Origin of the sequence: Streptomyces sp. NPDC090045, assembly GCF_044747975.1 — a bacterium.
GTDB lineage: Bacteria > Actinomycetota > Actinomycetes > Streptomycetales > Streptomycetaceae > Streptomyces.
Window position 1 is genome coordinate 511,597 of sequence record NZ_JBIVFA010000002.1, and the last position, 54,946, is coordinate 566,542.

The 54,946-nt window shown below is 72.6% G+C and carries 54 protein-coding genes (2 of these 54 running past the window's edge); 28 read left to right on the plus strand and 26 right to left on the minus strand.

Annotated elements, in window-relative coordinates; genetic code table 11:
- The 3 genes from ACIPYQ_RS07365 to hutH form a co-directional block, all read left to right on the plus strand.
- Positions 1–381, plus strand: the 3' portion of a protein-coding gene (locus ACIPYQ_RS07365) for an enoyl-CoA hydratase-related protein (protein WP_361770138.1). 420 nt of this gene lie to the left of the window's left edge; the window shows 381 of its 801 coding nt (coding positions 421–801); its start codon lies beyond the left edge, outside the window; the stop codon is at positions 379–381.
- Positions 382–465: 84 nt separating this feature from the next.
- The gene (locus ACIPYQ_RS07370; RefSeq protein WP_361770141.1) at positions 466–1,581 is read left to right on the plus strand and encodes a sensor domain-containing diguanylate cyclase; all 1,116 of its coding nucleotides are present in this window, start codon (positions 466–468) and stop codon (positions 1,579–1,581) included.
- 80 nt (positions 1,582–1,661) lie between these two features.
- Entirely contained in the window at positions 1,662–3,203 is a 1,542-nt protein-coding gene (hutH, locus tag ACIPYQ_RS07375; protein WP_401247067.1) for a histidine ammonia-lyase, read from the plus strand.
- Between the two features lie 95 nt (positions 3,204–3,298).
- Here hutH and ACIPYQ_RS07380 read toward each other — a convergent pair whose 3' ends face one another.
- The gene (locus ACIPYQ_RS07380) at positions 3,299–3,664 is read right to left on the minus strand and encodes a hypothetical protein (RefSeq protein WP_401247069.1); all 366 of its coding nucleotides are present in this window, start codon (positions 3,662–3,664) and stop codon (positions 3,299–3,301) included.
- A gap of 164 nt (positions 3,665–3,828) precedes the next feature.
- On the opposite strand from ACIPYQ_RS07380, the gene ACIPYQ_RS07385 reads away from it, so the two are divergent.
- The 3 genes from ACIPYQ_RS07385 (at position 3,829) to ACIPYQ_RS07395 (ending at position 6,674) form a co-directional block, all read left to right on the plus strand.
- On the plus strand, positions 3,829–4,113 hold the full coding sequence (locus tag ACIPYQ_RS07385) for a hypothetical protein (RefSeq protein WP_361770152.1): 285 nt from the start codon (positions 3,829–3,831) through the stop codon (positions 4,111–4,113).
- Positions 4,114–4,257: 144 nt separating this feature from the next.
- Positions 4,258–5,517: an Ig-like domain-containing protein gene (locus ACIPYQ_RS07390; RefSeq protein ID WP_401247071.1), complete on the plus strand. Its 1,260-nt coding sequence runs from the start codon at positions 4,258–4,260 to the stop codon at positions 5,515–5,517.
- A 176-nt stretch (positions 5,518–5,693) separates the two neighbouring features.
- Complete coding sequence (locus ACIPYQ_RS07395; RefSeq protein WP_401247074.1) at positions 5,694–6,674, plus strand: GNAT family N-acetyltransferase; 981 nt, start codon at positions 5,694–5,696, stop codon at positions 6,672–6,674.
- Positions 6,675–6,682: 8 nt separating this feature from the next.
- Here the strand turns inward: ACIPYQ_RS07395 and ACIPYQ_RS07400 are convergent, their stop codons facing one another.
- From ACIPYQ_RS07400 to ACIPYQ_RS07425, 6 genes are all read right to left on the minus strand, one after another.
- The gene (locus ACIPYQ_RS07400) at positions 6,683–6,955 is read right to left on the minus strand and encodes a hypothetical protein (protein ID WP_401247076.1); all 273 of its coding nucleotides are present in this window, start codon (positions 6,953–6,955) and stop codon (positions 6,683–6,685) included.
- A complete protein-coding gene (locus ACIPYQ_RS07405) occupies positions 6,952–7,305 on the minus strand; it encodes a DUF6247 family protein (RefSeq protein ID WP_401247704.1) in 354 nt (117 codons plus the stop codon). The genes ACIPYQ_RS07400 and ACIPYQ_RS07405 overlap by 4 nt, the downstream gene beginning before the upstream one ends.
- A 136-nt stretch (positions 7,306–7,441) precedes the next feature.
- The gene (gene msrA, locus ACIPYQ_RS07410; protein WP_401247079.1) at positions 7,442–8,104 is read right to left on the minus strand and encodes a peptide-methionine (S)-S-oxide reductase MsrA; all 663 of its coding nucleotides are present in this window, start codon (positions 8,102–8,104) and stop codon (positions 7,442–7,444) included.
- Positions 8,105–8,176: 72 nt separating this feature from the next.
- A complete protein-coding gene (locus tag ACIPYQ_RS07415; protein WP_401247082.1) occupies positions 8,177–9,331 on the minus strand; it encodes a hypothetical protein in 1,155 nt (384 codons plus the stop codon).
- Entirely contained in the window at positions 9,328–10,932 is a 1,605-nt protein-coding gene (locus ACIPYQ_RS07420; protein ID WP_401247085.1) for a M48 family metalloprotease, read from the minus strand. The genes ACIPYQ_RS07415 and ACIPYQ_RS07420 overlap by 4 nt, the downstream gene beginning before the upstream one ends.
- 193 nt (positions 10,933–11,125) lie before the next feature.
- The gene (locus tag ACIPYQ_RS07425; RefSeq protein WP_401247087.1) at positions 11,126–12,232 is read right to left on the minus strand and encodes a hypothetical protein; all 1,107 of its coding nucleotides are present in this window, start codon (positions 12,230–12,232) and stop codon (positions 11,126–11,128) included.
- A gap of 76 nt (positions 12,233–12,308) precedes the next feature.
- On the opposite strand from ACIPYQ_RS07425, the gene ACIPYQ_RS07430 reads away from it, so the two are divergent.
- Entirely contained in the window at positions 12,309–13,466 is a 1,158-nt protein-coding gene (locus tag ACIPYQ_RS07430; RefSeq protein WP_361770993.1) for a cystathionine gamma-synthase, read from the plus strand.
- 381 nt (positions 13,467–13,847) lie between these two features.
- Here the strand turns inward: ACIPYQ_RS07430 and ACIPYQ_RS07435 are convergent, their stop codons facing one another.
- Genes ACIPYQ_RS07435 through ACIPYQ_RS07445 form a run of 3 tightly spaced genes read right to left on the minus strand, consistent with a single transcriptional unit; the run spans position 13,848 to position 15,100 of the window.
- A complete protein-coding gene (locus tag ACIPYQ_RS07435; protein ID WP_361771158.1) occupies positions 13,848–14,102 on the minus strand; it encodes a hypothetical protein in 255 nt (84 codons plus the stop codon).
- Positions 14,099–14,521 carry a sigma factor-like helix-turn-helix DNA-binding protein gene (locus ACIPYQ_RS07440; RefSeq protein ID WP_361771160.1) on the minus strand — a complete coding sequence of 141 codons (423 nt, stop codon included), beginning with the start codon at positions 14,519–14,521 and terminating at the stop codon, positions 14,099–14,101. Before ACIPYQ_RS07440 ends, ACIPYQ_RS07435 begins: the two co-directional genes overlap by 4 nt.
- Positions 14,522–14,578: 57 nt before the next feature.
- Positions 14,579–15,100 (minus strand): MarR family winged helix-turn-helix transcriptional regulator, encoded by a 522-nt coding sequence (locus tag ACIPYQ_RS07445; protein ID WP_401247091.1) that lies wholly within the window; start codon positions 15,098–15,100, stop codon positions 14,579–14,581.
- A 240-nt stretch (positions 15,101–15,340) separates the two neighbouring features.
- Here ACIPYQ_RS07445 and ilvA point away from each other — a divergent pair, with 240 nt between their 5' ends.
- The 3 genes from ilvA (at position 15,341) to ACIPYQ_RS07460 (ending at position 18,582) form a co-directional block, all read left to right on the plus strand.
- On the plus strand, positions 15,341–16,573 hold the full coding sequence (gene ilvA, locus ACIPYQ_RS07450; protein WP_401247094.1) for a threonine ammonia-lyase: 1,233 nt from the start codon (positions 15,341–15,343) through the stop codon (positions 16,571–16,573).
- A 132-nt stretch (positions 16,574–16,705) separates the two neighbouring features.
- Positions 16,706–17,728 carry an ATP-binding cassette domain-containing protein gene (locus tag ACIPYQ_RS07455; protein ID WP_401247096.1) on the plus strand — a complete coding sequence of 341 codons (1,023 nt, stop codon included), beginning with the start codon at positions 16,706–16,708 and terminating at the stop codon, positions 17,726–17,728.
- Complete coding sequence (locus tag ACIPYQ_RS07460) at positions 17,725–18,582, plus strand: ABC transporter permease (protein WP_361771168.1); 858 nt, start codon at positions 17,725–17,727, stop codon at positions 18,580–18,582. Before ACIPYQ_RS07455 ends, ACIPYQ_RS07460 begins: the two co-directional genes overlap by 4 nt.
- A 132-nt stretch (positions 18,583–18,714) precedes the next feature.
- Here the strand turns inward: ACIPYQ_RS07460 and greA are convergent, their stop codons facing one another.
- Both greA and ACIPYQ_RS07470 read right to left on the minus strand, forming a co-directional pair.
- Complete coding sequence (gene greA / locus ACIPYQ_RS07465) at positions 18,715–19,212, minus strand: transcription elongation factor GreA (RefSeq protein ID WP_030009952.1); 498 nt, start codon at positions 19,210–19,212, stop codon at positions 18,715–18,717.
- A gap of 129 nt (positions 19,213–19,341) precedes the next feature.
- The gene (locus tag ACIPYQ_RS07470; protein WP_361764562.1) at positions 19,342–19,755 is read right to left on the minus strand and encodes a DUF4307 domain-containing protein; all 414 of its coding nucleotides are present in this window, start codon (positions 19,753–19,755) and stop codon (positions 19,342–19,344) included.
- 106 nt (positions 19,756–19,861) lie between these two features.
- Here ACIPYQ_RS07470 and mca point away from each other — a divergent pair, with 106 nt between their 5' ends.
- The gene (gene mca, locus ACIPYQ_RS07475) at positions 19,862–20,743 is read left to right on the plus strand and encodes a mycothiol conjugate amidase Mca (protein WP_362239300.1); all 882 of its coding nucleotides are present in this window, start codon (positions 19,862–19,864) and stop codon (positions 20,741–20,743) included.
- A gap of 2 nt (positions 20,744–20,745) precedes the next feature.
- Positions 20,746–20,979 (plus strand): hypothetical protein, encoded by a 234-nt coding sequence (locus ACIPYQ_RS07480; protein ID WP_361764568.1) that lies wholly within the window; start codon positions 20,746–20,748, stop codon positions 20,977–20,979.
- 739 nt (positions 20,980–21,718) lie between these two features.
- Here ACIPYQ_RS07480 and ACIPYQ_RS07485 read toward each other — a convergent pair.
- Complete coding sequence (locus ACIPYQ_RS07485; RefSeq protein ID WP_401247101.1) at positions 21,719–24,985, minus strand: NB-ARC domain-containing protein; 3,267 nt, start codon at positions 24,983–24,985, stop codon at positions 21,719–21,721.
- A gap of 192 nt (positions 24,986–25,177) precedes the next feature.
- On the opposite strand from ACIPYQ_RS07485, the gene ACIPYQ_RS07490 reads away from it, so the two are divergent.
- The 6 genes from ACIPYQ_RS07490 (at position 25,178) to ACIPYQ_RS07515 (ending at position 35,028) form a co-directional block, all read left to right on the plus strand.
- Positions 25,178–25,978 carry a DUF4344 domain-containing metallopeptidase gene (locus ACIPYQ_RS07490; RefSeq protein ID WP_401247104.1) on the plus strand — a complete coding sequence of 267 codons (801 nt, stop codon included), beginning with the start codon at positions 25,178–25,180 and terminating at the stop codon, positions 25,976–25,978.
- Positions 25,979–26,005: 27 nt separating this feature from the next.
- Positions 26,006–28,060, plus strand: coding sequence for a thioredoxin domain-containing protein (locus tag ACIPYQ_RS07495; protein WP_401247106.1), 2,055 nt, complete (start codon positions 26,006–26,008; stop codon positions 28,058–28,060).
- Between the two features lie 256 nt (positions 28,061–28,316).
- Positions 28,317–29,633 (plus strand): glycosyltransferase, encoded by a 1,317-nt coding sequence (locus ACIPYQ_RS07500; protein ID WP_401247108.1) that lies wholly within the window; start codon positions 28,317–28,319, stop codon positions 29,631–29,633.
- The gene (locus tag ACIPYQ_RS07505) at positions 29,630–31,354 is read left to right on the plus strand and encodes an ArnT family glycosyltransferase (RefSeq protein WP_401247111.1); all 1,725 of its coding nucleotides are present in this window, start codon (positions 29,630–29,632) and stop codon (positions 31,352–31,354) included. Before ACIPYQ_RS07500 ends, ACIPYQ_RS07505 begins: the two co-directional genes overlap by 4 nt.
- Before the next feature lie 6 nt (positions 31,355–31,360).
- Entirely contained in the window at positions 31,361–32,590 is a 1,230-nt protein-coding gene (locus tag ACIPYQ_RS07510; protein WP_401247113.1) for a glycosyltransferase, read from the plus strand.
- Between the two features lie 23 nt (positions 32,591–32,613).
- Entirely contained in the window at positions 32,614–35,028 is a 2,415-nt protein-coding gene (locus ACIPYQ_RS07515) for a galactose oxidase-like domain-containing protein (protein WP_401247115.1), read from the plus strand.
- Positions 35,029–35,083: 55 nt separating this feature from the next.
- On the opposite strand, the gene ACIPYQ_RS07520 is transcribed toward ACIPYQ_RS07515, so the two are convergent.
- Positions 35,084–35,770 carry a hemolysin III family protein gene (locus ACIPYQ_RS07520; protein ID WP_361764592.1) on the minus strand — a complete coding sequence of 229 codons (687 nt, stop codon included), beginning with the start codon at positions 35,768–35,770 and terminating at the stop codon, positions 35,084–35,086.
- A 220-nt stretch (positions 35,771–35,990) separates the two neighbouring features.
- Here ACIPYQ_RS07520 and ACIPYQ_RS07525 point away from each other — a divergent pair, with 220 nt between their 5' ends.
- A complete protein-coding gene (locus tag ACIPYQ_RS07525) occupies positions 35,991–37,811 on the plus strand; it encodes a phosphoenolpyruvate carboxykinase (GTP) (protein ID WP_401247119.1) in 1,821 nt (606 codons plus the stop codon).
- A 108-nt stretch (positions 37,812–37,919) separates the two neighbouring features.
- Here ACIPYQ_RS07525 and ACIPYQ_RS07530 read toward each other — a convergent pair whose 3' ends face one another.
- Genes ACIPYQ_RS07530 through ACIPYQ_RS07545 form a run of 4 tightly spaced genes read right to left on the minus strand, consistent with a single transcriptional unit; the run spans position 37,920 to position 42,421 of the window.
- Entirely contained in the window at positions 37,920–38,555 is a 636-nt protein-coding gene (locus ACIPYQ_RS07530; protein WP_361764598.1) for a hypothetical protein, read from the minus strand.
- Positions 38,542–40,146: a substrate-binding domain-containing protein gene (locus ACIPYQ_RS07535; RefSeq protein ID WP_401247122.1), complete on the minus strand. Its 1,605-nt coding sequence runs from the start codon at positions 40,144–40,146 to the stop codon at positions 38,542–38,544. The genes ACIPYQ_RS07530 and ACIPYQ_RS07535 overlap by 14 nt, the downstream gene beginning before the upstream one ends.
- A complete protein-coding gene (locus tag ACIPYQ_RS07540; protein WP_401247125.1) occupies positions 40,143–41,330 on the minus strand; it encodes a toxic anion resistance protein in 1,188 nt (395 codons plus the stop codon). The genes ACIPYQ_RS07535 and ACIPYQ_RS07540 overlap by 4 nt, the downstream gene beginning before the upstream one ends.
- Before the next feature lie 11 nt (positions 41,331–41,341).
- Positions 41,342–42,421, minus strand: a complete 1,080-nt coding sequence (locus ACIPYQ_RS07545; protein WP_401247128.1) for a hypothetical protein — start codon at positions 42,419–42,421, stop codon at positions 41,342–41,344.
- A 143-nt stretch (positions 42,422–42,564) separates the two neighbouring features.
- Here ACIPYQ_RS07545 and ACIPYQ_RS07550 point away from each other — a divergent pair, with 143 nt between their 5' ends.
- Positions 42,565–43,005, plus strand: coding sequence for a hypothetical protein (locus tag ACIPYQ_RS07550; protein WP_401247130.1), 441 nt, complete (start codon positions 42,565–42,567; stop codon positions 43,003–43,005).
- 93 nt (positions 43,006–43,098) lie between these two features.
- Here the strand turns inward: ACIPYQ_RS07550 and ACIPYQ_RS07555 are convergent, their stop codons facing one another.
- From ACIPYQ_RS07555 to ACIPYQ_RS07565, 3 genes are all read right to left on the minus strand, one after another.
- Positions 43,099–43,752 carry an RDD family protein gene (locus tag ACIPYQ_RS07555; RefSeq protein ID WP_401247133.1) on the minus strand — a complete coding sequence of 218 codons (654 nt, stop codon included), beginning with the start codon at positions 43,750–43,752 and terminating at the stop codon, positions 43,099–43,101.
- Between the two features lie 244 nt (positions 43,753–43,996).
- Complete coding sequence (locus ACIPYQ_RS07560; RefSeq protein ID WP_401247136.1) at positions 43,997–44,389, minus strand: hypothetical protein; 393 nt, start codon at positions 44,387–44,389, stop codon at positions 43,997–43,999.
- Positions 44,390–44,480: 91 nt separating this feature from the next.
- Positions 44,481–45,692, minus strand: a complete 1,212-nt coding sequence (locus ACIPYQ_RS07565) for a pyridoxal phosphate-dependent aminotransferase (RefSeq protein ID WP_361764622.1) — start codon at positions 45,690–45,692, stop codon at positions 44,481–44,483.
- Positions 45,693–45,981: 289 nt separating this feature from the next.
- On the opposite strand from ACIPYQ_RS07565, the gene ACIPYQ_RS07570 reads away from it, so the two are divergent.
- From ACIPYQ_RS07570 to ACIPYQ_RS07595, 6 genes are all read left to right on the plus strand, one after another.
- Complete coding sequence (locus tag ACIPYQ_RS07570; RefSeq protein ID WP_401247139.1) at positions 45,982–46,131, plus strand: hypothetical protein; 150 nt, start codon at positions 45,982–45,984, stop codon at positions 46,129–46,131.
- Between the two features lie 12 nt (positions 46,132–46,143).
- Positions 46,144–46,377, plus strand: coding sequence for a hypothetical protein (locus tag ACIPYQ_RS07575; RefSeq protein ID WP_361764628.1), 234 nt, complete (start codon positions 46,144–46,146; stop codon positions 46,375–46,377).
- Positions 46,378–46,441: 64 nt separating this feature from the next.
- A complete protein-coding gene (locus tag ACIPYQ_RS07580) occupies positions 46,442–46,918 on the plus strand; it encodes a macro domain-containing protein (RefSeq protein ID WP_401247142.1) in 477 nt (158 codons plus the stop codon).
- Positions 46,905–47,447: a MepB family protein gene (locus tag ACIPYQ_RS07585; protein ID WP_401247145.1), complete on the plus strand. Its 543-nt coding sequence runs from the start codon at positions 46,905–46,907 to the stop codon at positions 47,445–47,447. Before ACIPYQ_RS07580 ends, ACIPYQ_RS07585 begins: the two co-directional genes overlap by 14 nt.
- A 52-nt stretch (positions 47,448–47,499) precedes the next feature.
- On the plus strand, positions 47,500–48,051 hold the full coding sequence (locus tag ACIPYQ_RS07590; RefSeq protein WP_401247148.1) for a GNAT family N-acetyltransferase: 552 nt from the start codon (positions 47,500–47,502) through the stop codon (positions 48,049–48,051).
- A gap of 302 nt (positions 48,052–48,353) precedes the next feature.
- Positions 48,354–48,707, plus strand: a complete 354-nt coding sequence (locus tag ACIPYQ_RS07595; protein WP_401247150.1) for a hypothetical protein — start codon at positions 48,354–48,356, stop codon at positions 48,705–48,707.
- Positions 48,708–48,737: 30 nt separating this feature from the next.
- Here the strand turns inward: ACIPYQ_RS07595 and ACIPYQ_RS07600 are convergent, their stop codons facing one another.
- On the minus strand, positions 48,738–49,184 hold the full coding sequence (locus ACIPYQ_RS07600) for a nitroreductase/quinone reductase family protein (protein ID WP_401247152.1): 447 nt from the start codon (positions 49,182–49,184) through the stop codon (positions 48,738–48,740).
- Between the two features lie 106 nt (positions 49,185–49,290).
- Between ACIPYQ_RS07600 and ACIPYQ_RS07605 the strand changes: the two genes are divergently transcribed.
- A complete protein-coding gene (locus ACIPYQ_RS07605; protein WP_401247155.1) occupies positions 49,291–50,238 on the plus strand; it encodes a LysR family transcriptional regulator in 948 nt (315 codons plus the stop codon).
- Positions 50,239–50,440: 202 nt separating this feature from the next.
- Here the strand turns inward: ACIPYQ_RS07605 and ACIPYQ_RS07610 are convergent, their stop codons facing one another.
- The gene (locus ACIPYQ_RS07610) at positions 50,441–50,626 is read right to left on the minus strand and encodes a hypothetical protein (RefSeq protein ID WP_319731346.1); all 186 of its coding nucleotides are present in this window, start codon (positions 50,624–50,626) and stop codon (positions 50,441–50,443) included.
- A gap of 178 nt (positions 50,627–50,804) precedes the next feature.
- Here ACIPYQ_RS07610 and ACIPYQ_RS07615 point away from each other — a divergent pair, with 178 nt between their 5' ends.
- Positions 50,805–52,148, plus strand: a complete 1,344-nt coding sequence (locus ACIPYQ_RS07615; RefSeq protein ID WP_401247159.1) for a carbohydrate-binding protein — start codon at positions 50,805–50,807, stop codon at positions 52,146–52,148.
- 80 nt (positions 52,149–52,228) lie between these two features.
- Here the strand turns inward: ACIPYQ_RS07615 and ACIPYQ_RS07620 are convergent, their stop codons facing one another.
- The 3 genes in view from ACIPYQ_RS07620 to ACIPYQ_RS07630 are tightly spaced (at most 23 nt apart) and all read right to left on the minus strand, a layout consistent with a single transcriptional unit that may run on beyond the window.
- Positions 52,229–53,245 carry a YdcF family protein gene (locus tag ACIPYQ_RS07620; protein ID WP_362233229.1) on the minus strand — a complete coding sequence of 339 codons (1,017 nt, stop codon included), beginning with the start codon at positions 53,243–53,245 and terminating at the stop codon, positions 52,229–52,231.
- A gap of 23 nt (positions 53,246–53,268) precedes the next feature.
- Complete coding sequence (locus ACIPYQ_RS07625; RefSeq protein WP_401247162.1) at positions 53,269–54,849, minus strand: amidohydrolase family protein; 1,581 nt, start codon at positions 54,847–54,849, stop codon at positions 53,269–53,271.
- A 10-nt stretch (positions 54,850–54,859) separates the two neighbouring features.
- A protein-coding gene (locus tag ACIPYQ_RS07630) for an alanine racemase (protein ID WP_361767203.1) crosses the window boundary here: on the minus strand, positions 54,860–54,946 show its final stretch. It continues 1,200 nt past the right edge of the window; the window shows 87 of its 1,287 coding nt (coding positions 1,201–1,287); the start codon falls outside the window, past its right edge — the gene reads right to left on this strand; it ends in the stop codon at positions 54,860–54,862.

Sequence of the window (54,946 nt, forward strand, 5' to 3'; positions counted from 1 at the left end):
GTGTCGGTGGGCGTGATCCCGGGCGGCGGCGGTACGCAGCTGCTGCCGCGCCGGGTGGGTGCGGCCCGGGCGGCCGAGCTGATCTTCACGGCGCGCCGGGTGGAGGCGGCCGAGGCGCTGTCCCTGGGGCTGGTGGACTCGGTGGTCGCGGCGGGGCAGGACCGGGCCGAGGCCCTGGCCCTGGCGTCCCGGATGGCGGCGAACTCCCCGGTGGGTCTGCGGGCGGCCAAGCGGGCGCTGCGGCTGGGGCACGGGATGGACCTGGCGGCGGGTCTGGAGATCGAGGACGCGGCCTGGCGGACGGTGGCCTTCTCCGGTGACCGGGCGGAGGGCGTGGCGGCCTTCAACGAGAAGCGCAAGCCGAACTGGCCGGGGGAGTAGCCCACCCGTCCGGCAGCACCCGGGGGGTGTCCGCTCAGTAGCGTCACGCGTACCAAATCGGACAAAACTCCCTAACCTGGGGTGATGGGAGTCGACGGGCGGCTGCGGGCCGTGGTGAGCCTCGCGCAGGCGATGGCCGCGGCCTGCGCGCCGCGGGACAGTGTGCGGGCGGCGGCGCGGGGGGCGCGCACGGCGCTGGACGGCTCGTTCGCCGCGATCTCCGCGTGGGAGCGGGAGCGGGGGCGCCTGCGCGTGCTCGTGAACGAGGGCGAGCGGCGGGCCGGGGAGGAGGAGTTCCCCGAGGACGAGTCCTACCCCGTGCACGACTTCCCCGAGATCACCGAGTTCCTCCACGAACGGTGGGTGGGCGGGGGCGGTCCGCACGCCTGGGTCGAGAGCGCCGTCGGCGACCGCCCGGGGCGGCGCGGGGAGGCCCTGCGCCACCGCGGCCGCGGGACCTGCGTGGTCGCGCCCGTCGTGCTCAGCGGGCGGGCCTGGGGCGAGCTGTACGTCGCCCGGGACGAGGGGCTGCCCGACTTCGACGAGGACGACGCCGAGTTCGCCACCGTGCTGGCCGCCGTGATCGCGGCCGGCCTCGCGCAGAACGAGCGGCTGGAGGAGGCCCGGCGCCTCGCCTTCACCGACCCGCTGACCGGGCTCGCGAACCGCCGGGCCGTCGACATGCGGCTCGACGAGGCCCTGGAGGAGCACCGGCGCACCGGGGTGGTGGTCAGCCTCGTCGTCTGTGACCTGAACGGGCTGAAGAAGGTCAACGACACCCTGGGCCACGCCATGGGCGACCGGCTGCTGGAGCGGTTCGGGTCGGTCCTCAGCCTGTGCGGGGCCATGCTGCCCGGGGCGCTGGTCGCGCGCCTGGGCGGCGACGAGTTCTGCCTGGTCGGGGTCGGCCCGAGCGCCGACGAGGTGGTCCGGGTCACCGAGGAGGTGTGCACCCGGGCGGCCGAGCTGGAGCTGGGCGAGGGCGTGGCCTGCGGGGTGGCCTCCACCGGGGACCCGATCGGGCCGGTGAAGTCCTCCCGGCGGCTGTTCCGGCTGGCCGACGCCGCCCAGTACAAGGCGAAGGCGGCGCGCTCGACCGGGCCGGTGGTCGCGGGGCGGGACACCGCGGTGGTCCGCCTCGCGGACGCCGCCGCCCAGGAGGCCCCGGGGGAGCGGCGCCGCTTCCGCGGGCGCCAGTAAGGGTTACTCGTCGGTCGCGATCGTGACAATTTCCCCTAGTGACATGAAGCGATTCAATCCGTAGGGTGCTGAATATGGATATGCACACTGTTGTGGTCGGGACCTCCGGGACCACTGCCGAGGACGTCATCGCCGTCGCCCGCGGCAACGCACGGGTCGAGCTGTCCGGCGAGGCGCTCGACGCACTCGCCCGTGCCCGCGAGATCGTCGACGCCCTCGCCGCCAAGCCCGAGCCCGTCTACGGGGTGTCCACCGGATTCGGTGCCCTCGCCTCCCGGCACATCAGTCCCGAGCTGCGCGCCCAGCTCCAGCGCAACATCGTCCGCTCGCACGCCGCCGGCATGGGCCCGCGCGTCGAGCGCGAGGTGGTCCGCGCGCTGATGTTCCTCCGGCTGAAGACCGTCGCCTCCGGTCACACCGGCGTACGCCCCTCCGTCGCCCAGACCATGGCCGACGTGCTCAACGCCGGGATCACCCCCGTCGTCCACGAGTACGGCTCCCTGGGCTGCTCGGGCGACCTCGCCCCGCTGTCCCACTGCGCGCTCGCGCTCATGGGCGAGGGTGACGCCGAGGGCCCGGACGGAACCGTCCGCCCCGCCGGCGAACTGCTCGCCGAAGCCGGCATCGAGCCCGTGGTGCTCCGAGAGAAGGAGGGCCTCGCCCTCCTCAACGGCACCGACGGCATGCTCGGCATGCTGGTCATGGCCCTCGCCGACCTCGGCAAGCTCTACACCTCCGCCGACATCACCGCCGCGCTGACGCTGGAGGCGCTGCTCGGCACGGAGAAGGTGCTCCAGCCCGAGCTGCACGCCATCCGTCCGCACCCGGGGCAGGGTGCCTCCGCCGCGAACATGGCCGCCGTCCTGAAGGGCTCCGGGCTCGTCCGCCACTACCAGGAGGAGACCGCCCCGCGCGTGCAGGACGCCTACTCCGTGCGCTGCGCCCCGCAGGTCGCCGGCGCGGGCCGCGACACCATGGCGCACGCCGCCCTGGTGGCCTCCCGCGAGCTGGCCGCCGCCGTCGACAATCCGGTGGTGCTGCCGGACGGGCGCGTGGAGTCCAACGGCAACTTCCACGGGGCCCCGGTCGCGTACGTCCTGGACTTCCTGGCCATCGCCGCCGCCGACCTCGGCTCCATCGCCGAGCGGCGCACCGACCGGCTGCTCGACAAGAACCGTTCGCACGGCCTGCCGCCGTTCCTCGCGGACGACGCCGGCGTGGACTCCGGTCTGATGATCGCCCAGTACACGCAGGCCGCCCTGGTCAGCGAGATGAAGCGGCTCGCGGTGCCGGCCTCGGCCGACTCGATCCCCTCCTCCGCCATGCAGGAGGACCACGTCTCGATGGGCTGGTCGGCCGCGCGCAAGCTCCGTACCGCCGTCGACAACCTGACGCGGATCATCGCCATCGAGCTCTACGCCGCCACCCGCGCCATCGAGCTGCGCCACGGGCTGACCCCGGCCCCGGCGAGCCAGGCCGCGATCGCGGGCGCCCGCGCGGCGGGTGTGCAGGGCCCCGGGCCGGACCGTTTCCTCGCCCCCGACCTGGCCGCCGCCGAGGCGTTCGTCCGTACGGGCGGGCTGCTCGCCGCGGTGGAGCCGGTGACGGGTCCGCTCGCCTGACCGCGGACCGCTCTGGTGTGCGGCGAAGGGCCGCTCCGGGATTCCTCCCGGGGCGGCCCTTCCCGTTCACCGGGCGTGCGGGGCGCGTGACCCGTTCACGTGGAGCGCGAGGGGGAGGAGGGGGCGTGGGAGCGGCGTACGGAGAAGGCCACGAACCCGGCCCCGACGCCGAGGAACAGCGTGCCGCCCAGCAGGTACGGGGCGGTGTCGACGGAGCCGGTGTCGGCGAGCACGACGGACGGCGGCCGCGAGCCCGCCGCTTCGGCCGTTCCCGTGACGGTTCCGGAAGCGGAAGCGGATCCGGACCCGGCGCCGGTCTCGGCGGTGTTCGCGCCGGCGGGCACGCCGGACGGGCTCTCCGCGGCCCCTGGTGAGGTGGCGCCCGCCGAGGGCACGAACCACAGGGCGGCGAGGAGGGTGGTCGCTCCGAGAGCGGTGAGCAGCGGTCGGCGTGCGGACACGGTGCGATCCCCCTTGTGGCAGCAGCGAATTGGCCGTGTGCGGTGATGCTACGGAAAGGGGCGGGTCGTGGGAAAGTCAGGGCTTCCGCGGGCTTACGCTCCGTCGTATGAACCCTTCTGAGACATCACGTTACGTCCGACTTCGGGTGGATTTGGTACTTGAGGTGCCTGACGCCCAGGCACTCACCGGAGCCGCGCTCGCGCACATCAAGGCCGACGAGTTCATGCCGGACGAGGAGCGCGGCCACGCCGAGTCCGCCGTCCGCGAGGACGAATCGGAGGCCCTCGCCTACCTGGTGGACCCCACCGACCTGGTCGCCGACATCCCCGGCGTGGAGCTGGCCCAGGCCTCGTGGAGCAGCGAGCCCGTCGAATACGACCCCGAGTCGATGGAGTGGGACCTCGACGAGGAAGATGGGGACTTCGACGAAGAACCCGACAACGCCTGACCGTGTGGTTGCCCACATCCCAACGGAATGTGGAACCGGCCGGCGCCGTTAACGCGTTGTCAGGACGAGGCGGGGGGCGCGTCCCCCTGCCCGGCCAACCCCGGGACGGCAGCCCCGGGGTATCCGGCAACGATGGAGTGACGTGTGAGGACGGACAGCAAGCGACGGAGAAGGTCCCTGGCGGCCATATCCGTCGTGCTCGGCGGTGTACTGATGCTCTCGGCGTGCAACGGCGGGGGCGACGACAAGCCGAAGGGCAACGGCGAGGCCAGCAAGTCCCAGGCGGAGGTCGACGCGGCAGCGGCCAAGGACGCGTCGAAGGCGAAGATAACCATCACGCCGAAGGACGGCGCCACCAACGTCGGCCTCAACGACGCCGCCAACGTCGCCGTCAGTGACGGCACGCTCACCCTGGTCGAGCTGAAGACCAGCGAGGGCGCGGCCGTGGCCGGCAAGATCGCTGCCGACGGCAAGAGCTGGAAGCCCGACGCCGCCCTGAAGCGCTCCACGAAGTACGCCCTCGCGGCGACGGCCAAGGACGCGGACGGCCGCGAGGCCCACGAGAACGCCTCCTTCACCACCGTCTCCCCCGAGAACAGCTTCGTGGCTTCCTTCGTCCCGGAGGAAGGCCAGACGGTCGGCGTGGGCATGCCGGTCTCGATCACCTTCAACAAGGCGATCAAGGACAAGAAGGCCGTCCAGGCGGGGATCTCGGTCTCCTCCAGCAGCGGCCAGGAAGTCGTCGGCCACTGGTTCAGCCCGCAGCGCCTGGACTTCCGCCCCGAGCAGTACTGGCAGGCGAACTCCACCGTCACGCTGAAGCTGGCCCTGGAGGGCGTCCAGGGCGCTCCCGGCGTCCAGGGAGTCCAGAGCAAGACCGTCACCTTCAAGATCGGCCGCAGCCAGGTCTCCACGGTCGACACGAAGACGAAGCAGATGACGGTCACCCGGGACGGCGCGGTCCTCAAGACCATCCCGATCTCGGCGGGCTCCCCGGAGAACCCGACGTACAACGGCCAGATGGTGATCTCCGAGAAGTTCAAGGAGACCCGGATGGACGGCTCGACCGTCGGCTTCAAGAACGAAGAGGGCAAGGGCGAGTACGACATCAAGGACGTCCCGCACGCCATGCGGCTGTCCACGTCCGGCACCTTCATCCACGGCAACTACTGGGGATCGGACTCGGTCTTCGGCAGCGTCAACACCAGCCACGGCTGTGTCGGCCTGAACGACGCCAAGGGCGCGAACGACCCGAACCAGGCCGGCGCGTGGTTCTTCGACAACTCGCTCATCGGCGACGTGGTCACCGTGGTCAACTCCCCGGACAAGACCATCAAGCCGGACAACGGCCTCAACGGCTGGAACATGGCCTGGGCGGAGTGGAAGGCGGGCTCGGCCGCCTGACGCCGCGTGTGAACCGACCGCAGTCGACGGACGGCGGGGACCCCCGGGGGTCCCCGCCGTCCGTCTTTGCCTGGGGGCGGGTGCCGGGTGCCTGATGCCGGGGGCCTGATGTACCGGGTGAGAGGCTGACCGAAAACCGTCCGGTGCCGCGTCCGGAGCCGCTCTAGGGTCGGGTCATGATGATCCACTCTCTCGGCCCGCCCCCGTCCGACGCCGAGGTCGACGCCTGGCTGGCCGTACTTACCGCCGCCGTGGCCGCCGACCAGCCGCAGCTCGAGGCGCCCTCCCGCCGGGAGGTCGCCGGGCGGCTGTGCGTGCCGCCGGCGCTCGGCCGGCCCGTGCTCTGGGCGGCGGGCGAGGGCGCGGGCGAGGGCGCGGGCGTGGCGGCCCTGCTCCTGTTCACGGACGAGGGCAACGCGCACACCGCGTTCCTCGACGTGCTGACCGTACGGCCGCAGGAGCGGCGGCGGGGCGTGGGCACCGCCCTGTGGGCGCGGGTACGCGAGGAACTGCTCGCGCAGGGCCGGACCTCGGTCTCGGCGCTGGTCGACCTGGGCGGACCGGGGCAGGCGTTCGCGCAGTCGCTGGGCTTCGAGAACGTCCTGCCGATGGCCTGGTACGAACAGGAGCTCCCGGCCGACGGGCCCGCTCCGGTCCCCGCCACACCCGGGTACGAGCTCCTCACCTGGCACGGCCCGGTCCCCGACGCCTGGGCGCCGGCCGCCGCCGTGGCCCACGGGGCGATGCAGGACGCGCCGACCGGGGACATGGACGAGCGGATCCCGGTCTGGACGGCGCAGCGGCTGCACGCCGTGCAGCAGGTGATCGTCGACCGGGGCGGGGAGCTGATCACGGTCGCGGCCGTGACCGGCGCGGGCGAGGTGGCGGCGTACACCGAACTCGTCCTGCCGGACCCCTCCGGCCGGCGCGCCATCCAGTACGACACCGTCGTCACCCCCGCCCACCGCGGCCACGGCCTCGGCCGCGCCGTGAAACTCCGGATGGCGGCCGAGGCGGCCGGACGTTATCCCGCGCTGCGCCGGATCGCCACGACGGTGGCGGACGAGAACACCCCCATGCGGGCGGTGAACGAAGCCCTCGGCTACCGCCGGGAGCGCGGCGCGGGCATCTTCCAGCTCACGATGCAGCCGGCGTGAGCCGCGCACTACAGAAAGTCGAAGGGCGGCACGATGCGGACGATGATGATCAATCGTGCCCGCGGAGCGGCGAGAAAGTAGAACCAGCCGTCGGCGGCGTCCATCCGGCGCAGGCCGCCGGGCCTCGGCCCGTTGCCGAGTTCGCCGAGGTCCACCCCCATGCCCGCCAACTCGACCAGCTGTCCGGCCAGTCGCTCGACCTCGGCGACGACGTGGGCGGGGATCCCGCCTGTGACGTGGGCCTGGTCAGGGTCGTACTCCCAGTGCCAGGCGTTGCTCACGTCCGGTGGCCGGCGAGGGCGGTGTGTGCCGCGTCGAGGATCCTGCCGATCTCGGCGGCGGCCCGCCGGGCCTGCAGGGCCTCTCCACTGGCCGCGGTGTCCTCCCAGCGGCGCAGTTCCTCGGCGAGGTGCGGCTGGCGCTGGATGTGCACGTACGCCGCCCACTGGGCGATGAACCGCTGCAGCGGGGCCAGATCGGCACCCTGGCGGGACTGGTCCGCGGCTTGGTCCAGCTCGCGGGTGAACGCGGGCAGCGCCGCTGGGGCGATCTGCGCGACGGCCTGGCGTAGCGCCGTCACGGTGGCCGGTGGCTGCGGGATGAGCGGCTGCCCGGCTGCGGACGTGGTCACGGTTGCTCCCATGGGCGAGATTCTGGGCCCCGGCGCCAGCGTACCCAGCGCGTCCGCACCACCCCCACCCGAACGGGTGAGCCGGTCCGGCGGCCCCCGGGAGGGGCCGGCCGGGTGGTGGGTCACTCCGCCGCGGTCACTCCGCTGCGGTCACGCCGATCGGGCAGGAGACGCCCGTGCCGCCGATGCCGCAGTAGCCGCCCGGGTTCTTGTCCAGGTACTGCTGGTGGTGGGCCTCCGCGGGCCAGAAGGGGCGGTCCGCCGCCGGGAGGACGGCCGTGGTGATCTCGCCGTAGCCCGAGGAGGCCAGGACCTGCTGGTAGGCCGCGCGGGAGGACTCCGCCGTCGTCTGCTGGGCGGGGGAGTGGGTGTAGGCCGCCGAGCGGTACTGGGTGCCGACGTCGTTGCCCTGGCGGAAGCCCTGGGTGGGGTCGTGGGACTCCCAGAACAGCTTCAGGAGGGCCGCGTACGAGACCTGGGACGGGTCGAAGACCACGCGGACGACCTCGGTGTGGCCGGTCAGGCCCGAGCAGACCTCCTCGTAGGTCGGATTCTCGGTGAAGCCGCCCTGGTATCCGGCCAGCGTGGTCCACACCCCGGGGGTCTGCCAGAACTTGCGCTCCGCACCCCAGAAACAGCCCAGGCCGAAGTCGGCCACTTCGAGGTGCGCGGGGTAGGGACCGGACAGCGGATTGCCGAGCACGGTGTGCTTCTCGGGCAGGGCGAAGAGCGGCTCCGCGCGGCCCGTCAGGGCCTCCTCGCGGGTGGGGAGCTCGGGCGTACGGCGGTACGAGAACATGGATTCCCTCCTTGTGGCAATGACAACGGAAAGGGGCGGGCCGGGATTCCCCGGCCCGCCCCTCCCCACGCCTCACAGGCCCGGCGTGACCTCGCGCACCGCCCAGTTCCGCGCGTACACGTACCGGGACCTTGACGAGTAGTACCAGGGCATCGCCCCGATGTACCCGTCGATGTGCCGGAACTGCTCGACCGCCTCCGCGTCCCGGTCCTGCCAGAACAGGAACCAGGCGAGCATGTGCCGCAGCCGGATCGCCCGCCAGTCGGCCGGGTCGGCCGCCGCCAGGTCCACGAGGGCCGCCTCCACCGCCGCGACGACCTCCGGCTCCTTGAAGAACGTCTCCGGCTTGAGGTCCGGCTCGCGTATTTCCTGCTCCACGTACGCCGCCAGCGGCAGCAGGGACAGCAGCTCACCCGGCTTGCCCGAGGCGGCAGACTCCCGCGCGAAGGCCAGCGCCCTCTCGTGCGAGCCGCGCCACTTCGCGCACCAGTACTGCAGGGCGGTGGTGTGCGCCGTCAGCACCTTGGGGTCGCGTGAGGTGATCTGCGCCCACAGCTCGCCGTACTGCTCGTGCGAATAGCCCAGGCCGTGCCCGATGGGCTGCTCCACCATGTACGGGACCGGGTCCGCGGGATCGGCGATCCGCTGGGCCTCGTGCGCGTCCGCCTGCGCCTTGGCGAGCAGCTCGTGGAAGATCCGGAACTGCTCCTGCGTGGTGCGGCTGCCGGCCTGGCTGCCGCGCACGTTCCACGCCACCTTGATGCTCGTGTCGGCGTTCACCAGGGCCGCGGTCGCGTCGCCGGGCCGGGCCGCGCGCCAGGCCAGCAGCCAGGTGTCGTCCTCGGCAGCCACCTCGGACAGGGCGCGGACGCGCTGCCAGCGCTCCTCCCAGTCCGTCCCGCACGCCTCGACGTACGCGGCCCCCGCCTCCCAGTCGCCGGCGCGCACCGCGTCGAGCGCGGCCGTACGTTCGGGCGGGACGGGCAGGGCGTTCTCGGTGTCGAGGTCCTCCTCCGCCACGAAGCCCAGCGCGACGACCTCGGCCGCCTCCCGCGCCTTCTGCTCGGCCTTGACGGCGGCGGTGCGGTCGTTCGTGGCGGCGGTCTGCGCCTGCAGGACGGCGACCTCCGCCTCCAGCCGCTTCGCCTTGCGCAGGTAGTGGACCCCCCGCAGGAACTTGAACGCGGCGCCCGCCAGCAGGAGGCCGAGGATGTAGAGACCGATCACGGGGCAAGCACCAGCTTTCGCAGGGGTTCGGTGTCGGGCTGGTCGGAGACGGCCGCGTCCAGGGCCTGGCCGAGCCGCTCCTCGAAGCCGTCGGCCGGGTAGACGAGCGTGGCCGACTCGGACCAGGACAGCTGCCAGCGGGCGGCGCCACGAGCCGTCAGCTCGATGCCGGCCAGCTGGTCCAGGGCGCGCCGCAGGACCGGGCGGGCGAACTCGCGCGCGGTGCGGCCGGTGGCGGCCGCCGCCTGCTCGGACTTCGGGAAGCGGTCGGCGATCCGCCAGCGCACCGCCGGGTCGGCGTCGACCGCGTCGAGCAGTTCGGCGAGCCCGGGGCCCGCGCCCTCGGCGGCGCACGCCTCCCGGATCTCCTGCGCGCCCTGGTCGACGTACAGGCTCATGGACTCGTGGACGAGGTCCTCCCAGTCCGCCCGCTTGAGCGCGAGGGCCTCGGGGGTGAGGACGGCCTGCTCCAGCGCGGTCAGCGCCGCGTCGGCGTCGGCCAGCAGCTCCAGGGCCGGACGGGCGGCCTGCCCGGCGCGGCCGTCATCGGGCAGCGCCTCGATGCGGGCCACGCGCTCGGCGAGTGCGGGGTGGGAGTCGTGAGGCGAGGTCGGCTCGGTCGACAGCTCCCGGCGCAGCTCGTCCAGCTCGGCCGAGCGGGCTTCCAGCAGCCGGCGCAGCCCGCCGAAGACCTCGCCGGGGCGGGGCAGCAGACCGGCGCCGACGCCGAGGGTGGCGTACGAGCTCATGTAGAAGCCGTGCGCCGAGTCGAGGGCGTTCACCTCGCGCAGCGCGGAGGCGGCGGAGTCACGGCCGGCGACCCGGACCGACGCGAGGTCGGCGGCGAGCTCCTGGCGGCGGGCGGCGGAGAGGGTGGCGCGTATGTAGAAGTTGCCGTACGCCGTGTAGATCCTGGCCATGCCGCGGTACGTCGCGCCCAGGCCCGGGGTCTCGACGATCGTGGCCCGCCGGCCCTTGGCCCGCCGCTTGGCGGCGTGCTTCTCCTGCCTCTCGCGCTCCTTGGCGACCTTCTTGGCGGAGCGTTCGTGGAAGTAGGCGATGGTACGGATCAGTTGGGCGCGGCCGCGGGCGATCAGCGGGGTGAGGCGGGTGTCGAAGTTGGCGTAATGGCCCATCTCGTGGGCGAGCACGGCGCGCAGCTGCATCTCGTCCAGACCCATCATCAGCGGCAGGCCGAGGTAGAGGCGACGGGTACCGGGCTTCAGGCCCAGCAGCGAGGACTCCTCGCTGACGGCCGCGTTCACGTCCTGGAGCAGCACGATCTCGTCGGGCGCGCGGGTGCCGACCTGCCGGGCGACGTCGCGCACGACCTCCCACAGCGCGGGCTCCCGGGCCTCGTCGACGGTGACGGTGATGCCGGCCGGCGGCTCGGCCTTGGGGGTGCGCAGCATGAACATGCCGCGCACGATCGGGATCGCGAGGACGCAGGAGAAGACGGCGATCTTGTAAACGATCGGCCCCTGCAGCAAGGCGAAGGCGGCGTAGTCGGCGCCCGCGAGGGCTGCCAGCAGGAAGACGCCGAGCAGGTAGAAGCCGGCGAGCAGGACGAGGGCGCGCAAGGCGCGCAGTGAAGCGCCCATTAAGGACAGATCCCCCCACGGGATGAAGGTGGCGCGAAGTGCGTGGCGGGAGTCGAAGGCCGCCGCCTGCCGCATCATGCGGCTCAGTGGTCACTTACAGCAACTTCATTCACCAGGGGTTCTCCCTGGAGCGTGGGGGGTTCGGGGCCGGCCCGGAGGGCCGGCGCGCCGACCTGCCGACCGGCCCGGAGGGCTACTGCGGGAGGGTCGCCGGCGACCCGCCGTTCGCCTCGTACCCCGCCACCGCCAGCGCCCGGTACACCGCGTACTCCGCCGCCGGGTCCGCCGTGGCCGACCACGGCAGCGCGCCCACGTAGCCGTCCACGTGCCGCACCTGCTCCATGGCCTCCGCCCAGCGCTCCATGTTGACCAGGAACATCAGCAGCAGGTGCCGTACGTGCGCCAGCATCGGGTCGTCCTGGCGCGCGGTGTTCACCGCGTACAGCGCCCCCTCCACCGCCCGCGTCACGACCGCGCCCTGGTAGAAGCCGCCGGTCAGGACGATCTCGGGGGTGTTCTCGTACACCGCGAACAGCGGCAGCGCCGCCAGCAGCGAGCCCTGCGGCGCGCGCGCCGCGGCCGCGTGCGTGAACGCGTCCGCCTTCTCCCGCGAGCCGTGCCACTTCGCGCACCAGTAGTGCAGCGCCGCCAGGTGCGCCCCCATGTGCTCCGGCGCCCGGTCGATGACCTCCGCCCACAGGGTGTCGAACTCCGCCTCCGAGTACGCCAGACCCCGCGCGATCGCCAGCTCCGTGATGTACGGGACCGGGTCCGCCGGCGCCAGCAGCGCGGCCCTGCGGCACGCCTCCCGGGCCTCCTCCAGGATGATCCGGTGATCGGCGGACCCGACCCCGCCCGAGTGCCGCCACGCCTGCTGCACCAGCAGCTCCGCGTGCACCTGCGCGCCGCCCGCGTCCTGCTCCGCGTCCAGCCGCCACGCCTTCAGCCACTGCGCGCCGACGCCCGGCTGCGCCACCAGCTCCAGCGCCGCCGCCCCGCCGAAGGCCTGCACGCGCTGCCAGCGCCGCTCGCCCTCCCGCGGGGTCCCGGCGAGCAGCTGCGAGGCCGCCTGCCACTGGCCGGTGCGCTGCACGTTGTCGAGGGCGTCCATCAGATCCTGGTCGGGCCCGGGGACCCGGATGTCCAGCTCCTCCTGCCGGTCGAATCCGTAGTTCGCCGGGTCGGCGGCGTCAGGGCTCTCCGGTGCGACCAGGCGGATGCCACCGCGCCTGCGCCGGACGTACGGACCCAAGATGAACACGATCATGAGTATCGCGAACAGCAACCACAGAATCTCCATGCCTCCAGCGAACCAGACCGAGGGGGCCGCAGGCCAATAGGGGGACCCGAACCCGGGCGGGGCATAGCATCTGACCATGAGCGACGACAGCCACGAGCACCAGAGCTTCGAGACCCGCGCGATCCACGCGGGCAATACGGCGGACCCGCAGACCGGCGCGGTCGTACCGCCCATTTACCAGGTCTCCACGTACAAGCAGGACGGCGTCGGAGGACTGCGCGGCGGCTACGAGTACAGCCGCAGTGCCAACCCGACCCGCACCGCGCTGGAGGAGAACCTCGCGGCGCTGGAGGGCGGCCGTCGCGGGCTCGCCTTCGCGTCCGGACTGGCCGCGGAGGACTGCCTGCTGCGTACGCTGCTCTCCCCGGGCGACCACGTGGTCATCCCCAACGACGCGTATGGCGGAACCTTCCGCCTCTTCGCGAAGGTCGTCTCCCGCTGGGGCGTCGAGTGGTCGGTGGCCGACACCTCCGACGCGGACTCCGTGCGGGCGGCCCTCACCCCGAAGACGAAGGTCATCTGGGTCGAGACCCCCTCCAACCCGCTGCTCGGCATCACGGACATCGCCGTGGTCGCCGACATCGCGCGGACGGCCGGCGCCAAGCTGGTCGTGGACAACACCTTCGCCTCCCCCTACCTGCAGCAGCCCCTCGCGCTGGGCGCCGACGTGGTCGTGCACTCGCTGACCAAGTACATGGGCGGACACTCCGATGTGGTCGGCGGCGCGCTGGTCACCGCGGACGAGGCGCTCGGCGAGGAACTGGCCTACCACCAGAACGCGATGGGCGCGGTGGCCGGTCCCTTCGACTCCTGGGTCGTGCTGCGGGGCATCAAGACCCTGGCCGTGCGCATGGACCGGCACGCGGAGAACGCGGGCAAGATCGTCGAGGTGCTCAAGCGGCACCCGAAGGTCACCAAGGTCCTCTACCCGGGCCTGCCCGAGCACCCGGGGCACGAGGTCGCCGCCAAGCAGATGCGGAACTTCGGCGGCATGGTCTCCTTCCAGGTCGCCGGTGGCGAGGAAGAGGCCGTCGCGGTCTGCGGCCGCACCAAGATCTTCACCCTGGCCGAGTCCCTGGGCGGCGTCGAGTCCCTCATCGAGCACCCGGGCCGCATGACGCACGCGTCGGTGGCCGGCTCGGCGCTCGAGGTGCCGGCGGACCTGATCCGCGTCTCGGTGGGCATCGAGAACGCGGACGACCTCATCGCAGACCTCACCCAGGCCCTGGGCTAACACCCCGTCCCCCCGCCGGGCTCCGCCCGGACCCGGCGGGGCTTGAGTCGGCTCGCCACCGCTTGGTGTCTGGGCCGCGCCAATTCAGCCCCTCCGGCGTTTGAGGAGCGGGGTCTGGGGCGGAGCCCCAGGAAACCCGGCTCCGCCGGGCAGGGGGGGGGGGCCCGCGCCCCCCCCCCCCCCCCGGCGGCGGGGGGGGGGGGGGGGGCGCGGGGGGGGGGGGGGGCGGGCCCCCCCCCGCCCCGCGGCCCCGCCGGGGCCGGGGGGGGGGGGGGGGGGCGCCCCCCCCCCCCGAAACCCGGCTCCGCCGGGCACCGGGCTCCGCCCGGACCCGCGCCTCAAACGCCGGCGAGGCTGGAGTTGGCCGAGCCAGGGGTGGGGTTACCAGCCCTCCAGGGGTGGGGAGATGCCGCTGGGGGGTGTGGCCCAGGGGCGGGTCAGGGAGGCCCAGACCGTGAAGGCCACCGCGGCAGCGAAGAGCACCGCCCACCCCACCCGCCGCACCGCCCGCCGCCGCCGCAGCAGCCGGTCGCCCCGGGCCGCCGCACCGGCCGCGAGGCCCGCCGGCACCGCCGGGTACGGCCCCTCCAGCAACTGCTTGACCTGGGCTTCCTTCCGGTCCGGGATCCCGCTCACGCCGCCTCCCGGGACCTCAGCGCGGCCACGGCCCGATTGCACAGCACCCGTACCCGCTCGACCGTCAGCCCGAGCTGCGCCGCCGTGACCTCCTCCGCGACCCCTTCGTAGAGCCGCAGGACGAGGACGAGCCGCTCCGGCGGGCTCAGCCGCGCCAGTACGCCCGTACCGCCGTGGTGGCGCCAGCCGGTCCGGGCGAAGGCCGCGCACAGCTCCTGGCGGGTGAAGTCGTACGGGTCGTCCCCGCGCAGCCGCAGCCAGTTCGCGTACGTGCGGGCCAGTGCGCCCGCCAGCAGTCGCCGTGCCGCTTCCGGCTCACCGGTCAGCAGCACCGCGACGTGCAGGAGGCGCCCCGCCGCGCCCGCGACGAAGGCCTCGAACTCCGCGTAGGAGCCAGCCTGTTGATCGACCACCCGCATAGTCCACATAGTGCGGGCAGCGGGACCGTCCAGGTCAAGAGGACGGACGGACTCCGCTCAGGACGCCGGGCCGGCCTCGGCCACGGCCGCCATCAGATCCGACAGCGACAGGTTGAAGCGCGTCAGCAGTCCGGTGAAGGATTCCCGCTCGTCCTCGCTCCAGCCCTCCGTCACCCGGGCCATCAGCTCGCGCCGCGAGGAGCGGACCTCCTCCAGCCGCGCCAGCCCCCGCGGGGACAGCGCGAGCACCACGGCCCGCCCGTCCTCGGGGTGCGAGGTCCGCTTGACCAGACCGCTGTCGACCAGCGGCGCGACCTGCCGGGTCACCGTGGAGGAGTCGATTCCCATGCCGCCGGCGAGCGCCTTGACGCCCATCGGGCCCTCCAGGTCGAGCCGGTTCAGCAACAGGTAGGCGGCGCGGTCCATGGAGTTGCGGGCCTGGCCCACACCGCCCAGGCGGGTCTGCTCGGCGCGGCGCGCGAAGACGGCCACCTGGTGCTGGAGCGCGTCGAGGAGACCGCCTCCGGCGGGCGCGTCGAGCGCCGCGGGCAGGTCGGAATTGGCCGGGGTGGAAGGCATGGCCGTGGGCTCTCTTCGCGTGGGTCCGACAAGGATGGGGGACAGAGTACGCGGCCGTGCGGCGGCTCGTACGCCTCGTACGAGAACTGATACGGCCCGTCCGGGCCGTCGTCGCGGACGCGTCCCGGATGGCGAGATTTCGCCCCTCCCCGACGCCGGCCGTGGTGTCGCCTTGCGCCCCTGTCGGAGTCAATCCCTCCGCTTAGCGCCGCCCCGCCCGTGGGCTGCGAGACTGGCGGCATGAACTACCGCGTGCCCCAGCCCGTCCCGCAGGTCATCCTCGACGACGTCCGGGGGGCTCAGAAGATGCTCTCGGGCGTCTCCCGGGTCACGCCGATGGAAGGCAGCCGGCACCTCTCCTCCCTCACCGGGTCCCCGGTCCACTTCAAGTGCGAGAACCTCCAGCGCACCGGCTCCTTCAAGCTGCGCGGCGCCTACGTCCGCATCGCGGGCCTGCGCCCCGAGCAGCGGGCCGCCGGCGTGGTCGCGGCCAGCGCAGGCAACCACGCGCAGGGCGTGGCGCTGGCCTCCTCCCTCCTCGGGGTCCGCTCCACCGTGTTCATGCCGGTCGGGGCGCCGCTGCCGAAGGTGGCCGCGACCCAGGAGTACGGGGCCGAGGTGCGCATGCACGGGCAGGTCGTCGACGAGACCCTCGCTGCCGCCCAGGAGTACGCGGACCGCACCGGAGCGGTGTTCATCCACCCCTTCGACCACCGCGACATCATCGCCGGCCAGGGCACGGTGGGCCTGGAGATCCTGGAGCAGTGCCCGGAGGTGCGGACCATCCTCGTCGGGATCGGCGGCGGCGGTCTCGCGGCCGGCGTCGCGGTCGCGGTGAAGGCGCTGCGGCCCGACGTGCGGGTCGTCGGGGTGCAGGCGGCGGGCGCGGCCGCGTACCCGCCCTCGCTCAGGATCGGGCACCCGGTCTCGATCGACGACCCCAACACGATGGCCGACGGCATCAAGGTCGGCCGCCCCGGCGACGTCCCCTTCAAAATCATTGGCGAGCTGCTCGACGACGTGCGTACGGTCTCCGAGGACGCCCTCTCCAGCGCTCTGCTGCTCTGCATGGAACGGGCGAAGCTGGTGGTCGAACCGGCGGGGTGCAGCACGGTCGCGGCCCTGCTCAGCGAGCCCGAACTGTACGGCGGCGGCCCGGTGGTGGCCGTCCTGTCCGGCGGCAACGTCGACCCGCTGCTGCTGCAGCGGATCCTGCGCCACGGCATGGCGGCGGCGGGCCGGTACCTGTCCCTGCGGCTGCGCGTGGCCGACCGCCCCGGGGCCCTGGCCGGGCTCCTGGCGGTGTTGTCAGTGGTGGATGCGAACGTACTCGATGTGAGCCACGTACGGACCGACCCGCGGCTGGGGCTCACGGAGGTGGAGGTGGAGCTGCACCTGGAGACCAAGGGCCCGGAGCACTGCGCGGAAGTGGCGCGGAAACTGCACGCCGCGGGATACAAGGTGATGAGCTAGACGGCGGACGCCGTCGGGGTGCCGGCATCACCCGTTCGGCCGGGCGAGACCCATTCGGCGCTCATAGGATTTGCGTAGCTATGCCCTGAAAGCCCCGATTCTACTGGCCCGATTCACACTGGGAGAATCCATATGCCAGGCGCTATCTACGCCGAAGGTCTGGTCAAGACCTTCGGTGATGTACGGGCTCTGGACGGCGTGGACCTCGATGTCCCCGAAGGCACCGTCCTGGGTCTGCTCGGCCCCAACGGTGCGGGCAAGACCACGACCGTGCGCGTCCTGACCACCCTCCTCCAGCCCGACAGCGGCAAGGCCGTCGTCGCCGGCATCGACGTGCTCAAGCACCCCAACGAGGTCCGCCGGGCCATCGGCCTCTCCGGCCAGTTCGCCGCCGTCGACGAGTACCTGACCGGCCGCGAGAACCTCCAGATGGTCGGCCAGCTCTACCAGATGAAGGCCAGGGCCGCGAAGGCCCGGGCCGACGAACTGCTCGAACGCTTCAACCTCGGCGACGCAGCCGACCGCACCGCCAAGACCTACTCCGGCGGCATGCGCAGGCGCCTCGACCTCGCCGCCGCCCTCGTCGTCAGCCCGCCCGTCATGTTCATGGACGAGCCGACCACCGGCCTCGACCCCCGCAACCGCCAGCAGCTGTGGGGGATCATCCAGGAACTCGTCGCGGGCGGCACCACCCTGCTGCTCACCACCCAGTACCTGGAGGAGGCCGACCACCTCGCCCACGACATCTGCGTGGTCGACCACGGCAAAGTCATCGCCCGCGGCACCTCCGACCAGCTCAAGGCCCGTACCGGCGGCGAGCGCGTGGAGGTCGTCGTCCACGAGCGGCACCACATGGCCACCGCACGCGAGGTGCTCGCGGGCTTCGGCAAGGGCGAGACCACGGTCGAGGAGCACACCCGCAAGCTGACCGTCCCGGTGTCCGGCGGCGCCAAGCTGCTCGCCGAGGTCATCCGGGAACTGGACGGCCTCGGCATCGAGATCGACGACATAGGCCTGCGCCGCCCCACCCTCGACGACGTGTTCATCTCCCTCACCGGCCACGCGGCCGAGCAGGAGGCGGACGAGAACGGCGACGGCCCGGCCGGCCCCGAGGCCAAGGGCCGCAAGGCGGCCCGGAAGGAGGCGGCGAAGTGACCCTCACCTCCCCGACACCGGACCTCACGGCGCCCCGCCCGCGCGGCGGCATCGTCCAGAGCGTCAACGACTCCCTCGTCGTCGCCAAGCGGAACCTGATCCGGATGTCCCGGATCCCCGAGATGATCATCTTCGGCGTGATTCAGCCGGTCATGTTCGTCGTCCTCTTCAGCTACGTCTTCGGCGGCTCGATCAGCGTCGGCGGCAGCACCTCGCCCGCCGCCTACCGCGAGTTCCTGATGGCCGGCATCTTCGCCCAGACCGTCACCTTCGCCACCGCGGGCGCCGGCGCGGGCATCGCGGACGACATGCACAAGGGCCTGATCGACCGCTTCCGCTCCCTGCCCATGGCCCGCGGCGCGGTCCTCACCGGGCGCACCCTCGCCGATCTCGTCCAGACCACGCTCACCCTCTTCGTCCTGGCGGTCGTGGCCCTGATCGTCGGCTGGCGCACCCACACCAGCCTCGGCGAGGTCCTGGCCGGCTTCGGCCTGCTGCTCCTGCTCGGCTACGCCTTCTCCTGGATCGGCGCCCTGATCGGCCTGTCGGTGCGCACCCCGGAGGCGGCCACCTCGGGCGGGCTGATCTGGCTCTTCCCGCTGACGTTCATCTCGAACGCCTTCGTCCCCTCCGAGAACATGCCGCCCTTCCTGCGGACCATCGCGGAGTGGAACCCGTTCAGCGCCACCGTCCAGGCGTCCCGCGAGCTCTTCGGCAACCTCCCGGAGGGCTACCCGGTCCCGGACGCGTGGCCCATGCAGCACCCGATCGCGGCGTCCGTCCTCTGGTCGCTGCTGATCATCGTGGTCTTCCGGACCCTCGCGGTCCGCAAGTACCGCTCGGCGACGGTGTAGGCCGCTGCGGCTGCGGGGGACCCGCAGACGCGACGATGCCCGTACACACGACGATGCCCGGCCGGGAGAACAGAACCCGGCCGGGCATCGTGCGCGTGAAGCGGGAAAGCGGAAGACGGAGACCGAGGGTGATCAGCCGGTGAAGGGCTTGACGTCCAGGATCTTGACCGAGGCCTTCTTGCCGTTCGGCAGCTCGTACTCGGCGTCCTCGCCGATCGCCTTGCCCAGCACACCGCTGCCCAGCGGGGACTGCGGGGAGTACGTCTCGAAGTCCGAGGACGCGTACTCGCGGGAGGCCAGGAGGAACTCCATGGTGTCGTCCTCGTCGCCGTCGAAGGCGATCTTGACCAGCGTGCCGGGGGCCACGACGCCGTCGGACGCGGGCGCGGTGCCGACCTTGGCGTTCTCCAGGAGCTGCGTGAGCTGGCGGACCCGGAGTTCCTGCTTGCCCTGCTCCTCCTTGGCCGCGTGGTACCCGCCGTTCTCGCGCAGGTCGCCCTCCTCGCGGGCGGCTGCGATCTTCGTGGCGATCTCCGTGCGGGCGGGACCAGAGAGGTAGTCCAGCTCCGCCTTCAGCTGGTCGTACGCCGCCTGGGTCAGCCAGGTGACGCTTTCGCTCGTCTGGGTCACGGGTGCTCCTCGTCGGTACAGGGGACTACAAAGCCGCCAGCGGCGGACGAAACCACGAGCCTAACAATTCGGGAAGAAAAGGGGGAGGACCCCAGAGGCTCATTGCCCCGTCGGCCGCGTCGTCAAGCCTCAGCGGCCGGAAGCCGCCGGCTGGCAGCCGACCAGCTCGATCATCGTGGCACGGCTCGTCGTCTTCAGGGAGACGATCTCGTCCACCCGGCTCTCCGGCTGGGCGAAGGTGAAGTCGGCGCGGCCCACCTCGCCGTGCCCCTTGTCCTGCGAGCTCAGCGAGCAGACCCCGGTGACCGAGGCATCCTTGCGGACCTCCAGGTGCACCTTGACCTCGGTGTCCGAAATCACCTGGAACTTGATCACCTCGGCGCTCACGCTCTGCCCGGCGACGTAGTCCCAGCCGATCCAGCCGACCACGCCCAGCAGCACGGCACCCAGCGCCGACCCGACGATCTTGAGCCTGCGGTCCGTACGCTCGTCCGCCGACCGGCCGTACCGGCCCTCGGGCAGTCCCTCGCGCACCGCGCTCATGATCGTTTCCTCTCTGCGGGGAGGGTGGGCACCCCTGGAATTTTCCGTCCCCCAGTTCGGTCACTATAGAAGCCGACCGTCGCGCCGAATCGCAGAGGATCCTGTCTTGACCGAGCAGCTTCGACTGATGGCCGTCCACGCCCACCCCGACGACGAGTCGAGCAAGGGCGCGGCCACCATGGCCAAGTACGTGTCCGAGGGGGTTCCGGTGCTGGTCGTCACCTGTACCGGTGGCGAGCGCGGCTCCGTGCTGAATCCCAAGCTCCAGGGCGACAAGTACATCGAGGAGAACATCCACGAGGTCCGCGCCAAGGAGATGGACGAGGCGCGCGAGATCCTCGGCATCGAGCAGGAATGGCTCGGCTACGTGGACTCCGGGCTCCCGGAGGGTGACCCGCTGCCGCCGCTGCCCGAGGGCTGCTTCGCGCTCGCGGACGTCCACGAGGCCGCCGGGGAACTGGTGAAGAAGATCCGCGCCTTCAAGCCGCAGGTCGTCACCACGTACGACGAGAACGGCGGCTACCCGCACCCCGACCACATCATGACCCACAAGATCACGATGGTGGCCTTCGACGGCGCGGCCGACACCGAGAAGTACCCCGAGGGCGAGTTCGGCCCGGCCTACCAGCCGCAGAAGCTCTACTACAACCAGGGCTTCAACAAGCCGCGCACCATCGCCCTGCACGAGGCGCTGCTCGCACGCGGCATGGAGTCCCCCTACGGGGAGTGGCTGGAGCGGTGGAAGGAGTTCGAGCGCACGGAGCGGACCCTGACCACCCACGTGCCCTGCGCGGACTTCTTCGAGATCCGTGACAAGGCGCTCATCGCGCACGCCACGCAGATCGACCCGGACGGCGGCTGGTTCCGCGTTCCGATGGACGTCCAGAAGGAGGTCTGGCCCACCGAGGAGTACGAGCTCGCGAAGTCGCTCGTCGACACTTCCCTCCCCGAGTCCGACCTCTTCGCGGGCATCCGGGAGAATGCGTAGCTATGAGCGCTACGCAGGCAGCACTGACCCAGCTCCTCCCGCTGGCGGGTGACACCTTCGACAAGAACAAGGTGACGCCCGGCCTCCTCGGCTTCGTCGTCTTCGCGGCCCTCGCCGTCGGCGTGTGGGCCCTGATGAAGTCGATGAACCGGCACATGGGCCGGGTGAACTTCCAGGAGGCCCCCGAGCCGGCGGCCCCGGCCGCAGCCCGCGGCGAGGACCCCTCCCGGGCGTAGCCCCGCCCGCTGGTCGCAACCGCCGCCCGCGAAAAATCGCGCGGGCGGCGGGTCTCGCCGTACGCACGGCCTTTGCCGGGCACACCGCTCCGCCGCGCGGACCGCGTTGCCGGGCGGATCGATCGCCCCGGCGCGCGTCTCGGCCCGCCGTACGTACGGCCTTGCCAGGCGTCGCCCGCCGCGCGCACGCCTTGCCCGGGCGCGCCGGCCTGCCGTGCGCACGCCTTGCCAGGCGGCGCCCGCGCCGCGCGGCCTTCCTCGCCGGGCGTACCAGCCCGCCGCACACACGCCCGGGTGCAATGCTCCGCCGCGCGCACGCCTTGCCCGCGCACACACCTTGCCCGGGCGCGCCAGCCCGCCGCGCGGACCGCCTTGCCCGGCGTCGCCCGCCGCGCGGACTTCTTTGTCGGGCGTAGGTACCGGCGCGCCGCGCACACCGATGGCCGGGTGCACCGCACCGCCGCGCGCACGCCTTGCCCAGGCCACGCCTTGCCTGGCGCGCCAGCCCACCGTGCGGCGTCGTCCGTCGCGCGGACCGCCTTGCCGGGCGTACCGGCGCGCCGCGCACACCGGCGGCCGGGTGCACCGCTCCTCCCCGCGCACGCCTTGCCCGTGCGCGCCGGCCCGCCGTGCGGGCCCGGCCTCATCGGGTGCGGGTTTACGGCCCCGTGAGGGCCCGCGGCGGCGTGCCGGGGCCGCGCCCGGGGCTCGGCGGTGAGGGGACGTCGCCGGTGGCCGCTCAGCCCGCCGGGGGGACGCCCATGATCTCTCGTGAGTGCAGGTTAGGGACCAGGCCGAGGCGCCAGGCCTGCCAGCCCTCCGACGGGTCCACGCCCCGGCCCAGGATCACCCCGTACGTCTCCAGGCAGTCCTCCAGCCGGCCGTCCCGGGCCGGATGCGCCGACTGTGCCAGCCGGGCCAGCTCGGCCCGCGCCTCCTCCGGGGCGTCCGGCACCGCGTACGGCAGCATCGTGCACCGCAGGAAGCGGGCCCAGTCCTCCCCGCGCCGGTCCCCGTACGAGATGAACAGCCGGACCGCCTCCTCGCACAGGCCGAGCGCCTGCGACAGCCGCCCGTTGCCCGCGTCGATCACCGCCAGCTCCAGGCAGGTCCACGCCTCGCCGTGCGCCAGCCCGATCCGCCGGAAGTCCGCCCGCGCGTCCACCAGCAGCTGGCGGGCGAAGCCGGAGTTGCGGAGGTTGCCCGTGTGCGCCGCACGCTGGTCGCGCGTCACCCGGCCCGAGTGGTGGCGCGCGTGGGCCAGCCCGTACACGTCCCGCATCCGCGAGAACATGGTCCGGGCCCGCTCCAGCTCCCGTACCGCCCGGTCGAGCTCACCGCTCTCCTCCAGGGCCTGCCCGAGGTAGTACTGCGTCCACGCCTCGCCGCGCGCGTCCTCCGCCTCCCGGTGCCGCGCCAGCGCCTCCCGCAGCCGCTCCACCGCCGGCCCCGGATCCCCGTCCACCACCCGGGCCCGGCCCAGCTGGGTCAGCGCCCAGGCCTGGCCGCGGTCGTCGCGGGTGCGCCCGTACAGGTCGAGGGCCAGGCGCAGCTCCTCCTCCGCCCGCCCCACGTCCCCGTACCGCAGGTGCACCTGGCCCAGCTGGAAGTGCGCCCACGCCTCGCCGTGCACGCTCTCGCTCTCCCGGTGCAGGGCCAGCGAGGCCTCCAGCAGCCGCGTCGCCTCCGCCAGGTGCGCCAGGTCCCGCTCCACCGCCGCCAGCGCGTGCAGCCCCCACGCCCGGTCGCCCGCCAGCTCCGGCGGCTCCTGGAGCACGAGCGCCTCGCGGATGCGGGCCGCGGCCTCCGGCAGGTTGCCCTGGTGGTGCAGGGTGATGCCGAGGGAGACCAGGGCCATCGCCGCCCCCGCCTCCTGGTGGGCCTCCATGTACTGGTCCACCACCGAGGTCAGCGTGGTGCGCGCCTTGTCCAGCTCGCCCAGCTGGCGCGCCGCGATACCGGTACGCCACTGCACCGACCGCACCAGCCGCCCCTGCTGCCCTTCCTGTCCTTCCGGACCCTTCCGGCCCGCCTCCACGGCCTGGGTGAGCTCGTCGATCTCACCGAGCCGGTACAGGTCCCCGCGCAGCAGGCAGAAGTCGCACAGCGCGCCGAGCAGGTCGAGCACCGCCTGCTGGTCCACCCCGTCCGAATGCCGCAGCGCCGCCGTGATGAAGCTCGACTCGTCGTCCAGCCAGCGCAGCGCCGCGTCCAGCGACACGAAGCCGTGGCCGCCGAACTGGTTCGCCCGCGTCGACATCTTCCCGTCGACCATCCGGATCACCGAGTCCGCGAGCTGCGCGTAGTTGCGGATCAGCCGTTCGTGCGCCGCCGCGGCCGTCGCCCGCTCCTCGTCCTCGGCCAGCCGCCGCGCCGCGTACGCGCGCACCGCGTCGTGCATCCGGAACCGCTGGCCGCGCACCCGCTCGATCAGCCCGGCCTCCCACAGCTCCTCCAGCGTGCGCAGCGCCGCCTGCTCCGGTACGTCGGCCAGCGCGGCCGCCGCCGCACCGCCGAGGGAGGCCCGCCCGGCCAGGGGCAGGCGCCGCAGCAACTGCCGCGCGGGCTCGGCGAGGCGGGCGTCGGCGGCGCGCAGGGCGGCCTCCACCGGGTGCGCGGCCCCGTCCGCCGCCGGGACCGCGCCGTCGCGGACCAGCGGGGCCAGCATCCGCAGGGCGAGGGGGAGCCCGCCGCTCAGCTCCACCACTTCGGCAGCGGCGCGGGCCCGTACCTCGGACCCGGCCGGGGCCGCCCCGACCAGTTCCGCCCCGGCCAGCTCCGCGGCCTCGTCCGCCGCCAGCCGCTCCACCGGCAGCTGGTGCACCCACGCCGCCAGGTCCGCGGGCAGCTCCAGCGGCTCCCGCGCCGTCACCAGCACCAGGCTCTCGGAGCGCTCCGGAACCAGCACCCGCACCTGCGCCGCGTCCACCGCGTCGTCCAGCAGCACCGTCACCGGCAGCCCCTGGAGGTGCTGGTGGTACAGCTCGCCCAGGCGCCGCACCTGCTGCTCCGCCGAGGCGCCCTCGCGGAACAGCAGCTGCTCGCGGGGCGCCCCCAGCCGGTTCATCAGGTGCAGCAGGGCCTCCCGCGTCGACAGCGGGGCCTCGCCGGGCTCCCCGCCGGTGGACCCGCCCCGCAGGTCCACCACGCACGCGCCCCGGAACTGGTCCCGCAGTGCGTGCGCCGCCCGCAGCGCCAGGGTCGTGCGGCCCACTCCCGGCTCGCCGTGGAGCACCACGACCACCGGGCGGGTCTCCGTACTGGCCCGCGCCGCCTGCACCCACTGCGCGATCCGGGTCAGCTCGGTGCGCCGGCCCGCGAACAGGCCCGCGGGTTCGGGGAGTTGTCCGAAGGACTGCTCCAGCGCACTGCGCCGCCGGGCCTCCGCGCTGCGGTCCGTGCCGCGCAGCGGCGGAGTGGCCAGGGCCGCGGGCCGGGCCGCCGGACGCGCCGCGCGCGCCGCCGCGGCCACCGCGCGCTGCTGCTCCAGGAAGGGGCGGATCCCGCGTACCTCCAGCGCCGACAGCCACTGCAGTTTGAGCTGTTCCGGCCCGCCGGGGCGGCCCAGTTCACCGGCCCGCCGGTTCGCGGCCGGCAGGTGCAGGGCCGTCACCTTCGCCACGGTCGCGACCGCGCCGGCGATGCCCACGACGGCGCCGACGGTCAGGGCCGTGCCGGCCGCGACGCCGAAGGACAGGTCCGCCCCGATGGCGGCGGCCGCCGCGACCGCCGTCACGAGCGCCGCCGTGGAGGTGTTGCCGCGGCGGAAGGCCTCGCCGAGCGACTCGTCCCCGGCCGCCGCCTCGTCCAGGGCCCGTACGTACGCCTCGTACTCGGGCGCCGCACTCGCGGCGAGCGCGTCCAGGGCCTCCTTGCCCCGCGCCAGCAGCGCGGCTCTGTCCACCGCCGCGCCCGCCGCACCCTGGGCACCCGCCGCCCGGCGGGCCGCCTCGTCCACGGCCCGTCCCAGCAGCTGCTCGGCCTCACCTCGATGGCTGTCCCGCATCGGCATCCCCCTCAGAGAGTTCCGGTCGGTCGAGTCCCAAGTGTCGTGCGTGAGGGAGGCGAACGCGAGGGAATCTGAGCGAGATCAGAGCTAACTGGAGTGAAAGGGACCGTAATTGACGGACCTTGAGGAGCCGCGGGCGAGGGCGCGAAGGACCGTGGAGGGCCGGCGCCGGGCCCGTACGCTGGTCCGATGATCCGACGGTGGAGGACCCTGGCGGCCCTGTGCGCGGCCGTGCTGATGCCGGTGACGGCCGGATGCGCGCCGCAGGAGCCGCCGCCGGCGCCGGGGGACGGTTTCACACTCCGCTACGAGGAACCGGCGGCCGGCGACCGGGCCGCGTACCGCTTCCTGCGCAACCGGGCCGTCGCCGACTCCGTGCTCGCCGACCTCAACGGCCGCCTCGCCCTCCCGTACGGGATCACCGTCCTCGCCCGCTCCTGCTCCGGCGAGGGCACCGGCTACGACCCCGCCGCACGCCGCATCGAGCTCTGCTACGACGACCTGGCCGAGGAACGCGCACTGTTCGAGCGGGAGGGCTCCCCCATCCCCGACGAGCAACTCGCCGAGGTCGTACGGGAGACGCTCCACCACGAGGCCGGCCACGCCCTCGTGGACGCGCTGGACCTCCCGGACGCGGGGGCCCGCGCCGAGGAGGACGCCGCCGACGACTTCGCCCGGCTGATGCTGCTGCGCGGCGGGCCGGAGGGCGAGGAGACCCTCCTGACGGCCGCCCGCGCCTACGACCTCGCGGCGGCCGACGACCCCGCGCCGGCCCCGGAGGTCCCGATGGACCTGGAGGGCCTGGAGAAGGCCGAGGACGAACACGCCCCGCCCGCCGCCCGCGCGGAAGCCCACCGCTGCGCCGTCCAGGCCGAGGCCCCCGCCCGCCACCCGGCCCTCGCCACCCCGGCCCGCGCCGCCTGCGCGGCCGCCTGGGCCGGCGCCCGCGACGCCTGGACCCGCGACCTGGCCCCGATCCTGCGGCGGTGATCCGATCCCGTGCGGCAGGATGGGGCCATGCCGAACCGCCTCGCGAACGAGACCTCGCCGTACCTGCTCCAGCACGCCGACAATCCCGTCGACTGGTGGCCGTGGTCGCCCGAGGCCTTCGCCGAGGCACGCGAACGCGGGGTGCCCGTCCTCCTGAGCGTCGGCTACAGCAGCTGCCACTGGTGCCACGTGATGGCGCACGAGTCCTTCGAGGACGAACTGGCCGCCGCGTACATGAACGAGCACTTCGTCAACATCAAGGTGGACCGCGAGGAGCGTCCCGACGTCGACGCCGTCTACATGGAGGCCGTGCAGGCCGCCACCGGGCAGGGCGGGTGGCCCATGACCGTCTTCCTCACCCCGGACGCCGAGCCGTTCTACTTCGGGACCTACTTCCCGCCCGAGCCCCGGCACGGGATGCCCTCCTTCACGCAGGTGCTCGAAGGCGTGCGGACCGCCTGGGTGGGGCGGCCCGAGGAGGTCGCCGAGGTCGCGCAGCGGATCGTACGGGACCTGGCCGGGCGGGAGTTGGACTACGGGAAGGCCGGCACCCCCGGCCCCGAGGAGCTCGCGCAGGCGCTGCTCGGGCTGACGCGGGAGTACGACGCCGTGCGCGGCGGATTCGGCGGCGCGCCGAAGTTCCCGCCGTCCATGGTGCTGGAGTTCCTGCTGCGCCAGCACGCCCGCACCGGGTCCGAAGGCGCGCTGCAGATGGCCGCCGACACGTGCGAGGCCATGGCCCGGGGCGGCATCTACGACCAGCTCGGCGGCGGGTTCGCGCGGTACTCCGTGGACCGGGAGTGGGTCGTGCCGCACTTCGAGAAGATGCTCTACGACAACGCGCTGCTCTGCCGGGTCTACGCGCACCTGTGGCGGGCCACCGGGTCGGACCTCGCCCGCCGGGTCGCGCTGGAGACCGCCGACTTCATGGTCCGGGAACTGCGCACCGACCAGGGCGGCTTCGCCTCCGCGCTGGACGCCGACAGCGAGGACCCGGTCAGCGGCGCGCACGTGGAGGGGGCGTACTACGCCTGGACCGCCGCGCAGCTGCGTGAGGTGCTGGGGGAGGCGGACGGTGACCTGGCCGTCGCCTACTTCGGGGTGACGGAGGAGGGGACCTTCGAGCACGGCAAGTCCGTGCTGCAGCTGCCGCAGGACGGGCCCGTGGTGGAGGCGGGCAGGCTCGCCGGCATCAAGGAGCGGCTGCTGGCCGAGCGGGCCGGGCGGCCCGCGCCCGGCCGCGACGACAAGGTCGTCGCCGCCTGGAACGGGCTGGCGATCGCCGCGCTCGCCGAGTGCGGGGCGTACTTCGAGCGGCCGGACCTGGTGGAGCGGGCGACCGAGGCCGCCGATCTGCTGGTGCGCGTCCACATGGACGGCAAGGCCCGGCTCGCCCGGACCAGCAAGGACGGTCACGTCGGCGCGAACGCCGGGGTGCTGGAGGACTACGGCGACGTCGCGGAGGGCTTCCTCGCGCTGGCTTCCGTGACGGGCGAGGGCGTCTGGCTGGAATTCGCCGGGTTCCTCGTCGATCTGGTCCTGGACCAGTTCACCGCCGAGGACGGGTCGTTGTACGACACGGCGCACGATGCGGAGCGGCTCATCCGCCGGCCGCAGGATCCGACCGACACGGCCGCCCCCTCCGGGTGGACGGCCGCCGCGGGCGCGCTGCTCTCGTACGCCGCGCACACCGGGTCGCAGGCCCACCGGACGGCGGCCGAGCGGGCGCTCGGGGTGGTGCACGCGCTCGGTCCGCGCGTGCCGCGTTTCATCGGGCACGGACTGTCGGTCGCCGAGGCGCTGCTGGACGGGCCGCGCGAGGTGGCGGTCGTCGGGCATCCGGAGGATCCGCTGCTCGCGGTGCTGCACCGGACGGCGTTGCTGGGGACGGCTCCTGGTGCGGTGGTGGCGGCGGGTCTGCCGCGTGCGGCGGACGGCAGCGGCGGCGAGTTCCCCCTCCTTGCCGAGCGCACACTCGTACGCGACCTTCCGACGGCGTATGTCTGTCGACATTTCGTCTGCGCGCGGCCTACGACAGATCCGGTCGAATTGGCAGATCAGTTGGGCACGGTTCGTCCCTGAACCGGTCGGAGTACCGTCAATTCCGGTTGTCGTATGCCAGTTCAGAAACGCGCTATCTCTCTGCGCTGCGGCTGAATGTCATGTTCACTGCCTAGTCTCGTGTCGTTGGTGAGTCACTGTTTCGGGAGTCACCGGGATGGCGCACTGGGGGGTGCGCGCAAGGGGGAAGCGGGAGCAGCGGGCCGGGGGGCCCGCCGTGCGCTCCCGGGGGGTTTGCTGATCGCCGCCGGGGGGCGGCGGGTCTGTGGGGGACATTTTGTACACATCTGTGTTCATTGTTGTCATTTCGCTGGCGCTCTTCTGGATGGCCGCGTTCACGCTCTGGTGGCAGATGCACGCGTGGCGGACCCCCGAGGTACTCGCCTCCACCCGCTTCGACCGTCCCGACGGGGAGGGCCGCCTGGCCTTCTCCCTGCTGCTGCCCGCCCGCCACGAGCAGGCGGTCCTGGAACACACCATCGACCGGCTCCTGGAGTCGAGCCACACCGACTACGAGATCATCGTGATCGTCGGGCACGACGACCCCGAGACCGCCGCCGTAGCCGAACGGGCCGCCGCCCGCGAGCCGGCCCGCGTCCGGGTCGTCGTCGACCACCACGAGACGAAGAACAAGCCGAAGGCCCTCAACACCGCCCTGCCGTCCTGCCGCGGCGACATCGTCGGAGTCTTCGACGCCGAGGACCAGGTCCACCCCGAGCTGCTCGCCCACGTCGACCACGCCTTCCGCTCCACCGGCGCCGACGTCGTCCAGGGCGGGGTCCAGCTCATCAACTTCCACTCCAGCTGGTACAGCCTGCGCAACTGCCTGGAGTACTTCTTCTGGTTCCGCTCCCGGCTGCACCTGCACGCCGAGAAGGGCTTCATCCCGCTCGGCGGCAACACCGTCTTCGTCCGCACCGAGGTGCTGCGCGAGGCCGGCGGCTGGGACCAGAACTGCCTCGCCGAGGACTGCGACCTCGGGGTGCGGCTGTCGTCGGTCGGCAAGAAGGTGGTCGTCGCGTACGACTCCGACATGGTGACCCGCGAGGAGACGCCCGGCTCGCTGATCAGCCTGCTCAAGCAGCGCACCCGCTGGAACCAGGGTTTCCTCCAGGTGTACCGCAAGAAGGACTGGCAGCAGCTGCCGGGGCGCGGCCAGCGCTGGCTCGCCCGCTACACGCTGATGACGCCCTTCATGCAGGCCGCGTCCGGTGTGATCATCCCGGTCAACTTCGCCGTCGCGGTCTTCCTCGACGTACCGGTCGGCATCGCGATCATCACCTTCCTCCCCATGATCACGGCGATGGTGACCTTCGTCTTCGAGATCGTCGGCCTGCACGACTTCGGCCGGCAGTACGGCCTGCGCGTCCGCTTCGTGCACTACCTCAAGCTCGTCGCCGGCGGCCCCTTCTACCAGGTGATGCTCGCGGGCGCCGCGATCCGCGCCGTCTGGCGCGAGCAGCGCGGCCGCAACGAGTGGGAACTGACGAGCCACACCGGAGCCCACCTGACCGGGGCGACCGCGACCGCCGCGACCGCCGCCGCAGTCTCCGCCTCCGCTTCCGCCGCGATCCGAGAGGACAGCCACCAGTGACCGCCACCCTGCCCACGGCCACTGATCCCCAGCCCGAGACCGAGACCCTCACCGTCCCCGCCCGGCGCAGCCCTGCCGGAGGTCTCGGCGTCCGCCCCGCCGCCCCCGCCCGGCCGCTCGTGCGGTTCCGCTCCTCCCGCCCCGACCTGCTGCTGTGCGGGGCGCTGCTGCTGGTGATCCTGCTGGTCCAGGGCTGGAACATCACCAACTTCCCGACGCTGAGCGACGACGAGGGCACCTACCTCGCCCAGGCGTGGGCCGTCCAGCAGGGCGACGGCCTCGCCCACTACACGTACTGGTACGACCATCCGCCGCTCGGCTGGATCCAGGTCGCGGGCCTGACGTACCTGCCGTCCCTCTTCGTGCCCGACTGGATGACCGTCGCGCCGATGCGGTTCTCGATGCTCGCCGTCTCCGCCGCGAGCTCCGTGCTGATGTACGTCCTCGCGCGCCGGCTGTGGCTGCCGCGCTGGGCGGCCGGGCTCGCGATGGCGCTCTTCGGGCTGTCCCCGCTCGCCGTCGTCCTCCAGCGCGAGATCTTCCTCGACAACCTCGCCGTGATGTGGATGCTGCTGGCCTTCTGCCTGGCCGCGTCACCGAGCCGGCACCTGTGGCACCACTTCGGGTCCGGGCTGGCGGCCGCCACCGCCGTCCTGACCAAGGAGACGATGCTGGTGGTGCTCCCGGCTCTGCTGGTGACGATGTGGCGGCACAGCCACCGCGACACCCGCAAGTTCGCCGTCACCGGAGCCGTCACCGCCTGCGCGCTGATCGGGCTCTCGTACCCGCTGTACGCGCTCCTCAACAGCGAGCTGCTGCCCGGCTCCGGACACGTCTCGCTGATCGACGGCATCACCTACCAGATGAGCCGCCCCGGCTCCGGCTTCATCCTCGACGCCGGGACCGGCTCGAACGGCGTGCTGCGGTCCTGGCTGTACTACGACACCGTCCTGCCCCTCGGCGGGCTGGCCGGCGCCGTCCTGCTGCTGGCCACCCTTCGCTGGTCCGTCACTGCCCGCGCGCTCGCCGGCCCCGCGCTCGCCGCCGTCATCCTCGCCGCCGTCGCGATGCGGCCCTCCGGCTACCTCCCGGCGATGTACGTGATCCAGGCGCTGCCGTTCCTCGCCCTCGTCCTCGCCGGGGGCGCGGCGAGCATCACGCACGCCGTGCTGCGCCGCCGCCGCGGCCCGGGGGAGCGCAGGGCGCAGGTGTGGGCGCGCCGGGCGCTGCTCGGCGTACTCGCCGTGTCCGCCGCGGTGTACGTGCTGCCGCGCTGGTACGACGGCAACCGCACGGCCCTCACGGTCGACGCGAACGCCCCGTACCGGCAGGCCGCGGCCTGGCTCGGCAACGAGGTCGAGGATCCGGCGCGGACCCGGGTGCTGCTCGACGACGCGCTCTGGCTGGACGCCGTGCACCACGGCTTCGAGCCGGGTCCGGGCGCCATCTGGTTCTACAAGGCCGACCTCGACCCCGCCGTCACCAAGACCCTGCCGCGCGGCTGGCAGGACATCGACTACGTGGTCTCCTCGCCCACGGTGCGCCGCGACGCGGTGGACCTGCCGACCGTGAAGGCCGCGCTGGAGCACTCGAGCGTGGTGGCCGTCTTCGGGTCGGGCGAGGACCGCATCGAGATCCGCCGCACCGACCGGACTGCCGGCGCCGACGACGCCGCCGACGCCACCGGGACCGCCCGCGCCGACCGCACGAGTGGGAGCTGAGTCACCATGAGCGAGGACCTGTGGTCCCTCCATGCCCCGATCGATGCGGAGCTCGCCGCTCCGCGGACCCTGAGCGGCAGCGTCACCCTCATCATCCCCACCTTCAACGAGTCCGGGAACGTGGCCGAGTTGCTGCGCCGGCTCGGTGACGCGCTCCCCGGCCACCTGCCCTGCGCGGTGCTGTTCGTGGACGACTCCACGGACGACACCCCCGCCGTCATCGAGAAGGCCGCCGCCGACCACCCCTTCCCGGTGTCGGTCCTGCACCGGGAGGTGGCCGAGGGCGGTCTCGGCGGCGCCGTCGTCGAAGGGGTGAACCGGGCGGACACCGACTGGATCGTCGTCATGGACGCCGACCTCCAGCACCCGCCCCACCTGGTGCCCGAGCTCGTCGGCGAGGGCGAGCGCACCGGCGCCGACCTCGTGGTCGCCTCCCGCTACATCAGCGGCGGCAGCCGGGCCGGACTCGCCGGGAGCTACCGCATCGCCGTCTCCCGCGGCGCGACCTGGCTGACCAAGGGGCTCTTCCCGCGGGCGCTGCGCGGGATCAGCGACCCGATGAGCGGCTTCTTCGCGATGCGCCGCTCGGCCGTCACGGCGGACGCGCTGAAGCCGCTGGGCTACAAGATCCTGCTGGAGCTGGCGGTGCGCTGCCGCCCCGGCAAGGTCGCCGAGGTGCCGTTCGTCTTCCAGGACCGCTTCTCGGGGGAGTCCAAGTCGACCGCGCGCGAGGGCATGCGCTTCCTCGCCCACCTCGCCTCGCTGCGCTCCGCGACCCCGCTGGCCCGCATGATCGGTTTCGGGCTGATCGGGCTCTCCGGTTTCGTCCCGAACCTGGGCGCGCTGTGGCTGCTCACGCGCGCCGGGATGCACTACCTCCCCGCCGAGATCGTCGCCAACCAGGCGGGGGTCCTGTGGAACTTCCTCCTCATCGAGACCCTGCTCTTCCGTGACCGCCGCCGGCACCGCCACTGGGCGGACCGGGTCGGGCGCTTCGCCCTGCTGGCCAATGCCGATCTGCTGCTGCGCATCCCGCTGATCGCGGTGTTCGTCGCACGGTTCGGGATGGAGGTGCTGCCCGCCACCGCGCTCGCGCTGGTCACCACCTTCGTGCTGCGCTTCGCCGCCACCGAGGCCCTCGTCTATCTGCCGCGCAGGTCGCGCGGCTCGCGCACGCCGGGCCAGTCGCGCACCCCGGGCGCCCCGCCCAAGGCGGGCCGCCACTCCAGGAGTTGAGCCGCACAGAAGGGATCCTTTCCATGCGTCTGACGATCCGGCGGAGGGCCGGGCGGCGGGCCGCCCTGCTCGCCGTCGGGGCGATGACCGCGGGCCTGCTGCTCACCGCACCGCAGCAGGCCACGGCCGGTCCGCCCAATCTGCTCTCCAATCCCGGCTTCGAGACGGCCGGTCCGGCCGGCGCCGACATGCCGTCCTGCTGGTCCAAGTCCGGCTGGGGCGACAACGACTTCTCCTTCGCCACCGTGGCCGAGGCGCACACCGGCACCAAGGCGATGAAGGTCTCCCTCACGCGCCGCGTGGACGGCGACCGCAAGGCCCTGGTCACCGAGAACAGCACCTGCGCCCCGACCGTCACGCCGGGGAAGCAGTACGACCTGTCCGCCTGGTACAAGTCGGACACCCCGGACGTGTCGGTGACGGTGTTCCGCCGCGACACGACAGCGGGCTGGCAGTACTGGACCGACCTGCAGAATCCGCCCGTCAGCGCCGCCTGGGCGCGCACGGAGGTCCGTACGCCGGCCGTGCCGCCCAACACCGACAAGATCGCGTGGGGCCTGTCGGTCTACGGGGTGGGCACGCTCACCACCGACGACTACGTGCTGGAGGAGGTGGGCGCGGTGCCGCCGCAGCCGGCCTGCTCGGGTACGGCGGAGGAGTGCGCCAAGGGCAAGTGGGAGGTGATCCCGGCCAAGAACCCGGTGCGTTCGATGCACGCCGTCGTCCTGAAGAACGGCAAGGTGCTGCTGATCGCCGGCTCGGGCAACGACATCGCCCAGTTCAACGCGGGCACCTTCACCTCGGCCGTCTACAACCCGGCGAACGGCACCTTCAAGACGGTCCCGACGCCGGTGGACATGTTCTGCGCGGGCCACGTACAGCTCGCGGACGGCCGGGTGCTGGTGATGAGCGGCAACAAGGGGTACCCGTCCGCCGACGGCAAGATCGGCTACCAGGGGCTGAAGGACAGCTACGTCTTCGACCCGGCGACCGAGGCCTACACGAAGACGAACGACATGAACGGCGGGCACTGGTACCCGTCGGCGACGATCCTCGGCAACGGTGACGTGATCTCCTTCGGCGGGCTGAAGGAGGACTCCACGGGCAACGTGACCGCGGAGAAGTTCTCGGCGGCGCAGAACAAGTGGCTGCCGATGAACGAGGTCAACCAGACCTGGTCGTACTGGGGCCTGTACCCGTCGATGATCCTCATGCAGGACGGGCGGCTCTTCTACTCGGGCAGCCACACCTTCGGCAACGGCACCCCGGGCACCGGCGCCTCGATCTACGACTACGGCGCCAACACCATCACCGACGTGCCGGGCCTGCGGAACAAGGACCAGCGCGACGAGTCGGCCAGCGTGCTGCTGCCCCCGGCGCAGGACCAGCGGGTCCTGACCATCGGCGGTGGCAACAACGAGACCAACCCGGCCGCGAACCGGATCACCGACATCATCGACCTGAAGAAGCCGAGCCCCGGCTACACGGCCGGCCCGGACCTCCCGCAGGGGCTGGTCGACACCGGCACGGGCAAGCGGCCGCAGACCGGGGCCGAGGGCAAGATGTACGTGTCGGCGGTGCTGCTGCCGGACGGCAAGGTGCTGGAGACCGGCGGCGGGCTGCACGACCGGGCCGACCCCGTCTTCGAGGCCTCCTTCTTCGACCCGACGACCAACACCTACCAGGCGGGCCTGGCCACCGACCCGATCCCGCGGACCTACCACTCGGCGTCGTTCCTGATGCCGGACGGCCGGGTCATGTCGGTCGGCGACAACCCGGGCAACGGCACCTACAACCACAACGTGTCGATCTACACCCCGCCCTACCTGTTCAAGGGCGCCCGCCCGCAGATCACCTCGGTGATCGACACGCAGTGGGTGTACGGGGACACGCAGCGGATCACCGTCAACCGGCCGATCGCCAAGGCGGAGCTGATCCGTCCGGCGGCGGTCACCCACTCCTCGGACCCCAACCAGCGGTTCGTGGACCTGCCGATGACCGTCAACGGGAACAACATCGACCTCAACGTGACGAGCAACCCCAACCTGGCGCCGCCCGGCTGGTACATGCTCTTCGCGGTCGACGCGAACGGCGTCCCGTCGATCGCGACCTGGGTGCACCTGGGCGGCCCGTCGGCCCTGGCGGCCACCCAGGAGCAGCCCTCCGCGCACGAGCACTCCTTCGCGGACAAGCTGGGGCCCGCCAAGCAGAACCCGGCCAAGCGGGACTCCGTACCGGTCGCGCCCAGCGTGGCCGGCTGCGACCGGCACTACGGGACGGCCAACGTGTGCGTGCCGACCCGCTTCCCGGCCGAGGTGAAGGAGACGTCCAGGGCCCGCTGTGACTGGCTGGCCTCGCACCAGTACCCGAAGCGGCTGAAGGTCAATGGCAGCGACCCGCTGCGCCTCGACCCCGACCGGGACGGCTACGCCTGCTGAAACCCGAAACGAAGGGGCCCGGCCGCACGCCGACGGCCGGGCCCCTTCCCCGGGCTCAGTGCTGGTACGCGGCCAGGGAGATGCCGACGTAGTGGGCGACGAAGGCGGCCAGGGTCAGGGAGTGGAAGACCTCGTGGAAGCCGAAGAAGCGGGGGGACGGGTTGGGCCGCTTCATGCCGTAGATGACCCCGCCCACGCTGTAGAGGAGGCCGCCGACGATCACCAGGACCAGAACGGCGATGCCGCCGGTGCGCATGAAGTCGGGCAGGAAGAAGACCGCGGCCCAGCCCATGGCGATGTAGCACGGGGTGTAGAGCCAGCGCGGGGCGCCGACCCAGAAGACGCGGAACGCGATGCCGGCGGCGGCAGCGATCCACACCGCCCACAGCAGGGTCCGCCCGGTGGAGGGCGGGAGCAGCAGGACGGTCAGCGGGGTGTAGGTGCCCGCGATGATCAGGAAGATGTTGGCGTGGTCGAGCCGGCGCAGGATGGCCTCGCCGCGCGGCCCCCAGGTGCCCCGGTGGTAGACGGCGCTCACGCCGAAGAGCAGGCAGGCCGTGAGGATGTAGACCCCGCACGCCACCCGTGCCCGGGTCGAGTCGGTGAAGGCCATGAGCGCCAGGCCGGCGATGACCACGGCGGGGAACATCCCGGTGTGCAGCCAGCCGCGCATGAGCGGTTTGGCCTCCGGGGCTACCGGTGCGGCCTCGGCGTCCGGGACGGCGGCGGCGTCAGAAGTCATGGGCGCCATGCTACCTACGGGTCCGTAGGTTTCCGTCAGTCGCCTTTACGGAAGATTGACGGACGTGGCAATGCTCACGTGAGAGGCCCTCTGGACATATGCGCACATCCACCGGATGATCAGATGAGTGCGGTCGGCACCGGATGAGCGGAGCGCGAAGCATCCGGGTCGCAGCCCCCACGGGGCAAACACCAAACACACCCCTCAACAAGGAGCAATCGTGGCGCGCGACAACGCGGCTCCCACCATCCCGACGAATCACCAGGAGCTGATCTCCTGGGTGGACGAGATCGCAGCCCTCACCCAGCCGGACCGCGTCGTCTGGTGCGACGGCAGCGAGGGCGAGTACGAGCGCCTGTGCGAGGAGCTCGTCGCCAAGGGAACGTTCAAGAAGCTCGACGAGACGAAGCGCCCGAACTCGTACTACGCCGCCTCCGACCCCTCCGACGTCGCGCGCGTCGAGGACCGGACCTTCATCTGCTCCGAGAAGGAGGAGGACGCGGGCCCGACCAACCACTGGAAGGCTCCTTCCGAGATGAAGGAGATGTTCGCGGGGCAGGAAGGTATCTTCCGCGGCTCCATGAAGGGCCGGACGATGTACGTCGTCCCGTTCTGCATGGGCCCCCTCGGCTCCGAGCTCTCCGCGATCGGCGTCGAGATCACCGACTCCGCCTACGTCGCCGTCGCCATGCGCACCATGACCCGCATGGGCAAGCCCGTCCTGGACGAGCTCGGCACCGACGGGTTCTTCGTCAAGGCCGTCCACACCCTCGGCGCTCCGCTCGCCGAGGGCCAGGCGGACGTGCCGTGGCCGTGCAACACCACCAAGTACATCTCGCACTTCCCGGAGACCCGCGAGATCTGGTCCTACGGATCCGGCTACGGCGGCAACGCCCTGCTCGGCAAGAAGTGCTACGCCCTGCGCATCGCGTCCGTCATGGCCCGCGACGAGGGCTGGCTCGCCGAGCACATGCTGATCCTCAAGCTCACCCCGCCGCAGGGCGAGGCCAAGTACGTCGCGGCGGCGTTCCCGAGCGCCTGTGGCAAGACCAACCTGGCCATGCTGGAGCCCACGATCCCCGGCTGGACCGTCGAGACCATCGGCGACGACATCGCCTGGATGCGCTTCGGCGAGGACGGTCGCCTCTACGCGATCAACCCCGAGGCCGGCTTCTTCGGCGTCGCGCCCGGCACCGGCGAGCACACCAACGCCAACGCCATGAAGACCATGTACGCGAACACCGTCTTCACCAACGTCGCGCTCACCGACGACGGCGACGTGTGGTGGGAGGGCATGACCGAAGAGGCGCCCAAGCACCTCATCGACTGGAAGGGCAACGACTGGACTCCGGAATCGGAGACCCCGGCCGCCCACCCCAACGCCCGCTTCGCCGTCCCGGCCTCCCAGTGCCCGACGATCGCCCCCGAGTGGGAGGACCCCAAGGGCGTCCCGATCTCCGCGATCCTCTTCGGCGGCCGCCGCGCTTCCGCCGTGCCGCTGGTCACCGAGTCCTTCGACTGGAACCACGGCGTCTTCATCGGCTCGAACATCGCCTCCGAGAAGACCGCCGCCGCCGAGGGCAAGGTCGGCGAGCTGCGCCGCGACCCCTTCGCCATGCTGCCGTTCTGCGGCTACAACATGGGCGACTACATGGCCCACTGGGTCAAGGTCGCCGCAGACAAGGACCAGGCCAAGCTCCCGAAGATCTACTACGTGAACTGGTTCCGCAAGAACGACGCGGGCAAGTTCGTGTGGCCCGGCTTCGGCGAGAACAGCCGCGTCCTGAAGTGGATCGTCGAGCGCCTCGACGGCACCGCCGAGGGCGTCGAGACCCCCATCGGCATCCTGCCGACCAAGGACTCCCTCGACCTCGACGGCCTGGACCTCCCGGCCGCGGACCTCGACTTCCTCCTCACGGTCGACAAGGAGGTCTGGCGCGAGGAGGCCGCCCTGGTCCCCGAGCACCTGAACACCTACGGCGACCACACGCCGAAGGAACTGTGGGACCAGTACCACGCGCTCGTAGAGCGCCTGGGCTGAGCCCGAGCCCGATAACGGGCCAATGAACGTGGGAGCCCCCGACCAAGCGGCGCCCACCGCTGTGGGAGCCCCCGACCAAGCGGTTCCCACCGCTGCACCGGCCTGTCTTCAGGAGCGTCCGCGCTCCTCCAGATAGGCCGTGTGCGTCTGCTGACGGCGGGCCTCTGCTTCGCGGAGGTCCGCCGTCACGCTTTCCGCCTCCTCGAACAGCAGGTCCAGCTGCCGCTCCAGGTGCCGCTCCGGGGACTCCCCGCCCGGCGTCAGCCGGTTCCACCAGCGGGTCCGGTTGTACGTGTCCACGCACTCGGGCACGTCCCGCCGGATCGCCCGGGACAGCGCGTGCACCGCCTCCGGCTCGGTGACCAGGACCTCGGCCACCCACCCCGGCTCCAGCAGCGCCCCGTACAGCTCCAGCAGCCCGGCCCGCCGGCTCCCGGCCGCCTCCGGCAGCTCCACCTCGCCCAGGTACTCCCGCAGCCGCGCGAAGTCCTCGCGCAGCACGTCGAGTTCCTCGCTCGGATCGAACGGCGGCGGCGCCACCCGCTCCGGCGGGGCGATCAGCGCGCCCGCCCCGTACAGCCCGGCCACCACCACAGGCCAGTACGCGCCGGCCACCCCGGCGAGGGTGAGGCCGAGGCCCACCACGCCGCAGGCGGAGCCGGTCAGGTTCTTCCTCGACTCCAGGTAGCCGAGCACCCGCCCGGCCACACCGCCGCCCCCGCGGCCGCCCCTACTGGTAGCCACGGATCTCCTCGAAGGCTCCGGCCAGCGAACCGGTGCCGCCGGTGGCGTCGAAGAGCCGCCCGCCGGTCAGTTCGGTGATGTGGGTGAGCTCCTTGCGGTCCGAGTCCCCGAACAGCACCGCGAAGACCGGCGTCTGCTTCTGCGCCTCGGGCAGGGCCGCGTAGAAGGAGTCGAAGTGCTTGGCCCCGACGCCCTCGGTGTTCTCCCCGTCCGTCATCAGCACGATCGAGGTGAACGCGTCCGCGCCGCCCTTGCCGAGGTGCTGGTAGGCCGCCTCCAGACTGCCGTAGACCGCCGTGCCACCGTCCGGCTCCAGCGACTTCACGTCGCCGCGGATCGCGTCCAGGGCCGGCCCCGGATTGCCGGGCTCGACGACGTGCGTGCGCACCTTCTTCACCTTGGACCCGAAGGGCAGCAACGTCACCTCCTCACGGTCCCGGAACCGCTGCCCCGTACCCGAGGTCCCGCTGCCCGTCAGATCGGTGAGCGCCGACTTCAGCCGCCCGATGCGGTCCTCCTCGCTCATCGAACCCGAGGTGTCCAGCACGTACACCGTCCGCGAGGGCCGGCGCAGCTCGTTCTCGTACGAGGCCAGCAGCCCGTCCGCGACCGAACGCGAGCCCGGGAAGGGCAGCTCGTGCCGCTTCTCCGGGTCCAGCCCGGCGGCCGGCGACACCCCGGCCGCGACCGGCCGGCGGAAGGTCTGCTCGGTGATCGCCTTCTGTGCCTCGGGGCCGCGCAGGTAGTCCGTCAGCGCCCGCCCCGCGTCGCGGGCCCCCTCCGGGGCGGAGGTCAGCAGGGTCAGCGGGTAGTGCGCGGTGACCACGCCGTCGCGCGGCCGGATCACCGTCAGCGGCGCCTTCACGTCCTTCGCGTCCCGGTTCATGGACAGCAGCACCGACTCGTAGTTCACCAGCGCGTCCACGTCCCCGCGCTTGCCGTACGCGGTGGCCAGCCAGCCGGAGGAACCCGAGGTCAGCTTCTGCCCGGCGAAGAACTCCTTCAGCTTGGGCTGCGCCGTCCGCACGTCGGCGTCGCTCAGCGCCGCCTGGGCGCCCGACAGCCCCGAAGCCACCGAGACCAGGGCGGAGAAACCGGAGTTGGAGCGCACCGGGTCGGTCATCCCGTACGTCAGCTTCCCGCCGGCCACCGCCTCGTGCACCGCCGACCAGGTCACCTCGCCGGGCTTCCAGCCCAGCCGGGCCAGCGCCTCCGGCTTCACGCCGATGGCCACCGGCGAGGACATCACCGGGGTCTCGCTGGACAGCTTCCCGGCGGCCTCCGGCCGCAGCCGCAGGTAGTCGTTGGAGGACAGCCAGATCGCGTCGTACTTCCCGTCGGCCTTCCCCGAGGCGATCTGCTCGACCGCGTCGAGGGTCCCGGACGCGGTCAGGTCGACCGTGACCCCGGTGGCCGCCTTCGCCGCCTTCAGCACGGCCTCCATGTCGGAGAGCTCACTGGAGGCCAGCACCCGCAGGTGGCCGTCCCTGTACGTCGGCTCCGCGGGCCCCGGCGGGCCGTCCGAGGTGCAGGCCGTCGCCGTGGCGAGCGTGGCGAGTGCGACCAGCGCACCGATCCAGCCCCGCCTCACCGGGCACCGCCTTCGAGCGCACTGGCGGTACGGGTACGGGCCAGGTACGCCGAGGCGGTCTGCAGCTCCCCGGCCAGCGACTCCACGGTCGCGGCCATGTTCTCCGTGGCCTGCACCTTGAAGGTGTCGATCGCTTCGAGCGTCTTGTAGATCTGGGCGAAGGCCGTCCGCAGCGTCTCCGCCCCCACCGCCGGATCCGCCGCGATCCGCTGGATCTCGCCGCTCTGCGTGGACAGCATCTCCGCGTTGCCCCGGATCAGCTCCTCGGTGGTCCCCTTCAGGGCGTTGACCTGCTCGATCACCTTGCGCTGGTTGTCGAGGGCCGCGGCCAGCATGACCGCGATCCGCAGCGCCGAGACGGTGGTGGTGGCGGCCCGGTCCACGCCCTTGATCAGCTCGTCGTTGTTGCGCCGGACCACGTCCATCGCCAGGTAGCCCTGCGCGCAGACGGCCAGCTGCGTCAGCAGGTCCTGGTGCTTCTGCCGGACCGGGAAGAGCACGTCCGCGCGCAGTGCGTCGGCCGCCTGCGGGTCGGCGCGCTCCGCCTCGGCGATCCGCTGCCCGACGGCCCCGTCCAGGGCCTCGGTGAGGACGGCGTACTCCTGGAGCTTGCCCATGGTCTCCCACAGGCGGGCCCGCTCGGTGTGCAGCGCCGCGTTGTCGCGGCGCAGCTCGTCCTGGCCGCTGCGCAGCGCGCCCACGATCTTGTTGAGGGTGGCCTGCGAGGAGGCGTACTTCGCCACGTGGTCGCGGAACCTGTTGCCGCCGGGCAGCTTCGCCAGCAGCTTGCCGAGCCCCTTGCCGGGGGTGTCCCGCGGGTCGAGGTCCTCGACGGTGCGGCGCAGTTCGACGAGGGAGCCGGAGACGCGGGCCTGGGCGTCGCCGCCGCCGTCCGCGCCGAGGGAGCGCACGGCCCGCTCCAGCATCCGGTTGGACTGCTGGGCGGCGCTGCGCATGTCGGCCGCGCCGAGCCCGGCGATCTCGCCGATGCGGTGCGCGAACTCGGGGGAGCGGGTGTCGATCCCGGCGAGCGAGCCGACGTACTCGCCGGCCCGGCGGGCCATCTCGTCGCGTACGTCGTCCTGCAGCGGGACCAGCCCGGCGGCCTGCTCGCGGCGGACGGGCGGGACCGGCTCGGGCGCGCTGAGGACGAAGGTGCCGTCCTCGGGGGGTGTCAGTGTCATGGTGTGGGCCCCTAACCCTTGGCGCGCTGGGCGAGCGCCATGAGGATCTTGACGGTGGGTGTGCCGACCTGGCGGATCCCGGTCAGCCCAGGGTTGAGGTAGCCGGCGTGCGGTGCGGTCGCGGCGGTGAACTCGGGCACGCCGTCCTGCGGGCGGAACCCGCGTTGCACGGCCAGCTCGCGCAGCCTCGGATCGGTGGCGAGGAGGGTGCCCAGCTCCCTCGCCCGCTCGGTGAGCGGGACGAAGGTGTGCGCCGTGTTGACGGTGGTGTCCGGGTAGAGCACGACCATGTCGCCGGGGTCCTGGTGCTGGAGCAGCAGGGAGGCCACCTGGGACTCGTACACCAGGATCAGCGGTTCGCCGCTGCCGCTGATGAAGGCCCGGAACGGGTCGTCGGTGCTCTGTTCGAGGGCGCCCTGGACGGAGATCAGCTTGCGCATCAGCGGTGCGGTGCGCTCGATCCCGGCGTCGTCGGCGACCACGCTGTTGGCGTTCGCGACGTTGGAGGTGGCCGCGAGGAAGAGGGCCCCGGAGTTGGAGGAGGCCGGGTCGGTGGTCTTGATGAACAGCGTGCCGGTCAGCTCGGTGTGGGTGGAGGAGCCGGGCAGCTGCTGCCAGGTGCGGTCCTCGGCGGCGGCCTTGAGGAAGGGGCCCATGAGCAGGGTCCCGAGGTTCTTGCCGGTCATCTTGGCGAGGCCGTTGTCGGCCAGCACCTTGGCGGCGTTGGCGCGGGCGATGACCACGAGCGGGGAGTAGAAGGGCTTGGTCTCCTGGGCGCCCTTGACCCCGGCGGCGGCCGCGACCTCCTTGGCGGGTTCACTGCTGCTGGGGAAGGCGAAGTCGAACTCCTTGAGGGCGAGTTGGTCCATCGCCCAGGAGCCCGAGGTCTCCGTCTTCACGGTATAGCCCTTGGCTGCAAGGGCCCTGACGACGTCGGGGTCGCGGAAGAATTCGGACTTCTCCGAGCCGATGACGCCACGCACGGTCTTCGTTGCCGTGGTTTCTGGGTGATCCTGCCCCTGGAAGGCGACGACGTAGAGCACGCCGCCGATCAGGAGGAGGCCCAGGACGATTCCTAGGATGCGTCTCACGGGTGCAGCGTGCTCGCGGAAACCCACATTCCGCGATGAGTTGAATGAACGTCAGGTGGCCAGGCGGTCCCACTTCGAAATGCTGTGTGGGCCCGTGGGTGCTGGTGGGCGGGGCGGTGGCCCGGGAGGATCGGGGCATGGGCGTGAGCGCGTTGAAGTGGCAGGGCTGGCTGGTCGGCCTGGTGACGCTGGCCGGGCTGCTGGTGTTCGCCCCGCTGGGCCTGTACGTGTGGGCGAGCGGCGGCGAACCCCCCGGGGCGCCGCCCCGGGCGGCCCTGGAGGACGTACGGGTCACCGGGTGCCGAATCGATCCGGCGAGCCGGCGGGTGGTGGCCGCGGTGGAGGCGGCGGGACGGGCCGAGGGCGCCGGCGCGTACGTCGTCACGGTGGAGTTCCGCGACGGCGCCGAACCGGACCCGGAGGGCCGGGCCGCCCAGGCGCTGCTGCGGATCCCGGGCGTGGCCCCGGGCGCGACCGAGCACGGTGAGGCGGTCGGCCCGGTGTGGCCGGTGGCGACGGTGCCGTGGTGCGGGGTCGCGGGCGCCGAGTTCGCGCTGACGCCCGACACGCCTGACGGGCCGTGAACCGCCCCTGAAGGCGCCGCGATCAGCCCGTGTCACCGACGTGCGTCACCGGCCCGCGCCGGGCGGCGCGGGCCGGTGTGCGCGCTCAAGGGGTCACTTGACCTTGACGACGACGGTGCCGCACACCTTGTCGGCGAAGGTCTGCTTCTTGGCGTCCCACAGCGGCCACAGCCAGCCGATGTAGCACGGGAGGCCGTCCAGGATGTGCGCCAGCTTGCGCACGAAGGCCATGCCGAAGCCGAGGGTCGCGCCGTCGGCCTCCTTGTGGAGGCTGATGCCGACGACCTTCTTGCCGATCGTCTGGCCGGTCGTGCCCTCCTTGTAGAGCTGGAAGAAGAACATGAAGAGGGCGTACACCATGCCGATGAGGCCGAGCACACCGGCCGCCGCGGAGTCGGAGTCGCCGCCGGCGACGGCCGCGCCGATGCCGGCCAGCGCGTACATCGGGCCGGCGATGATGAGCGCGTCGAGCAGGTACGCGCCGACGCGCAGACCCCAGTGGGCCAGCGGCGGCATGCCCGCGCCCGGCATCCCGGGCATCCCCGGCATGCCCGGCTGCTGCGGGTAGCCGTAGGCCGGCGGCGGGGGCGTCTGCTGCGGGTAGCCGTACTGCGGAGCCGCGCCCTGCGGGGGCTGCTGCGGGTAGCCGTACTGCGGGGGGACGCCCTGCGGGGCCTGCTGCGGGTAGCCGGGCTGGCCCTGCGGGGGCTGCTGGCCGTAGGGGTTGTTCGGGTCGCCGAAGCTCATCGGTGAAGTCTCTCCAGGCTGCTGAAACGGGGACGGAGCGGCATGGAGGAGATGGACCTTGTGAGCGGCCTCCCCCGTGCTGCCGCGAACTTTCAGCCCTCATCGTGTTCGGAGCACCGGATTCTGTCCAATTCCCGCCCCTGCAGCGGTCCGCGCAAGGAGCCGCGGTGATGCCGCGCGAGGGCGGTCGGCACCGGGCTGTGGCACCCGGTCCGGAGCCTCCGCGGCCCCGGACCGGGGCCGTCTAGAGGGCGCCGGCCAAGTCCGCGGACTTCAGGGCGGCGGCGTGCGCGTCCATGCGCTCGGCGGCGAGGATCGCGACGGTGGTGTCGGCGCGGGAGGCTGCGACGAGGAGCGCGCGGGCGGCGAGGTCGTGCGCGCGCCGGTGCAGCGCGGCGGCGTCCGCGGCGGGGCGACGCCGCGCCCGCGCCGGCTGGGACCCGCGCAGCCGGGTGACCTGGACGGCGATCTCGGCGGCGGCCCCGTCGAGCCCGAGCTCGTCGGTGACGGCGAGCAGGGCCGCGAGGTGGCCGGCGAGCTGGATGTCCAGCGCTTCGCCGCGGCTGCTGTGCGGGTAGTCGGACGGGGCGGCGCCCATGCGGTGGACGACCGACTTGGTGCGGATCGGCTCGTACATGAGGTGGCCTCCTGCGTGGTCAGGAGACCATCCTACATTGGATTGGTTCTAAAGTTGAGCTGGATCCTGTTGTTGGTCGTCGTGTCCGCCGCTAGGGCTGGCTGTAGCCGTCGAGGAAGTTCCCGATCCGGGTCACGGCATCGGCCAGATCCGTGGCGTTCGGCAGGGTCACGATCCGGAAGTGGTCGGGCTCGGGCCAGTTGAAGCCCGTACCGTGCACGACCATGATCTTCTCGGCCCGCAGCAGGTCGAGGACCATCTGCCGGTCGTCCTTGATCTTGTAGACGGACGGGTCCAGCCGCGGGAAGGCGTACAGCGCGCCCTTCGGCTTCACGCAGGTGACGCCCGGGATCTGGGTGAGCAGGTCGTGCGCGACGTTGCGCTGCTCCAGGATCCGCCCGCCGGGCAGGACCAGGTCCTCGATCGACTGCCGGCCGCCGAGCGCGGTGGCCACGGCGTGCTGCGAGGGCATGTTCGCGCACAGGCGCATGTTCGCGAGGATCGTGAGGCCCTCGATGTAGCAGGTGGCGTGCTTCTTGGGGCCGCAGACCGCCATCCAGCCGGCCCGGTAGCCGGCGACGCGGTAGTTCTTCGACAGCCCGTTGAAGGTCAGCGTCAGCAGGTCGGGGGCGATGGCGGCGGTGTTGTGGTGCACGGCGCCGTCGTAGAGGATCCGGTCGTAGATCTCGTCCGAGCAGACGACCAGGTTGTGGCGGCGGGCGATGTCCGTCAGCCCGCGCAGCATCTCCTCGTCGTAGACCGCGCCGGTCGGGTTGTTCGGGTTGATGATCACGATCGCCTTGGTGCGGTCGGTGACCTTGCGCTCGATGTCGGCGAGGTCCGGCATCCAGTCGGCCTGCTCGTCGCAGCGGTAGTGCACGGCCGTGCCGCCGGCGAGGGAGACGGACGCGGTCCACAGCGGGTAGTCCGGCGCGGGGACCAGCACCTCGTCGCCGTCGTCGAGCAGGGCCTGCATCGACATCTGGATCAGCTCGGAGACGCCGTTGCCGAGGTAGATGTCCTCGACGTCCAGCTCGATGCCCTTGGTCTGGTAGTGCTGCATGACTGCGCGGCGCGCGGAGAGCAGCCCCTTCGCGTCGCCGTAACCGTGGGCGTTGCCCAGGTTGCGGAGCATGTCCTCAAGGATCTCCGGCGGGCAGTCGAAGCCGAAGGCCGCGGGGTTGCCGGTGTTGAGCTTGAGGATGCGATGACCTGCCGCTTCGAGCCGCATGGCCTCTTCGAGCACGGGCCCGCGGATCTCGTAGCAGACATTGGCGAGTTTGGTTGACTGGATCACCTGCATGACGGGAGCTTACGGGCCCGGGAGCAGGCGTGACGCGCCTTTTCGGGGAGAGACCCGAAGGGTGAAATGTCCCATTTCAGGCAATCGGTGGGTGGTGGCGTGGTCCCCCCTTGGAATCCGGGGCCGCGCCCGCGTTCCGGCCTGCGGAATGGGTGGGTGCGGGCCGCGCCGAAGTGGCGGATGTTGTGCTCGTCACCTCGGGAAACGGCGGGGAACCGAGGGTGACTGAGTACGCCGCATGAGTACGCGCACTCATGCGGCGGGACGCGGGTGCCGTGAGGCTGGGCGCATGAACCAGGGCGAGTGGAAGCCGGCGGATTACCGCCGGGGCGCGGAACGCGTGGGCACGGTGATCGTGGCCGTCGCGGGCGCACTCATGGCGGCAGGGGCGGTCCTGTGGGCCCTGCTCTTCCTGGTGTACCTGAACAGCGGCTATTGAGGGGCGCGAGCAGTGGAGTTCGTAGTCGGAGACATGGCGATCACCACGGTCGGCACGGACGGCGACGACCGGGCGATCGAGTTCCTGGTCGGACCGGAAGGAGCCGCGCAGGACGGACACTTCGCGATCTTCCGCGAGCACGACGAGGGCTGGGAGTCCGCCCGGATCACCATCGCCCCGGAGTCGGCCGCGATCCCGGTGGCAGCGGTGGAGTGGGCGGTGGAATTCGCCCGCGAGTACCTGTGAGGGCCGGCGGGGCGGCGGGATGGCCCGGCCCGCGTTGTCAGTGGTCCCGCGTAGCGTTCGGGGGATGAAGCCGCTCAGGATCATTGCCGGGGACGCGACGAGTCCCCAGGCCAAGGGCCCCAAGGTCATCGCCCACGTCTGCAACGACCTCGGCGGGTGGGGGAAGGGCTTCGTGCTGGCCGTCTCGAAGCGGTGGCCCGAGCCCGAGGCGGCGTACCGGGCCTGGCACCGGGGGCGCAGCGGGAACGACTTCGGGCTCGGCGCCGTGCAGGTGGTGCGGGTGAAGCCCGACGTGTGGCTGGCCAACATGGTCGGGCAGCACGGGATGCGCACCGGGAGCGCGGGGCCGCCGATCCGGTACGACGCCGTTCGGCGCTGCCTCGGCGCGCTGGCCGACCACGCCGTCGAGCTGGGGGCCAGCGTCCACATGCCGCGCATCGGGTGCGGGCTCGCGGGCGGCACCTGGTCGCGCATCGAGCCGCTGATCACCGACGCGTTGTGCGCGCGGGACGTGGAGGTGACCGTCTATGACCACGGGTGACGCGGGGGCGTGGCCGGGGGCGGGGGCGGTGCACGAGGATCTCCTCGCGGCGAAGGCGCTGGTCTACGACCGGTGCGGGTTCACGTGCTCCCGGCCGGTCGCCGAGCCGGAGAGCGCCGAGTACGGGGCGTACGAGTTCACGCTGGACGGGCTGCGCGTGACCTTCCGCGCGGCCAGGACGACCCCGACGAAGGCCGGGCAGTTCGTCACGGTGTGGAAGCGGTCCGAGGCCGGGCCGATCCGGCCGTTCGACATGGCGGACCCGGTCGACCTCGTCGTGGTCAGTGCCAGGGACGCGGACGGCTTCGGGCAGTTCGTCTTCCCCCGCGAGGTGCTCCGCGAGCGCGGCATCCTGTCCGTGAACGGGACCGGCGGGAAGCGCGCCTTCCGGGTGTACCCGCCGTGGGTCACGGTGGAGAGCAGGCAGGCCCGCGGAACACAGGCATGGCAGGCCGCGTGCTTCCTGGACGTGGGTACGGGCGCCACGACCGACCTCGCCCGCGCCCGAACCCTGCACCACCCGGCCTAGGGGCCGGTGTCGGCGACGGGGCCGGGTGGGGGGTGCGTGGCACGATCGCGGGATGGAGTACCGGTACGCCACCGAGGCCGACGCGCCCGCCATGGCCGAGCTCTTCGCCGCCAACCACCGTGACGCCCTGACCGAGCGGCAACGGGCGGAGCAGGGCTTCGTGCAGGGCGGCTTCGACGCCGGTGTCCTGCGGGCGATGGCCCGGGCCGGGGAGCTGCTGGTCGCGGACGACCGCGGCCGGGTCGCCGGCCTGCTCGCCCTGTCGGTCGCCGCGGACCTGGCCGATCCGCCGCCGCCGGTCGCGGGGCTGCTCCGAGCCCAGGACACCCTGGAGTGGGACGGGCACCCGCTCGCAGAGGCGCGGTGGCTGCTCTACGGGCCGGTCGTGGTCGATGCCGAGTACCGCGGGCGCGGCGTGGCCCGGGCCCTGTTCACCATGGCCGTGGCGGCGGCTTCGGAGCGGGCCGACGCGGTGGTGGCGTTCATCGAAGCCGGCAACGCGCCGTCCTGGAAGGTGCACGTCGACGGCTTCGGCATGACCCCCCTGGGCGACTACGTCGCGGACGGCCGCACGTACAGCGCGGTCGCCGCGCCGACCACCTAGCCCGCCTCCGCAGGCTGTGCCGGGGCGGGTGTGTGCCGGGGTGATCCCCGCAGGGCGTCGAACGCAAGGTGCCCCGGCCCGCCGACCCCTCGACACGTTCGGCGCCCGAGGAGACGCCCCGGCGCGCGCACGCCCCCCCCACGAGCGGCGCAGCCACACCACACGAGCGGCGCAGCCACACCGCACGAGCGGCGCAGCCACACCGCGCCACGCCGAGCGATCTTGAAGGATCGATTCCTCCCGTTCCGTCCTCCTAGGGTCGTGCCCGCACGCTCCCAGCCCCTCGGAAGGGATTCCTCTCCATGAAGCTCCGCAACGCCGCGGCCGCCGCCCTGGCCGCGTTCGCCCTGGCCCTGTCGCTGCCCGGATCGGCGCTGGCCGCCACCGGCGACTTCTCGTACAAGTACGTCGACGGCCTCGGCCACGAGCAGAAGATCGTGCTGCACGACCCGCACAGCGGCAAGTGCATCAACCTGTACGCCGTCGGCGACGACGAGGAGCTGCCCGGCTACGGTCCGCACAACCGGACCGACAGCCCGGTGATCGTCTACAAGGGGGCGAACTGCACGGGCTCCGAGTACCGGCTGCGGGCGAACGGCAACCCGGCACGCGACGACCTCGAAGTCCGCTCGGTGAAGTTCGACGCCGCGGCCTAGGAGCCGTCGGGATCCGGCTCCGCAACCGCGCTACCCCTCCAGGATCACCAGCGGGATCTCGCGCGGCCGGGCGGCCCTCTGGTCGTCCTCGAACGGGGGCCAGAGGGCCGTCATCATGTCCCAGTACATCTCCCGCTCCTCCGGCGTGGCCGTGCGCGCCGTCGCCTTCACGGTGGCGGCCCCGACCTGTAGGCGGACCTCCGGGTGGGCCGTGAGGTTCCGGTACCAGTGCGGGTGGTCGGCGGCCCCGTGGCCGGCGGCCAGGACGATGAACCGGCCCGCGTCCTCGCCGTAGATCAGCGGGGTGCGGACGGTGCGGCCGCTGGCGCGGTCCACCGTGGTGAGCAGCAGGGTGGGAACGCCGTGCCACAGGTGCCCGTCGGCGCCCGCGGTGCTCACGTAGGCGCGGACGTGGTCGAGCCGTGGTCCGGGTCGCGGGTCCGTGGGGTGGTCCCAGTCGACATCGAGTGCGTGCATTTACCTGTCCTTAGGGTTGCGGCCCCCTGGCGGCTAACGAGCATTAACGATTCTGGATGCGCACGACCCGTAGCGCACCCCTGCAGGTCTGGACCAAGCTCGTCGCATGGATCTGGAGCTGAGGCACCTCAAGATCGTCAGGGCCGTCGCCGACGCCGGGAGTCTGACCCGGGCCGCCACCGTCCTCGGCCTCGCGCAGCCCGCGCTCAGCACGCAGCTGAAGCGGATCGAGCGGGCCCTGGGCGGGACGCTGTTCGTGCGCGGGCGCGAGGGCGTTCGGGCCACCGCGCTCGGGGAGCTCGTACTGGAGCGGGCGCGGGTGCTGCTGCCCGCGGTGTGCGAGCTCCAGGAGGAAGCCCAGCGGTTCGCCCGGCAGGGGGCGGCGCACGGACACCGGCTCGGCGGGACGCACGGGCCGCTGCTCGGCGGGCTCGTGGACCGGCTCGCCCGCGAGGCACCCGGGGTGCCGGTGTCCACGTACACCTCCTGGTCCGAGCGCGAGGTCGCCGGGAGCGTCGCCGACGGGCGCCTGGACTTCGCGCTGGTCGGGGTCTGCGGGGAGAGCGCCCCGCCCGAGCCGGGGCGCCTCGCCTGGATGGAGGTGGCGCGGGACCCGGTGGACGTGATGCTGGCCGAGGACCATCCGCTGGCCCTCGCCCCGCGCGGGGAGATCGAGCTGGCCGAGTTGGCCGCGGAGGCGTGGGCGGACGTACCGGGCGACGGCTGCTTCGGGGACTGCTTCGCCGCCGCCTGTGTGCGGGCCGGGTTCACGCCCGCCTGCGTCTACGAGACCGACACCGCGTCGTGCGTGCACCTGGTGCAGGTCGGGCGGGCGGTCGGGCTGTGCCGGGCGACCTTCCCGGCGACCCCGGGGGTGGTCACGCGGCCGCTGGCCGGGACGCCGCTGGTGTGGCGGCACCTGCTGGGCTGGCATCCCGCCGGGCGGGCTGCCGCCCGGGCCGCGGATGTGCTGGAGCAGGCTCGGGGGGCACATGCCGAAGCATTGGCCCGGGCCGGGGGGCTGCGGCCGGCTGTGCCGTGGTCTGCCGCCTAGGCCGCTGCCGGCTGCGGCGCCGTCTCCCGGGGCTCCGCCCCAGAACCCCGCGCCTCAAACGCCGGCGGGGCTGGATTGGTGCGGCGGGGCTGGATGGTGCGGCGGGGCTGGGTGGTGCGGCTGGGCTGGGTTTGGCGGGCTGGAGCGTTGGGGCGCCCCCGGGATTAACCGGGGGCGGTGGGCAGCCTTGGGGCGGTCTGCGTTACGGCAGGTAGCGCTCGATGACCTGGGGGCCCTCCTTCTCGATCAGTTCGCGTGCCTTCGCGACCCGCTCCGGAGTCGGGTCGTGGCCGGTCACCATCACGAGGTCCTCGGGGTCGTACGGCCGTTCCCCGCCCGTGAAGAGCCGGTCCGACCGTGTGGGCTGCTCGTCGGGTTCACTGACCATCGCGTACCTCCTACGGTTTCCCCTGGCCCCATGGTCCGGCCACCGGCCCATGAACGCACTTCGGCCGCCGCGGCGCCGCGGCCATAACACCGGGGGAGGGGCCAACCGGCAGCTCCCGCAGGCCTGTTCGGATTTCTACGGTTTCCGCAGACGCCACCGGAAACCGAGGAGATCCCCCATGCTCAAGCGACACGCCCGCGCGGCGTGTACCGCCCTGGCCGCCGCCGGGCTGCTGCTGGCCGGGACGAGCGGCGCCACCGCCGACTCCGCCCCCGCCGCCCCCTCGGCGGCGACCACCCTGCGCACCGCCGACGCCCCGCCCGAGCTGCTCGCCGCCATGCAGCGCGACCTCGGCCTGACCCCCACACAGGCCAAGGCGCGGCTCGCGCACGAGGCCGAGGCGGGGGCCACCGCCGCCCGGCTGCGGATGCGGCTCGGCGCCGCCTTCGCCGGGGCCTGGGTGGACGGGGCCGACGCCGCCACCCTCACCGTCGCCACCACCCGCGCCGCCGACACCGCCGCGATACGGGCCACCGGGGCCAGGGCGAAGCTCGTCACCCGCACCCTGGCCGACCTGGACTCCGCCAAGGCCGCCCTGGACGGGGCGGCCACCGCCGGGACCCCCGTGCGGTACGTCGACCCGCGCTCCAACACCCTCGTCGTCGAGGAGGCCGAGCCGGGAGCGGCCGCGCGGCTGCTGGCCGCCACCGGGACCGACTCGGCCCTGGTCACGGTGGTCCGTACCGCCGAGGCCCCGCGGCCCCTCTACGACCTGCGCGGTGGGGACGCCTACTACATGAACGGCAGCGGCCGCTGCTCCGTGGGCTTCCCGGTCACCAGGGGGACCACCAACGGCTTCGCCACCGCCGGGCACTGCGGGCGCGCCGGCACCACCACCAGCGGCTTCAACCAGGTCGCGCAGGGTTCCTTCCAGGCCTCGGTCTTCCCCGGCAACGACATGGCCTGGGTGGCCGCCAACGCCCAGTGGACCTCGACGCCCTACGTGAAGGGCAGCGGGGGCGCGAACGTGCAGGTCACAGGCTCGGTGCTGCAGCCCGTCGGGGCCTCGGTGTGCCGTTCCGGCTCGACCACCGGATGGCACTGCGGCACGATCCAGCAGCACAACACCAGCGTCACCTACCCCGAGGGCACCATCTCCGGGGTGACCCGTACGACGGTCTGCGCCGAGCCGGGCGACTCCGGCGGCTCCTACATCTCCGGGAGCCAGGCCCAGGGCGTGACCTCGGGCGGTTCCGGCAACTGCTCCAGCGGCGGGACCACCTTCTTCCAGCCGCTGAACCCGATCCTGTCCGCGTACGGACTGACCCTCAAGGTCACCGGCGGCGACCCGGGTCCCGGCCCCGGTGAGCCCGAGCCGGGCGGCACCTGGAAGGCGGGCACCGTCTACGCGGCCGGCGCCACCGTCACCCACGGCGGCGCGAGCTACCGCTGCATCCAGGGGCACCAGGCGCAGACGGGCTGGGAGCCGCCGAACGTCCCGGCGCTCTGGCAGCGTCTGTAGCGAAACGGGAGAGTGCCGGTGCCGTGGCTGCCAAGGGGGGAGTCACGGCACCTCCGCGTGCCCGGGCCGGGCGGACGGGGTCAGACGAGGACCGCCGCGAGCGTGCCGAGCGCGCCGAGCACGGTCAGCAGGCCGCAGATTCCCAGGTTCACCGTGCGGTGCTCCCAGAAGACCGCGACGAACTCCCGGATCGTGGCGCTCGGCCAGTAGTACTTCGCGGTGGGGGAGCCCAGCACCTGCCCGTTGACGCCGGTCTTGCGGGCCAGCATCGCCGCCCGGAAGGCGTGGAAGTTGTTGGTGACCACCACGCACCGGTAGGCAGGATCGTGCGCCTCCATGATCTCCCGGCTGAAGCGCATGTTCTCCTCGGTCGTGGTGGACCGGTCCTCCAGCACGATGTGCTCCGCCGGCACGCCCTCCGCGATCAGCCAGTCCGCCATCGCCCGGGCCTCCGCGACCTTCTCGTCCGAGCCCTTGCCGCCCGACACGAGCAGCACCGGCGGCCGGCCGGACCGGGCCAGCTGGCCCTCGTAGATCTGCTGTCCCTTGCGCAGGCGCGAGGCCAGCAGCGGCGGCACGCGGTCCCCGCCGATCAGGCCCGAGCCCAGCATGACCACGTGGTCGACGTCGCCGCGCACCTTGATCCGCCCGTAGAGGAAGGCGTAGCCGAGGAAGCAGAAGAAGACGAAGGAGACGTAGCCGGCCACCACGGTGAGCGTTCCGGCGATGCCGCCGAGGACGGGGGAGCCGACCACGCCGACGAGGACCAGTAGCGCGATCAGCGCGAAGATCGCGAGGCCCGCGAGCATCGACAGCAGGTTGGCCGGCCGCAGGCCCTCCTTGCGGACCATGGTCACGCCGTTGCGGACGAGGAAGACGCCCAGCGCCAGGGTGCCGAACGCGGGTGAGGCGAAGGCGAGCACGACGACCGTGACGGCCGCCCAGGTGGGCAGCTTGCCCACCTGGAGGAACAGGGCGGAGCAGGCGCTGAGGAAGGTCAGCCCCAGCAGCACGGCGTTGCTGAAGCGGCGCCGGTCCTGCCGGACGCTTATGCAGAACGCGAGGAAGAGCAGGGCGGCGAGGGCGAAGGCGACCATGCCGCCCATCGTAGGTGCCGGATTTACCGAAGATCGCGTGCGGTGCGGCGCACGGAACGCCCGGCCAGCACGTCCGTCCGGCGCCCGTCGCGCAGGACGAACCGCCCGTCGATCAGGACGTGCGGGATGCCGGCCGGCAGCACCCGCGGCTGCTCGTACGTGGACCCGGCCGCGACCGTGCCGGGGTCAAAAAGGACGAGGTCGGCGCGGTACCCCACGCGGACCAGGCCCCGGTCGGGCAGGCGCAGGCGCGCCGCGGGGCGGCCGGCCAGGTGCGCCACGCACTCTTCCAGGGAGAGCAGGCCGAGTTCGCGGACGTAGTGGCCGAGGTAGTGCGGGAAGGTGCCGTAGGCGCGCGGGTGCGGTTTCGCGCCCTGGAGGATGCCGTCGGAGCCGCCGGTGTGGACGCGGTGGCGCATGATCGCCCGCACGTTCTCCTCGTGGCCGACGTGCTGGAGGACGGTCGGCGCGAGGCGGTCGTCCAGCAGCAGCCGGCGGGCGGTCTCCCAGCCGTCCAGGCGCGTGCCGACGTACGCGCCGAGGGCGGGATCGGCGACGCCCGAGATCTCGACCGTGGACCAGTCGACGGGCACCCCGTGGCAGCCGTCCGCGCCCTCCACCTCCAGCGCGTGGCGGATCCGCCCGGCCTCGGCGTCGTCGCGCAGGTGGGCCAGGACCGCCTCCGGTCCGCCCTCGTTCGCCCAACTGGGCAGGAGCGCCACGAGGGTGGTGCAGCCGGGGGTGTACGGGTAGCTGTCGAGGGTGATGTCGGCGCCCGCGTCCAGGGCCGCGTCGAGCAGGGCCAGCAGCTCGGGGGCGCGGCCCTCGTTCTCGCCGAAGTTCATGGTGGCGTGGGCCAGGTGCAGGGCGCAGCCGGCCTCCCGGGTCAGCGCGACCATCTCGGCGTAGGCGGCCAGTGCGCCGTGGCCGTACGAGCGGTGGTGCGGGCAGTAGTAGCCGCCGTACCGCGCCACCACCCGGCACAGCTCGGTCAGTTCGGCGCCGGAGGCGTACATGCCGGGCGTGTAGGTGAGGCCGGAGGACATGCCGACGGCGCCCTGCGCCAGCCCGTCGGAGACGAGCGAGCGCATCCGGTCCAGCTCGGCCGCGGTCGCGGGGCGGTCGTCCCAGCCGAGGGCGTGGGCGCGGACGGTGCCCTGCGGGACGAGGTAGGCGGCGTTGACGGCGATGCCCTGTCCGCCGTGCGCGCGGTCCAGGCGGTCGAGGTAGCCGCCGACCGTGCGCCAGTCGAAGTCCACGTCGTCGCCGGGCCCGTTCCAGCCGGCTATGGCGGCCCGCACCTCGCCGAGCGTGCGCTCGTCGGCGGGCGCGTACGACAGGCCGTCCTGGCCGAGGACTTCGAGGGTCACCCCCTGGGCGGCCTTCGCGCTGTGGTCCGGGTCGCGGAGCAGGGCGAGGTCGCTGTGGGCGTGCATGTCGACGAAGCCGGGCGCGAGGGCGAGGCCGTGCGCGTCGAGGGTCCTGCGGCCCCCGGGGAGCGAGCCGATCTCGGCGATCCGGCCCTCGTGGACGCCGACGTCCGCGGTGTACGAGGGCCCGCCCGTGCCGTCGACGACGCGGGCCCCCCGGATGACCAGGTCCACCGGTCCGCCCCTAGAAGAAGGTGCGGACGTAGTCGGTGACGGTGCCGTCGGCCTCCACGACCGGGATCAGCGGCCACTTCTCGAAGATCGTGCAGGG

What these genes read in the sequence shown, in the direction of transcription:
- ACIPYQ_RS07370 (WP_361770141.1), top strand. Translation starts at nt 466, where the DNA reads ATGGGAGTCGACGGGCGGCTGCGGGCCGTGGTGAGCCTCGCGCAGGCG.
- hutH (WP_401247067.1), top strand. Translation starts at nt 1,662, where the DNA reads ATGCACACTGTTGTGGTCGGGACCTCCGGGACCACTGCCGAGGACGTC.
- ACIPYQ_RS07395 (WP_401247074.1), top strand. Translation starts at nt 5,694, where the DNA reads ATGATGATCCACTCTCTCGGCCCGCCCCCGTCCGACGCCGAGGTCGAC.
- msrA (WP_401247079.1), bottom strand. Translation starts at nt 8,104, where the DNA reads ATGTTCTCGTACCGCCGTACGCCCGAGCTCCCCACCCGCGAGGAGGCC.
- ACIPYQ_RS07420 (WP_401247085.1), bottom strand. Translation starts at nt 10,932, where the DNA reads ATGGGCGCTTCACTGCGCGCCTTGCGCGCCCTCGTCCTGCTCGCCGGC.
- ACIPYQ_RS07425 (WP_401247087.1), bottom strand. Translation starts at nt 12,232, where the DNA reads ATGGAGATTCTGTGGTTGCTGTTCGCGATACTCATGATCGTGTTCATC.
- ACIPYQ_RS07430 (WP_361770993.1), top strand. Translation starts at nt 12,309, where the DNA reads ATGAGCGACGACAGCCACGAGCACCAGAGCTTCGAGACCCGCGCGATC.
- ACIPYQ_RS07440 (WP_361771160.1), bottom strand. Translation starts at nt 14,521, where the DNA reads ATGCGGGTGGTCGATCAACAGGCTGGCTCCTACGCGGAGTTCGAGGCC.
- ACIPYQ_RS07445 (WP_401247091.1), bottom strand. Translation starts at nt 15,100, where the DNA reads ATGCCTTCCACCCCGGCCAATTCCGACCTGCCCGCGGCGCTCGACGCG.
- ilvA (WP_401247094.1), top strand. Translation starts at nt 15,341, where the DNA reads ATGAACTACCGCGTGCCCCAGCCCGTCCCGCAGGTCATCCTCGACGAC.
- ACIPYQ_RS07455 (WP_401247096.1), top strand. Translation starts at nt 16,706, where the DNA reads ATGCCAGGCGCTATCTACGCCGAAGGTCTGGTCAAGACCTTCGGTGAT.
- ACIPYQ_RS07470 (WP_361764562.1), bottom strand. Translation starts at nt 19,755, where the DNA reads ATGAGCGCGGTGCGCGAGGGACTGCCCGAGGGCCGGTACGGCCGGTCG.
- ACIPYQ_RS07480 (WP_361764568.1), top strand. Translation starts at nt 20,746, where the DNA reads ATGAGCGCTACGCAGGCAGCACTGACCCAGCTCCTCCCGCTGGCGGGT.
- ACIPYQ_RS07485 (WP_401247101.1), bottom strand. Translation starts at nt 24,985, where the DNA reads ATGCGGGACAGCCATCGAGGTGAGGCCGAGCAGCTGCTGGGACGGGCC.
- ACIPYQ_RS07490 (WP_401247104.1), top strand. Translation starts at nt 25,178, where the DNA reads ATGATCCGACGGTGGAGGACCCTGGCGGCCCTGTGCGCGGCCGTGCTG.
- ACIPYQ_RS07495 (WP_401247106.1), top strand. Translation starts at nt 26,006, where the DNA reads ATGCCGAACCGCCTCGCGAACGAGACCTCGCCGTACCTGCTCCAGCAC.
- ACIPYQ_RS07510 (WP_401247113.1), top strand. Translation starts at nt 31,361, where the DNA reads ATGAGCGAGGACCTGTGGTCCCTCCATGCCCCGATCGATGCGGAGCTC.
- ACIPYQ_RS07515 (WP_401247115.1), top strand. Translation starts at nt 32,614, where the DNA reads ATGCGTCTGACGATCCGGCGGAGGGCCGGGCGGCGGGCCGCCCTGCTC.
- ACIPYQ_RS07520 (WP_361764592.1), bottom strand. Translation starts at nt 35,770, where the DNA reads ATGACTTCTGACGCCGCCGCCGTCCCGGACGCCGAGGCCGCACCGGTA.
- ACIPYQ_RS07540 (WP_401247125.1), bottom strand. Translation starts at nt 41,330, where the DNA reads ATGACACTGACACCCCCCGAGGACGGCACCTTCGTCCTCAGCGCGCCC.
- ACIPYQ_RS07555 (WP_401247133.1), bottom strand. Translation starts at nt 43,752, where the DNA reads ATGAGCTTCGGCGACCCGAACAACCCCTACGGCCAGCAGCCCCCGCAG.
- ACIPYQ_RS07560 (WP_401247136.1), bottom strand. Translation starts at nt 44,389, where the DNA reads ATGTACGAGCCGATCCGCACCAAGTCGGTCGTCCACCGCATGGGCGCC.
- ACIPYQ_RS07565 (WP_361764622.1), bottom strand. Translation starts at nt 45,692, where the DNA reads ATGCAGGTGATCCAGTCAACCAAACTCGCCAATGTCTGCTACGAGATC.
- ACIPYQ_RS07570 (WP_401247139.1), top strand. Translation starts at nt 45,982, where the DNA reads ATGAACCAGGGCGAGTGGAAGCCGGCGGATTACCGCCGGGGCGCGGAA.
- ACIPYQ_RS07580 (WP_401247142.1), top strand. Translation starts at nt 46,442, where the DNA reads ATGAAGCCGCTCAGGATCATTGCCGGGGACGCGACGAGTCCCCAGGCC.
- ACIPYQ_RS07585 (WP_401247145.1), top strand. Translation starts at nt 46,905, where the DNA reads ATGACCACGGGTGACGCGGGGGCGTGGCCGGGGGCGGGGGCGGTGCAC.
- ACIPYQ_RS07590 (WP_401247148.1), top strand. Translation starts at nt 47,500, where the DNA reads ATGGAGTACCGGTACGCCACCGAGGCCGACGCGCCCGCCATGGCCGAG.
- ACIPYQ_RS07595 (WP_401247150.1), top strand. Translation starts at nt 48,354, where the DNA reads ATGAAGCTCCGCAACGCCGCGGCCGCCGCCCTGGCCGCGTTCGCCCTG.
- ACIPYQ_RS07600 (WP_401247152.1), bottom strand. Translation starts at nt 49,184, where the DNA reads ATGCACGCACTCGATGTCGACTGGGACCACCCCACGGACCCGCGACCC.
- ACIPYQ_RS07605 (WP_401247155.1), top strand. Translation starts at nt 49,291, where the DNA reads ATGGATCTGGAGCTGAGGCACCTCAAGATCGTCAGGGCCGTCGCCGAC.
- ACIPYQ_RS07610 (WP_319731346.1), bottom strand. Translation starts at nt 50,626, where the DNA reads ATGGTCAGTGAACCCGACGAGCAGCCCACACGGTCGGACCGGCTCTTC.
- ACIPYQ_RS07615 (WP_401247159.1), top strand. Translation starts at nt 50,805, where the DNA reads ATGCTCAAGCGACACGCCCGCGCGGCGTGTACCGCCCTGGCCGCCGCC.
- ACIPYQ_RS07620 (WP_362233229.1), bottom strand. Translation starts at nt 53,245, where the DNA reads ATGGTCGCCTTCGCCCTCGCCGCCCTGCTCTTCCTCGCGTTCTGCATA.